This is a genomic window from Pseudomonas sp. stari2 (assembly GCF_040760005.1).
GTDB lineage: Bacteria > Pseudomonadota > Gammaproteobacteria > Pseudomonadales > Pseudomonadaceae > Aquipseudomonas.
Genome location: NZ_CP099760.1, coordinates 4,346,027 through 4,403,697 on the forward strand (window position 1 = coordinate 4,346,027; position 57,671 = coordinate 4,403,697).

Annotated in this window: 46 protein-coding genes (2 of these 46 running past the window's edge); 25 read left to right on the top strand and 21 right to left on the bottom strand. The window is 62.4% G+C overall.

Annotated elements, in window-relative coordinates:
- The 3 genes from NH234_RS19840 to NH234_RS19850 all read left to right on the top strand — a co-directional run.
- Positions 1-1,066, top strand: partial view of an aldose epimerase family protein gene (locus tag NH234_RS19840; RefSeq protein WP_085732240.1) — the 3' portion only. It extends 83 nt beyond the left edge of the window; the window shows 1,066 of its 1,149 coding nt (coding positions 84-1,149); its start codon lies beyond the left edge, outside the window; it ends in the stop codon at positions 1,064-1,066.
- A gap of 90 nt (positions 1,067-1,156) precedes the next feature.
- Positions 1,157-1,978: an aldo/keto reductase gene (locus NH234_RS19845; protein ID WP_085732241.1), complete on the top strand. Its 822-nt coding sequence runs from the start codon at positions 1,157-1,159 to the stop codon at positions 1,976-1,978.
- A gap of 29 nt (positions 1,979-2,007) precedes the next feature.
- On the top strand, positions 2,008-2,478 hold the full coding sequence (locus NH234_RS19850; protein WP_085732242.1) for a DUF1810 domain-containing protein: 471 nt from the start codon (positions 2,008-2,010) through the stop codon (positions 2,476-2,478).
- On the opposite strand, the gene NH234_RS19855 is transcribed toward NH234_RS19850, so the two are convergent.
- Positions 2,443-4,803 (bottom strand): DNA polymerase II, encoded by a 2,361-nt coding sequence (locus NH234_RS19855; protein WP_367253999.1) that lies wholly within the window; start codon positions 4,801-4,803, stop codon positions 2,443-2,445. The genes NH234_RS19850 and NH234_RS19855 overlap by 36 nt on opposite strands.
- Before the next feature lie 189 nt (positions 4,804-4,992).
- Here NH234_RS19855 and NH234_RS19860 point away from each other — a divergent pair, with 189 nt between their 5' ends.
- Positions 4,993-5,433, top strand: coding sequence for a CBS domain-containing protein (locus tag NH234_RS19860; protein ID WP_085712511.1), 441 nt, complete (start codon positions 4,993-4,995; stop codon positions 5,431-5,433).
- Here the strand turns inward: NH234_RS19860 and NH234_RS19865 are convergent, their stop codons facing one another.
- Positions 5,434-6,057, bottom strand: a complete 624-nt coding sequence (locus NH234_RS19865; protein WP_085732244.1) for a glutathione S-transferase — start codon at positions 6,055-6,057, stop codon at positions 5,434-5,436.
- Between the two features lie 1,079 nt (positions 6,058-7,136).
- Between NH234_RS19865 and NH234_RS19870 the strand changes: the two genes are divergently transcribed.
- The 9 genes from NH234_RS19870 to NH234_RS19910 all read left to right on the top strand — a co-directional run bounded on the left by NH234_RS19870 (position 7,137) and on the right by NH234_RS19910 (position 18,309).
- The gene (locus tag NH234_RS19870) at positions 7,137-7,955 is read left to right on the top strand and encodes a TonB family protein (RefSeq protein ID WP_367254001.1); all 819 of its coding nucleotides are present in this window, start codon (positions 7,137-7,139) and stop codon (positions 7,953-7,955) included.
- A gap of 49 nt (positions 7,956-8,004) precedes the next feature.
- Positions 8,005-8,709, top strand: coding sequence for a MotA/TolQ/ExbB proton channel family protein (locus NH234_RS19875; RefSeq protein ID WP_007959058.1), 705 nt, complete (start codon positions 8,005-8,007; stop codon positions 8,707-8,709).
- Entirely contained in the window at positions 8,709-9,110 is a 402-nt protein-coding gene (locus NH234_RS19880) for a biopolymer transporter ExbD (protein WP_007959059.1), read from the top strand. Before NH234_RS19875 ends, NH234_RS19880 begins: the two co-directional genes overlap by 1 nt.
- A 208-nt stretch (positions 9,111-9,318) precedes the next feature.
- The gene (locus tag NH234_RS19885; RefSeq protein ID WP_085733583.1) at positions 9,319-12,024 is read left to right on the top strand and encodes a TonB-dependent receptor; all 2,706 of its coding nucleotides are present in this window, start codon (positions 9,319-9,321) and stop codon (positions 12,022-12,024) included.
- A gap of 110 nt (positions 12,025-12,134) precedes the next feature.
- Complete coding sequence (locus NH234_RS19890; RefSeq protein ID WP_085733582.1) at positions 12,135-14,006, top strand: extracellular solute-binding protein; 1,872 nt, start codon at positions 12,135-12,137, stop codon at positions 14,004-14,006.
- Position 14,007: 1 nt separating this feature from the next.
- A complete protein-coding gene (locus NH234_RS19895; protein ID WP_085733581.1) occupies positions 14,008-15,072 on the top strand; it encodes a microcin C ABC transporter permease YejB in 1,065 nt (354 codons plus the stop codon).
- Entirely contained in the window at positions 15,072-16,094 is a 1,023-nt protein-coding gene (locus NH234_RS19900; protein ID WP_085733580.1) for an ABC transporter permease, read from the top strand. Before NH234_RS19895 ends, NH234_RS19900 begins: the two co-directional genes overlap by 1 nt.
- Before the next feature lie 14 nt (positions 16,095-16,108).
- Complete coding sequence (locus tag NH234_RS19905; protein WP_367254004.1) at positions 16,109-17,719, top strand: ABC transporter ATP-binding protein; 1,611 nt, start codon at positions 16,109-16,111, stop codon at positions 17,717-17,719.
- Positions 17,720-17,829: 110 nt separating this feature from the next.
- Positions 17,830-18,309, top strand: a complete 480-nt coding sequence (locus NH234_RS19910) for a phage infection protein (RefSeq protein WP_367254006.1) — start codon at positions 17,830-17,832, stop codon at positions 18,307-18,309.
- A 75-nt stretch (positions 18,310-18,384) separates the two neighbouring features.
- On the opposite strand, the gene NH234_RS19915 is transcribed toward NH234_RS19910, so the two are convergent.
- Positions 18,385-19,473 (bottom strand): DUF1615 domain-containing protein, encoded by a 1,089-nt coding sequence (locus NH234_RS19915; protein ID WP_367254008.1) that lies wholly within the window; start codon positions 19,471-19,473, stop codon positions 18,385-18,387.
- A gap of 184 nt (positions 19,474-19,657) precedes the next feature.
- Here NH234_RS19915 and NH234_RS19920 point away from each other — a divergent pair, with 184 nt between their 5' ends.
- Entirely contained in the window at positions 19,658-21,193 is a 1,536-nt protein-coding gene (locus tag NH234_RS19920; RefSeq protein WP_367254010.1) for an FAD-dependent oxidoreductase, read from the top strand.
- Positions 21,194-21,197: 4 nt separating this feature from the next.
- On the opposite strand, the gene hemB is transcribed toward NH234_RS19920, so the two are convergent.
- The 3 genes from hemB to NH234_RS19935 all read right to left on the bottom strand — a co-directional run bounded on the left by hemB (position 21,198) and on the right by NH234_RS19935 (position 23,874).
- Positions 21,198-22,172 (bottom strand): porphobilinogen synthase, encoded by a 975-nt coding sequence (gene hemB / locus NH234_RS19925; protein WP_367254011.1) that lies wholly within the window; start codon positions 22,170-22,172, stop codon positions 21,198-21,200.
- A gap of 151 nt (positions 22,173-22,323) precedes the next feature.
- Positions 22,324-23,166, bottom strand: a complete 843-nt coding sequence (locus NH234_RS19930) for a PhzF family phenazine biosynthesis protein (protein ID WP_367254013.1) — start codon at positions 23,164-23,166, stop codon at positions 22,324-22,326.
- A 9-nt stretch (positions 23,167-23,175) separates the two neighbouring features.
- Complete coding sequence (locus tag NH234_RS19935) at positions 23,176-23,874, bottom strand: glutathione binding-like protein (RefSeq protein ID WP_085733573.1); 699 nt, start codon at positions 23,872-23,874, stop codon at positions 23,176-23,178.
- Between the two features lie 296 nt (positions 23,875-24,170).
- Between NH234_RS19935 and NH234_RS19940 the strand changes: the two genes are divergently transcribed.
- A complete protein-coding gene (locus NH234_RS19940) occupies positions 24,171-24,845 on the top strand; it encodes a histidine phosphatase family protein (RefSeq protein ID WP_367254015.1) in 675 nt (224 codons plus the stop codon).
- Positions 24,846-24,876: 31 nt separating this feature from the next.
- On the opposite strand, the gene mnmH is transcribed toward NH234_RS19940, so the two are convergent.
- The 3 genes from mnmH to NH234_RS19955 all read right to left on the bottom strand — a co-directional run bounded on the left by mnmH (position 24,877) and on the right by NH234_RS19955 (position 37,633).
- Entirely contained in the window at positions 24,877-25,980 is a 1,104-nt protein-coding gene (gene mnmH / locus NH234_RS19945; RefSeq protein WP_367254016.1) for a tRNA 2-selenouridine(34) synthase MnmH, read from the bottom strand.
- On the bottom strand, positions 25,980-27,014 hold the full coding sequence (gene selD, locus NH234_RS19950) for a selenide, water dikinase SelD (protein ID WP_367254018.1): 1,035 nt from the start codon (positions 27,012-27,014) through the stop codon (positions 25,980-25,982). The genes mnmH and selD overlap by 1 nt, the downstream gene beginning before the upstream one ends.
- A gap of 98 nt (positions 27,015-27,112) precedes the next feature.
- On the bottom strand, positions 27,113-37,633 hold the full coding sequence (locus NH234_RS19955; protein ID WP_367254020.1) for an autotransporter-associated beta strand repeat-containing protein: 10,521 nt from the start codon (positions 37,631-37,633) through the stop codon (positions 27,113-27,115).
- A gap of 419 nt (positions 37,634-38,052) precedes the next feature.
- On the opposite strand from NH234_RS19955, the gene NH234_RS19960 reads away from it, so the two are divergent.
- Together NH234_RS19960 and NH234_RS19965 are read left to right on the top strand one after the other, a co-directional pair.
- Positions 38,053-39,012, top strand: a complete 960-nt coding sequence (locus NH234_RS19960) for a nucleoside-specific channel-forming protein Tsx (RefSeq protein WP_367254022.1) — start codon at positions 38,053-38,055, stop codon at positions 39,010-39,012.
- 14 nt (positions 39,013-39,026) lie between these two features.
- Positions 39,027-40,049: a purine nucleoside permease gene (locus NH234_RS19965; RefSeq protein ID WP_367254024.1), complete on the top strand. Its 1,023-nt coding sequence runs from the start codon at positions 39,027-39,029 to the stop codon at positions 40,047-40,049.
- 70 nt (positions 40,050-40,119) lie between these two features.
- Here NH234_RS19965 and NH234_RS19970 read toward each other — a convergent pair whose 3' ends face one another.
- From NH234_RS19970 to NH234_RS19980, 3 genes are all read right to left on the bottom strand, one after another.
- On the bottom strand, positions 40,120-41,076 hold the full coding sequence (locus NH234_RS19970; RefSeq protein WP_367254026.1) for a zinc-binding alcohol dehydrogenase family protein: 957 nt from the start codon (positions 41,074-41,076) through the stop codon (positions 40,120-40,122).
- Between the two features lie 29 nt (positions 41,077-41,105).
- Positions 41,106-41,279: a DUF1427 family protein gene (locus tag NH234_RS19975; RefSeq protein ID WP_085733565.1), complete on the bottom strand. Its 174-nt coding sequence runs from the start codon at positions 41,277-41,279 to the stop codon at positions 41,106-41,108.
- A gap of 89 nt (positions 41,280-41,368) precedes the next feature.
- Positions 41,369-42,148: a helix-turn-helix transcriptional regulator gene (locus tag NH234_RS19980; RefSeq protein WP_367254028.1), complete on the bottom strand. Its 780-nt coding sequence runs from the start codon at positions 42,146-42,148 to the stop codon at positions 41,369-41,371.
- Positions 42,149-42,294: 146 nt separating this feature from the next.
- On the opposite strand from NH234_RS19980, the gene NH234_RS19985 reads away from it, so the two are divergent.
- Together NH234_RS19985 and NH234_RS19990 are read left to right on the top strand one after the other, a co-directional pair.
- Positions 42,295-42,522 carry a DUF6555 family protein gene (locus NH234_RS19985; protein WP_011335095.1) on the top strand — a complete coding sequence of 76 codons (228 nt, stop codon included), beginning with the start codon at positions 42,295-42,297 and terminating at the stop codon, positions 42,520-42,522.
- 38 nt (positions 42,523-42,560) lie between these two features.
- Entirely contained in the window at positions 42,561-42,833 is a 273-nt protein-coding gene (locus tag NH234_RS19990) for a hypothetical protein (protein WP_085733563.1), read from the top strand.
- A gap of 23 nt (positions 42,834-42,856) precedes the next feature.
- Here NH234_RS19990 and NH234_RS19995 read toward each other — a convergent pair whose 3' ends face one another.
- The 3 genes from NH234_RS19995 to NH234_RS20005 form a co-directional block, all read right to left on the bottom strand.
- A complete protein-coding gene (locus NH234_RS19995) occupies positions 42,857-43,024 on the bottom strand; it encodes a metallothionein (RefSeq protein WP_085686659.1) in 168 nt (55 codons plus the stop codon).
- 472 nt (positions 43,025-43,496) lie between these two features.
- The gene (locus tag NH234_RS20000; RefSeq protein ID WP_367254030.1) at positions 43,497-43,952 is read right to left on the bottom strand and encodes a DMT family transporter; all 456 of its coding nucleotides are present in this window, start codon (positions 43,950-43,952) and stop codon (positions 43,497-43,499) included.
- Between the two features lie 4 nt (positions 43,953-43,956).
- Positions 43,957-44,445 (bottom strand): DMT family transporter, encoded by a 489-nt coding sequence (locus tag NH234_RS20005; protein ID WP_085733561.1) that lies wholly within the window; start codon positions 44,443-44,445, stop codon positions 43,957-43,959.
- A 111-nt stretch (positions 44,446-44,556) separates the two neighbouring features.
- Here NH234_RS20005 and NH234_RS20010 point away from each other — a divergent pair, with 111 nt between their 5' ends.
- Complete coding sequence (locus NH234_RS20010; protein ID WP_367254032.1) at positions 44,557-45,492, top strand: LysR family transcriptional regulator; 936 nt, start codon at positions 44,557-44,559, stop codon at positions 45,490-45,492.
- A 21-nt stretch (positions 45,493-45,513) separates the two neighbouring features.
- Here NH234_RS20010 and NH234_RS20015 read toward each other — a convergent pair whose 3' ends face one another.
- Together NH234_RS20015 and NH234_RS20020 are read right to left on the bottom strand one after the other, a co-directional pair.
- A complete protein-coding gene (locus NH234_RS20015; RefSeq protein WP_085733559.1) occupies positions 45,514-47,196 on the bottom strand; it encodes a methyl-accepting chemotaxis protein in 1,683 nt (560 codons plus the stop codon).
- Positions 47,197-47,323: 127 nt separating this feature from the next.
- A complete protein-coding gene (locus NH234_RS20020) occupies positions 47,324-48,643 on the bottom strand; it encodes a Na+/H+ antiporter NhaC family protein (protein ID WP_085733558.1) in 1,320 nt (439 codons plus the stop codon).
- A 314-nt stretch (positions 48,644-48,957) separates the two neighbouring features.
- Between NH234_RS20020 and NH234_RS20025 the strand changes: the two genes are divergently transcribed.
- Positions 48,958-51,105, top strand: a complete 2,148-nt coding sequence (locus NH234_RS20025; RefSeq protein ID WP_085733557.1) for a methyl-accepting chemotaxis protein — start codon at positions 48,958-48,960, stop codon at positions 51,103-51,105.
- A gap of 66 nt (positions 51,106-51,171) precedes the next feature.
- Here the strand turns inward: NH234_RS20025 and NH234_RS20030 are convergent, their stop codons facing one another.
- The 4 genes from NH234_RS20030 to NH234_RS20045 are packed head-to-tail and all read right to left on the bottom strand — an operon-like array spanning position 51,172 to position 53,773.
- Complete coding sequence (locus NH234_RS20030) at positions 51,172-52,485, bottom strand: sensor histidine kinase (protein ID WP_085733556.1); 1,314 nt, start codon at positions 52,483-52,485, stop codon at positions 51,172-51,174.
- Positions 52,482-53,150, bottom strand: coding sequence for a response regulator transcription factor (locus NH234_RS20035; RefSeq protein WP_367254035.1), 669 nt, complete (start codon positions 53,148-53,150; stop codon positions 52,482-52,484). Before NH234_RS20035 ends, NH234_RS20030 begins: the two co-directional genes overlap by 4 nt.
- A gap of 3 nt (positions 53,151-53,153) precedes the next feature.
- Positions 53,154-53,465 carry a PepSY domain-containing protein gene (locus NH234_RS20040; RefSeq protein WP_039770259.1) on the bottom strand — a complete coding sequence of 104 codons (312 nt, stop codon included), beginning with the start codon at positions 53,463-53,465 and terminating at the stop codon, positions 53,154-53,156.
- On the bottom strand, positions 53,465-53,773 hold the full coding sequence (locus NH234_RS20045; protein WP_085733554.1) for a PepSY domain-containing protein: 309 nt from the start codon (positions 53,771-53,773) through the stop codon (positions 53,465-53,467). The genes NH234_RS20040 and NH234_RS20045 overlap by 1 nt, the downstream gene beginning before the upstream one ends.
- A gap of 146 nt (positions 53,774-53,919) precedes the next feature.
- Between NH234_RS20045 and NH234_RS20050 the strand changes: the two genes are divergently transcribed.
- The 4 genes from NH234_RS20050 to codB form a co-directional block, all read left to right on the top strand.
- The gene (locus NH234_RS20050; protein WP_085733553.1) at positions 53,920-54,999 is read left to right on the top strand and encodes a hypothetical protein; all 1,080 of its coding nucleotides are present in this window, start codon (positions 53,920-53,922) and stop codon (positions 54,997-54,999) included.
- Between the two features lie 86 nt (positions 55,000-55,085).
- Complete coding sequence (queD, locus tag NH234_RS20055) at positions 55,086-55,442, top strand: 6-carboxytetrahydropterin synthase QueD (protein ID WP_007955941.1); 357 nt, start codon at positions 55,086-55,088, stop codon at positions 55,440-55,442.
- A gap of 85 nt (positions 55,443-55,527) precedes the next feature.
- Positions 55,528-56,340, top strand: coding sequence for an alpha/beta fold hydrolase (locus NH234_RS20060; protein WP_367254037.1), 813 nt, complete (start codon positions 55,528-55,530; stop codon positions 56,338-56,340).
- Positions 56,341-56,520: 180 nt separating this feature from the next.
- Positions 56,521-57,671, top strand: partial view of a cytosine permease gene (codB, locus tag NH234_RS20065; protein WP_367254038.1) — the 5' portion only. It continues 121 nt past the right edge of the window; only the first 1,151 of its 1,272 coding nucleotides appear in the window; it begins with the start codon at positions 56,521-56,523; its stop codon lies off the right edge, out of view.

A 57,671-nucleotide genomic window follows, 5' to 3' on the forward strand; every position in this document is an offset into this window, starting at 1 on the left:
CAGCGAACACAAAGCCTTCGGCAAAACCAATGACGGCACGCCCGTCGAGCAATACATCCTGCGCAACAGCCACGGCATGCAGGCCACGGTCATCACCTACGGCGCGACCTTGCAGGCGCTGCAGGTGCCGGACAAACACGGCAAGCTCGACGACATCGTCCTCGGTTTCGACGATGTGCAGGGTTACCAGAAAGGCACCGCGTACTTCGGCGCGACCATCGGCCGCTTCGGCAATCGCCTGGCCGATGGCGCCTTCGAACTCGACGGCAAACGCTATCAAGTGCCGCAGAACGACAAGACCAATGCCTTGCACGGCGGCACGCAGGGCTTCGACAAGAAGGTCTGGAAGGCGACGGAAACCAAGGACAAGGATTCGGTCGGTGTGACCCTGACCTACCTGTCGGCGGATGGCGAAATGGGTTTCCCTGGCAACCTCACCACCGAAGTGACCTACCGCCTCACCGACAGCAACGAACTGCGCATCGACTACAAGGCCAGCACCGACAAACCGACGGTGCTCAACCTGACCAACCACAGCTACTTCAACCTTGCCGGTGCCGGCAATGGCGACATCCTCAAGCAAGTCGCCACCCTGCACGCCAGCCATTACACCCCGGTCACCGCCAAACTGATCCCGACCGGTGAACTGGCGCCCGTGGCCGGCACGCCGATGGACTTCACCCAACCGACCGCCATCGGCCAGCACATCAAGGCCGATCACCCGCAACTGAAATTCGCCGAACCGCAACACGGTGGCTTCGACTTCAACTGGGCGCTGGACACCAAGGGTGACGTCAGCAAACTCGCCGCCGAAGTCAGCGACCCGCAATCCGGTCGCCACTTGCAACTGTTCACCAACGAACCGGGCGTGCAGTTCTACACCAGCAACTTCCTCGACGGCACGGTCAAGGGCAAGGGTGGCAAGGTCTATCCGCATTGGGGCGCGTTCACCCTGGAGACCCAGCACTATCCAGACTCGCCGAACCAGCCGAACTTCCCGAGCACCCGGCTGGATCCGGGACAGACCTACACGCAGAGCGTGGTGTTGAAGTTTTCCGCGAAGTAGCACCCTCGCCTCCTTTCTGGAGCCGGACGGAACCCATGGACTATCCTGCTGCCCACTCAAGGTATCGACCGTTTCAGAAAGGAGGTTTGAATGCGTACTCTCGAACTGGCTGGCGTGCAGGTTCCGGTGATTGGCCAGGGCACCTGGCGCATGGGCGAAGACCGCTCGGCGCACAAGCGTGAAGTGGCGGCCCTGCGCAGCGGCATAGAGTTGGGCATGACCCTGATCGACACCGCCGAAATGTACGCCGAGGGCGGTGCCGAAAGCGTGGTCGGCGAAGCCATCGCCGGCCTGCGCGATCAAGTATTTCTGGTCAGCAAGGTCTACCCGCACAACGCCAGCCGCAAGGGCATCCCCCAGGCTTGCGAGCGCAGTCTGCGCCGGCTCGACACCGATTACATCGATCTCTATCTGCTGCATTGGCGCGGCCAGTATCCGCTGGAAGAAACCGTCGAGGCCTTCGAGCGCCTGCGCGAGGACGGCAAGATCGGTCGCTGGGGCGTGTCGAATTTCGATGTCGACGATCTCGAAGAACTGTCTTCATCGGCCTGTGCGACCAATCAGGTGCTGTACAACCTGGAAGAGCGCGGCATCGAATTCGACCTGCTGCCGTGGTGCCAGCAACAGCGCATGCCGCTGATGGCGTACTGCCCGATAGGCCAGGGCGGCGCGATGCTGGCCGAGCCGGTGCTGAAACAGATTGCCGCTCGTCACGGCGTGACCCCGGCACAGGTTTCGCTGGCGTGGATTCTGCGTCAGGATGGGGTAATTGCGATTCCCAAGGCCGTGCGCCCGGAACACGTGCAGCTCAATGCACAAGCGGCGCAGCTGCAACTCGATGCCGGGGATCTGGCGGCGCTGGACCAGGCGTTTCACGCGCCACAACGCAAGCAGCGGCTGGCCATGGTCTGAGCCAGCGCCGACTGACAGAGGGCTTCGCCATGAGAAGCACTGATCAGGACGATCCATTCAACCTGCAACGCTTCGTGCTCGCCCAGGACCCGGTGTTCGAACGGGTCCAGTGCGAACTTAGCGAGGGCCGCAAGCGCAGCCACTGGATGTGGTTTGTGTTTCCGCAGTTCGCCGGACTCGGGGGCAGCGAGATGTCCCGGCGCTTTGCTATCGGCTCCGCCGGAGAAGCCCGGGCCTATCTGGCCCATGAGCTGCTCGGCGCCCGGCTGCGCACTTGCGCACAGCTTGTACTGAATGTGCAGCAGCGTTCGATTGCCGAGATTTTCGGCCACCCGGATGACCTGAAATTCCACTCATCAATGACCCTGTTCGCCCAGTTCGCCGACGACGACAGTCTCTGGCATCAGGCGCTGGAGCGTTACTTCCACGGCATCCAGGACGAATGGACCCTGCAACTGCTGGACTCAAAACAGGCCCAGTTGCCCCCCGATCAGGGTTGAGAAATCGTCGTCGACAAACGGCAGGATCGCATCCGCCACCGGTTGCAGCTGGCGGGTGATGTAGTGGTCGTAGTCGATGGCCGCGCGGCGCACTTCCAGCGGCTCAGGGCCGGCCAGGGTGATGACGTAGCTGATCCAGCCGCCATTCTGGTATTGCCGCGGGCGACCGTGCTGCGCGTTGTAGTCGTCCGCCAGCCGTGCGGCGCGCACATGCGGCGGCACGTTGCGTTCGTAGTCGTCGAGGGTGCGACGCAGGCGCTTGCGGTAGACCAGTCGCTCGTCGAACTCGCCGGCCAACGTCTTGTGCACGTAATCGCGCACGTAATCCTGATACGGCTTTCGCTGGAAGATCCGCTCGTACAGTTCCTGCTGAAACTGCCGGGCCAGCAGCGACCAGTCGGTGCGCACGGTTTCCAGGCCTTTGTAGACCATTTCTTCGCTACCGTCGGCACGGGTCACCAGACCGGCATAACGTTTCTTGCTGCCCTCCTCGGCGCCGCGAATGGTCGGCATCAAAAAGCGTTTGTAGTGGGTTTCGAACTGCAATTCGAGGGCGCTTTCCAGCCCGTACTGCTCACGCACATGCTCGCGCCACCAGTCGTTGACGTGCTGCACCAGCGCCCGGCCGATGGTCGCTGCTTCTTCCTGACCGTGCGGACGACGCAGCCAGACAAAGGTCGAGTCGGTGTCGCCATAAATCACCGCATGCCCCTGAGCCTCAATCAATTGCCGGGTACGCAGCATGATTTCGTGGCCGCGCAGAGTGATCGATGACGCCAGCCGCGTATCGAAAAACCGGCAACCGCTGGAGCCGAGCACGCCGTAAAAGGCGTTCATGATGATCTTCAGCGCCTGGGACAGCGGCGCATTGTGTTCGCGCTTGGCGGTCTCGCGGCCCTCGGCGACACGGGCGACGATGGACGGCAGGCAATGCCGGGTGCGCGAGAAACGCGCGCCGCGAAAACCCGGCACCGAATCGGCGTCATCCGGATGCTGCAAACCTTCGATCAACCCCACCGGGTCGATCAGGAAGGTGCGGATGATCGACGGATAAAGGCTCTTGTAGTCGAGCACCAGTACCGATTCGTACAGACCCGGCTGTGAGTCCATGACAAACCCGCCGGGACTGGCCTGCGGCGGATTGGTGCCAAGGTTCGGCGCCACAAAGCCCTGGCGATGCATCAACGGCATGTACAAATGAGTGAACGCCGCCACCGAACCGCCGCTGCGATCCGCCGGCAGACCGGTGACGCTCGCGCGCTCGAGCAAAAACTTCAGCAGCTCGGTCTTGGCAAAGATCCGCGTGACCAGTTCGCAGTCCTTGAGGTTGTACTTGGCCAGCGCCGGTTTGTCCTCGGCGAACATGCGGTTGATCTCGTCCATGCGCTGGTACGGGTTGTCGATGGACTTGCCCTCGCCGAGCAGGGTCCGGGCGACGTTTTCCAGGCTGAACGAAGGGAAACTCCAGGTCGCCGAACGCAGGGATTCGATGCCATCGATGATCCACCGCCCCGCCGCTGCCGCGAAGTAATGATTGCGGCTGCCGTGTTCGCGCCACTGCATTTCCTCACCATCGCGCCCGAGCTTGAGCGGCACACCGAGGCGTCGGGCGTGTTCGTGAAGGATGCGCAGGTCGAACTGCACGAGGTTCCAGCCGATGATCGCGTCGGGGTCGTGGCGGGCGAACCAGTCGTTGAGTTTCTTCAGAATCTGGGTGCGCGATTCGCAGTACTCGAGGTCGAAGTCGACGATGCTGTCATCGCCGTTCGGCGCGCCGAGCATGTACACCTGGCGCTCGCCGCAGCCTTCCAGCGCGATGGAATACAACTCGCCCTGCTCGGTGGTTTCGATGTCCAGCGAAACCAGTCGCAGTAGCGGACGATAGTCGTGTGAAGGCTTGAGGTGGGCGTCGAGCAGCAAACCGCCGGCATCGGGCGTGCCGCTGAACCACACCGGCGCCGTGATGAAACGCTCCATCAGGTAGCGCTCGGGCGGTCGCACATCGGCTTCGAAGACATCGACACTGTGACGGTTGAGCGCCGTTTCCAGACGCATCAACTGACCGTGTTGCTGGCAATACAGCCCGAGCACCGGTCGATGTTCGAAATCCTGCAGGGCCAGGGGGCGCAGTTCGACGTTCTTTTCGTCCGCCAGCACCCGCTCGGCCTGCTCGCGCTGCGCCGCCGGGATGAACGCCACCGACGGCTGATGCGGCAGGCGCACGCGGCGCGGACCGGCGTCGGTTGCCAGCCAGAACTCGACTTCGGTGCCGGCCGGGGTGTCGCGCCAATGCCGGGTCAGGACGAAGCCCTGCTGTAAATCCACCACTGCGACCTCAAGAATTGATTCAGACAGGCATTCTACGCGGCATTGCCGCATCCGGTGACAAAGGCCATGTCATGAAAAAACCCGGCAAATGACGTTTTTTGCGTGTTATCTGCCGTTTTGCGGCCTTGCTCTGCGCGCCTCGGTCTACGATGCTTGGAGAACAACGACAACACCTGAGTAACCGCCATGAAAACCGTCGCCCAGCTGCTCAAGCTCAAAGATCAGAAAAATCAGGAAGTGCACCAGATCAAGCCCGATCACATGGTGCTCGAAGCGCTGATGAAGATGGCCGAAAAAAACGTCGGCGCCTTGCTCGTGGTGGAGGACGAAAAAGTGGTGGGCATCATCAGCGAGCGCGATTACGCACGCAAACTGGTGCTGCACGGGCGCTCGTCAGTCGGCACCCCGGTACGCGACATCATGGTGGCGAACGTGATCACGGTGGACACCCACCAGACGGTCGACACCTGCCTGAGCATCATGTCCGACAAACGCCTGCGTCACTTGCCGGTGGTGGAGAACGGCAAACTGCTGGGCCTGCTGTCGATCGGCGACCTGGTCAAGGAAGCGATTGCCGAACAGGCCGAGCTGATCAAACAGCTGGAGCAGTACATTCGCGGGGAATGATCAACCGGGCCAGTGCCTTGCAAAGACCGGCGCCAGCACCGGGTGCCGGTCGATGCGTTGCAGCCACGCATAAAACCCCGGCCGGGCGTGGCGCAGGTGTTCGCGGGTGCCGGCCCAGCGCGTCACCACTGCCGCCAACACATCCAGCGCGCCCGGTGTTTCGTCGTCCAGATACAACTCGGCGGAAAACTGGTCGGCAAACACTTCCCACATCCAGTGCAATCGCTCCCGGGCGCCTGTCATCAGGTTCTGCCGTGACGCTTCGTCCGGCATCACCAGCCAGCGCTCGGGGTAGTCGATGACGCCGATGGCCCCGTAGCAATTGCTGACGATGTACACCAGACCGCGAATCGCCTGATCACGATCGGCGGCGTTGGCCGGCAGCAAACCGGACTTTGGAAAACTCAACCCGAGATGGATCAGGATCGCCGCGCTTTCGGTGAGCGCGCTGCCATCGGGCAATTGCAGGGTCGGGATCTGCTTGAGCGGATTGAGCCTGGCCAGCTCCTGTGCGGCTTCCGCGCTGGCTTCGACATCAATGAACCGGTAAGCGACCTGGCACAGTTCGAGCGCTGCCTCGATGGCCGCCGCTCCTGAATTGCGATGTCCGTAGAGCTGATACATACCCCCTCCTCCATCTCGAAAGACATCCTCTCCAAGCCTATTTATAGCCGTTGTATCGAATTTGGCACGGATTGCGCATTCAACCGCAACTTGCGAATCCCTGATCTCGCAAAACAGCGCTGGCGGTGCCCATCCCGCACCAAGAGCAATCAGTGAACGCTACCCGCGTTCTTGTAAGGTGCGATACCGAACCAAAAGTTCGCGTATCCGAGCTGGCAACAAGGAGTTCACCGCGTGAATCTTCATCTGCTGCGCCACACTTTTCCCTCCGTACCCCTGTACCTGCGCCGTGTTCGTCCTGCGAACAGTCCGTGCATTCCTTTTATTACCTGAACACCTGCACTATTTATTTTTTAAATAGCACGCAAGAAGTCATTGCGTGCGCGCTGCATTAATGAATGCAACAACACATTGTTCGACAATAAATTCCGGACAGCACACCGATACAACTTTCGCCGCTCGGCATTAATATTCAAAGCGCACCAAAACTGCACTTTCAATCATTACCCCGAGCCCGACTTTATTTAGACAAGAACAAGGAACATCACCTGTGACCCGCTAAAACACTGACCCGCACCAAATCAGTCCGCCACGCACCATCAAGCGTCCTGGCCGACACGAGAACAGCCGCTCTATCTCGCTGAACAGCGCGATACCGCTCCAAGCCTGTCTCGCCCCGAAAAAAGCTCTGCAAACAGGGCCGTCGGGAGGTTATGCGCCCATGAAAACCGGCGTGCTCAATGAAACTTATATAAATGCGACATAGGTATCATCCGTGAAATAGCCGCTACACAATTGGTCACTCTTTGGCACAGCGGTTGCTATTGCATCAATCATGAGGGCAAGAATGATGTTCGCCACTCAATTGCATACTCACTTATAAAAGAACAGCCACGGACCGGATCAATGAACCATCGAAGTCGGTATTACTGAAGCAACAAGCTGCACAAGCCCTGTTCAATAGATAGTTCAACTATCGGCTTCTGCACACCTGTATGAAAGTTGCGACCACTCACTCGAACAACGCTGTGTTGTTCGAACGGCACCTTATTGCCCTTCATCAACCCGAGGGAGCTTTAATGAACGATGCGGTAAAGCACAGAACACCGCCGGGGCCATTACCGAACGCAGCGCTTGCGTCGGTGGCGGATCGGCCCGTCTATAAGGCCAACACTTCGCAGCCCGGCGGCCTGAACAAACAGCAGATGCTGTTGCTGGTGGCGGTGTCGGCGTTGATACACGGCGGCGCCTGGTGGTTTTTCCAGCAGGCCAGGGCCGAGCCGCTGCCCACGCCACCGGAAATTCCGGAAATGACCGTCGAGCTGACCAGCCCGACACCTCCGGCCCCGCCGACACCGGAGCCACCGCCCCCACCACCGCCCCCGCCCGAGCCGGAACAACCGGTGGAAGACGAGGACGCGGTCAAGCCGCCGCCCAAACCGGTGGAGAAACCCAAGCCGATCGAAAAACCGAAACCGGTCGAGAAACCCAAACCGGTGAAAAAGGTCGAGCCGCCGAAAGCGCCGCCCGCCCCTGCGCAACCGACTGCACCTGCCACCCCGGCCACTCAGAGCGCGCCACCGGCACCTGCGGCGGCACCGGGTCCGGTGAAAGAGACGGCGGCGATTTCCGGCCTCGCCAGCCTCGGCAACCCGCCGCCGGAATACCCGTCGCTGGCCCTGCGGCGCAACTGGGAAGGCAGCGTGGTGCTGCGGATTCAGGTGCTGGCCAACGGTCGCGCGGGCTCGGTGACGGTGACCAAGTCCAGCGGCAAGCCGCAACTGGATGACGCAGCGGTCACGGCGGTGAAGGCCTGGAAGTTCATTCCGGCCAAACGCGGCGACACACCGATCGACGGCTTCGCCACCCAGACCATCGATTTCAAATTGCCGCAATGACGGCGCGACAACCGAACTCACAACCGATTAACGCAAGCGAGGTGTAGCCATGAACGATTCTTTGTCTTCGATGATTGTCCCCGGCGTGCTCTGGGGGCTGGTGCTGTTTTCCGTGGTCAGCTGGGCGATCCTGCTGGTCAAGTCGGCGCAATACCTGCGCCAGAAAACCCAGAACCGGCAGTTCAGCAAAGCCTTCTGGGGCGCGCCGGATTTGCTCACCGCCGCCGAACACGCCAGCCAATATCCGGGCTCGCTCGCGCGAATCGCCAGCAGCGGTTTCGAAGCCCTGCTGGTGGAAGAATCCCCGCGCACCACCCAGCAACTGGCGCACACCATCAACCGTTCCGACCGACTGGAACGCAATCTGCGCCAACAGATCCAGAAGGAACGCCGCTCGCTGGAAAACGGCCAGGCGATTCTCGCAAGTATCGGCAGCACCGCGCCGTTCATTGGCCTGTTCGGTACCGTGTGGGGAATCATGGAAGCCCTGCAAAGCATCGGCGCCAGCGGTTCGGCCAGCCTGGAAACCGTGGCCGGGCCCATCGGCCACGCGCTGATCGCCACCGGTGTGGGGATTGCCGTCGCGGTGCCGGCGGTGCTGATTTACAACTTCTTCCTGCGGCGCCTGAAGCTGGCCTCGGCTGACATGGATGACTTCGCCCACGACTTCGATGCCCTCGCCTCGCGCAGCGCATTTTCCATCAGCCGCCAGGCTATCGCCAAATCCACGGCCGCCGTGCGGGAGGCCAGCTGATGTCCTTTTCCACTCAAGACAGCGATGAAGTGCTCAGCGAAATGAACGTCACGCCGCTGGTGGACGTGATGCTCGTGCTGCTGGTGGTGTTCATCGTCACCGCGCCGCTGATGACCAACGCGATCAAGGTCAACCTGCCGAAAACCGACGCCGTCGCTCCCGCCGAAAAGAAAGATCCGGTGGTGGTCAGCGTGGATCAGGACGGCAAGTTCTTCCTGGCCAAGACCGAGCTGGCGCCGGAGTCACTGGAGGCCAGCCTCAAGGAGGTCAAGGCCAAAGATGCCGAAGTGCGCGTGCAACTGCAGGCCGACTCCGCCGTGAATTACGGCCAGGTCGCCAAAGCCATGGCGTCCATCGAGCGCTCGGGCATCACCAAAATATCGGTGATGACCACCCGCTGACGGCGGTGCCGGGCGCGCAGTGAGGGACGCGCCCGGCACCGTTCGTTGAATCCCGTCGCAATCGGCCGACCGAAAAAACGCAGCGCGTCTTCGGAGGGGATCGGCTTGCTTGAAGAAAGTGGTTTTCGCGGCGCGGCACCACCGTGCTCCGCGCAAAGAGGGCTCACAAGGCCATTTCGATAAACGTCTAACAAAGTCGGAAACAACCATGCTGATGAACACTCCACGCTTCACGCTCAAACCCTTGGTGGCGACGATTTCCCGCCACCGTTTCGTTCCGTTGTACCTGGTGGCCATGGGGATGGGCGCCGGGGTTCAGGCGGCCGAGGACGACAACAACGTCCCGGCCGCCGCTGCGGTGGTCGCACCGACCACGCAACTGCAACGGGTCGAGGTGACCGGTTCGGCGATCCGTCGGGTCGACGCGGAAACGGCGGTGCCGATCACCGTGCTCAAGGCCGATGAGCTGCGTAAACAGGGCGTGACCACCACCGCCGAACTGGTGCAGCGCATCACCGGCAGCCAGTCAATCAACAACAGCGCAGGCTCGGTCGGCGCGGCCACCGGCGGCGCCTCGTTCGCCGACATGCGCGGCATCGGCGCGAACAAGACGCTGGTGCTGCTCAACGGTCGCCGGCTGGCCAACAACGCGCTGTCGGGCACCAACTCGGCCGGCGGCGCGGTGGATCTGAACATGATCCCGTTTGCCGCGATCGAGCGCGTGGAAGTACTGCGCGACGGCGCCTCGGCCCTGTACGGCACCGATGCCATCGGCGGCGTGATCAATTTCATCACCAAAAAATCCATGACCGACGGCCAGCTCACCCTCGGCGGTGAAACCCCGACCCACAGCGGCGGCGGTGCGACCAAGGACATGAGCGCCAGTTGGGGCTACGGCGACCTGGAGCAGGACCGCTTCAACGTGCTCGGCGTGTTCAACTACAACAAGCAGCAGAACCTCGACGCCAACGACCGCTCCTTCGCCCGCGACTACGTGCCCGGCCGTGGCCTGGACCAGACCTCAGGCACCGCGTTCCCCGGCAACTACAGCCAGAATGGCAACGCCACCAATCCACTGGCCAACAGCAATTGTAACGGCCCCAACCTGGTGGCCCGTGACGGCCTCTGCCGCTTCAGCACCCGCGAATACATCGACCTGGTGCCGCAGACAGAGAAGACTTCGTTCTTCGGCAAGACCACCGCCAAACTGGCCGACGATCACAACGTCAACCTCGAATACTTCTGGTCGCGCAATAACAACGCCACCGCCGTGGGACCTGCGCCATTGACCGGCCTGAGCCTGGATTCGTCCTCGCCCTACTACCCCGGCAACGGCATCACCCCGGCGCCCACCGGTTTCGCCCTCGACCCGACGCAACCGGTGGACGTGAACTGGCGCGAAACCGCCGCCGGCCCCCGCGAATCGAAAGACCAGAACACCAGCCAGCGCTTTTTGCTGAGCTTCGACGGTCTGGTCGGCGGCTGGGACTACAACGTCGGCGCCTCGTACAACCAGAACAAGATCGTCTCCAGCGTCACCAGCGGCTACGTCAGCGATCAGGCGATGATCAGTGGTCTGGCCAGCGGCCTGCTCAACCCGTTCGGCCCGCAGACCAGTGCCGGTCAGCAGTACATCGACCAAGCCATGTACCACGGTGCCTATTCCACGGCAGTCGGTCGGGTCGCCGGTTTCGACGGGCGGATCAGCCGCGAGATCGGCGACTGGTTCGGCGCCGGCCCGGCCGGTCTGGCACTGGGCGGCGAATACCGCAAAGAGAAATTCCATCAGGACTTCGAGTCGTTCGCCGGTGATATCCAGAGCCTGGGCATCGACCCGGCCGGCAGCGTCGAGGGCGACCGCAGCGTGAAAGCCGCCTACGCGGAAATCAACGTGCCGGTGCTCGACAGCCTGGAACTGTCCGCCGCCGTGCGTCACGACAAATACAGCGATTTCGGCAGCACCACCAACCCGAAATATTCGTTCCGCTATCAGCCACTCAAGGAACTGGTGGTGCGCGGTGCCTACAGCGAAGGCTTCCGCGCACCGTCGCTGTATGAGCTGTATTCACCGCGCAGCATCACCTACACCCAGGGCTACTACAACGACCCGGTGCTGTGTACCGGCGGCGTGGTGCAACCGGGCGGCAACGGCGGGCGCGATTGCGGTCAGCAGTTCCTCAACCAGATCGGCGGCAACGAAGACCTGGCACCGGAGAAAGCACGCAACGTGACCTTGGGCTTCGTTTATCAGCCGGTCAACAATCTGTCCGTGGGACTGGACTTCTGGTGGATTCACATCTCCAACCAGATCCAGCCGTTCCCGGAGTCCACCGTGTTCGATCAGGCCGGCAGCTACCCCGACCGCTTCGTGCGCAACGCCGACGGCACGCTCAATTACATCGTCACCGGCAACGCCAACCTCGGCATCGTCGAAACCAACGGCGTTGACGTGTCGCTGGACTATCGCTTCCCGAACACGCCGTACGGTCAGTTCGGTCTGGGCCTGCAAGGCACTTATGTCGACGAGTACGACTTTCAGAGCACCATCAAGGGCCCGTTCACCGACAAGGTCGGCGACTTCAAGGGCGACGGTGTGATTGCCCGCTGGAAACACAACCTGACCGGTTCCTGGACCTTCGGCGCGGCCCGCGCGGCACTGACCAACCGCTTCACCACCGGCTACAACGACTACGACCGCGAGACCAACGCACGGGTCGCGTCGTACTCGGTGTGGGACCTGTCGGCCGGCTACACCTTCGACAAGGTGCTGGACGTGGATGCGGGAGTGAAGAACCTGTTCGACCGCGACCCGCCGTTCACCAACCAGGCCTACAACTTCCAGAGCGGCTATGACCCGCGCTACACCGATCCGCTGGGCCGCACGCTGTTTGCGCGCATGACGTACCACTTCTGAGTCCCGGTCGGGGCCGCGCAAGACTCCGGCCGGCCCCTTCCCCTTGCGAATTCGCATCCCGCAGCGGCCACCCGCCGCTTCGGGTTTTTCCGGCTCAGAGGAACGACTTCATGACAATCATGCGCAACATGGCCGGCCTGCTGCTCGGCAGTGCGCTGCTGTGCAACGCGGCATCCGCGCTGGCCGGCGGCAGCTACGCGATGACAGTGTATGGCGAGGCGCCAAAATACCCCGCGGGTTTCCAGCACTTCGATTTCGTCAATCCCGACGCCCCGAAGGGAGGCTCGCTCAGCCGCGCCTCAATGGAAATCGGTCAGTACAACTACATCACCCCGTATGCCGATCAGGGCATTTCCGTGGTGCAGGTCAACGACTGGGTGTATTCGCCGCTGGCGTTCCGCTCGCTGGACGAGCCCTACACCGTCTATGGTCTGGTGGCGCAAACCATGGAGCGCGATACCGACGGTCTTTGGGTGCGTTTCAACCTCAATCCCGAGGCACGTTTCGCCGACGGCACACCGATCACCGCCGAGGACGTGCGCTACACCTTCGAGCTGTTGATGACCAAGGGCAGCCTGAGTTATCGCCAGCAATACGCCGATGTGCAGGACGTGCTGATCGAAGGCCCGCGACAGATTCGCTTCACCTTCAAGAACAACCTCAACCGCACTCTGGCGCTGGATCTGGCATCGCTGCGGCCAGTGCCCGAGCACTGGTGGAAAACCCGCGATTTCGCCAACGGCGGCGGCTTCGAACCACCACTGGGCAGCGGCCCGTACCGGGTGAGCAAGGTCGATGCGGGGCGCAGCATCGGTTTCCAGCGCGATCCGGATTGGTGGGGCAAGGACTTGCCGGTCAGTCGCGGGATGTACAACTTCGACAGCCTGACCGTGAACTTCTATGGCGACACCGACGTCGCCCGACAACTGCTGCAGGCCGGGGCGTTCGACTACAACCGCGAGTTTTCTTCATCCGGCTACGTGGTCGGTTACGACAGCCCGGCCCTGCGCGACGGTCGCCTGCAACAGGCGATTCTCGCCCCGGACAAACCGACCAGCGCCCAGGGGTTTGTGTTCAACCTGCAGAACCCGCTGTTCAAGGATCGCCGCGTGCGTCAGGCGCTGAGCCTGCTGTGGGATTTCGAGTGGACCAACAAGCAGATGATGCGCGGCTTCTACGTGCGCCAGAACAGCTACTGGCCGAAGAGTGAAATGGCCGCCACCGCCCTGCCCGACGCCGGAGAACTGGCGATCCTCGAGCCGCTGCGCGGACAGATCCCGGACGAAGTTTTCAACCGGGTCTATCAGGCGCCGAAAACCGATGGCAGCGGCTACATCCGCGACAAGCAGTTGCAGGCGCTGAAACTGCTGGCGGAGGCCGGATGGACGCCGAAAAACAACCGCCTGGTAAACGCCGCCGGAGAGCCATTCGAATTCACCTTCCTCGACGGCCAGGGCGGCTTCGACCGCATGCTGCTGCCCTACAAACGCACCCTGGCGCAGATCGGCATCACCCTGAATCTGCGGCGCATCGATTCGGCGCAATACATCAACCGGCTCAACGCCCGGGACTACGACATGATCGTCACCAGTTTCCCCCGCAGCGGCGATCCGATCGTCTCGCCGGGCCGCGAGTTGTACAGCCTGTATGCCTCGCAGAGCGCCACACAAGTCGGCAGCTCCAATTCGATGGTACTGGCGGACCCGGCGGTAGACCGGCTGATCGACGGCCTCGTCCAGGCCAATACCCGCGACGCCATGGTGCGTTACGCCCGCGCCCTCGACCGGGTGCTGCAATGGGGTGATTACATGATTCCCAACTACTACTCCAAAGGCACGCCGACGGTGTATCAGAACCGCTTCGGCAGGCCGTCGGTGCAACCGATTTACAGCGAAGGCCTCGACACCTGGTGGGAGGTCTCGGCCAAGCCGCTGACCAACCAGCAGATGAGTGCCCTGCACCAACTCGCGGGGGGCCAGTGACATGTGGCGTTATCTGAGTCGACGTCTGTTGCTGATCATCCCGACGCTGCTGTGCATTCTGGTGGTCAACTTCGTCATCGTGCAGGCGGCGCCCGGCGGTCCGGTGGAGCAGGCCATCGCTCGCCTGCAAGGCTTCGGCGGGCACAGCATGGGCGGCGCCAGCGAAGTGACCGCGATCGGCGGTGCCGGGCGCAGCAGCCGTGGCCTGGACCCGGCGCTGATCGAAGAGATCAAGCACCACTACGGTTTCGACCGACCGATGCACGAACGCCTGTGGCTGATGCTCAAGAACTACGCGCAACTGGACTTGGGCAGCAGTTTCTTTCGCGGTGCGAAAGTGACCGATCTGATCGTGCAGAAGCTGCCGGTGTCGCTGTCCCTCGGCCTGTGGGCGACCTTGATCACCTACCTGATTTCGATCCCGTTGGGGATCCGCAAGGCGATCAAAAACGGCAGCGCGTTCGATGTCTGGAGCAGCACGGCAATCATCGTCGGTTACGCGATGCCGGCGTTTCTGTTCGCGATTCTGTTGATCGTGGTGTTCGCCGGTGGCAGTTACGTCAACTGGTTTCCGGTACAGGGGCTGGTCTCGGACCACTTCGACAGCCTGAGCCTGTGGGGCAAGGTCGGCGACTACCTGTGGCATCTGGTGTTACCGGTGACGGCGCTGGTGATCGGCGGTTTTGCGACGTTGACGATCCTGACCAAAAACAGCTTCCTCAACGAGATCAGCCGTCAGTACGTGATCACCGCACGCGCCAAGGGCCTGACCGAAAGACGTGTGCTCTACGGCCATGTGTTTCGCAACGCGATGCTGCTGGTGGTGGCTGGTGTGCCGTCGGCATTGATCGAGGTGTTTTTCGCCGGTTCCCTGCTGATCGAAACCATCTTCAACCTCGATGGCCTCGGGCGCATGAGCTACGAAGCGGCGGTGTCACGGGACTACCCGGTGGTGTTCGGCACGCTGTTCCTGTTCACCCTGTTCGGCCTGTTGATCAAGCTGATCGGCGACCTCTGCTACACCCTGCTTGACCCGCGCATCGACTTCTCGGCGAGGACTGCCTGATGTTCACACTTTCCCCTATGGGCCGGCGGCGCATCGCGCAATTCAAGGCCAACCGTCGCGGGCGCTGGTCGCTGTGGCTGTTCGTCGGACTGTGCCTGATCTGCCTCGGCGGCGAACTGATCGCCAACGACAAACCGCTGGTGATCCGCTACCACGACGCTTTTTACTTCCCGATCCTCAGCGATTATCAGGAAACCGATTTCGGCGGCGAATTGCCGTTCCAGCCGGATTACGCCAGCAATTACGTGCACCAACTGATCGAGGATCAGGGCGGCTGGATGCTGTTCCCGCCGATCCCGTTCAGCTACGACACGGTCAATTACGACCTTACGGAACCGGCGCCGAGCCCGCCATCCTCCAGCAACTGGCTGGGCACCGACGATCAGGCGCGGGACGTGTTGGCGCGGGTGATTTTCGGCACGCGGATTTCGATTCTGTTTGCGCTGATCCTCACCGCCGTCAGTGCGCTGGTCGGCATCGTGGCCGGGGCGTTGCAGGGTTATTACGGCGGCTGGGTCGACTTGCTCGGGCAGCGGGTGCTGGAGATCTGGTCGGGGCTGCCGGTGCTGTACCTGCTGATTATTTTGTCGGGGTTCGTCTCGCCGAGTTTCTGGTGGCTGCTGGGGATCATGGCGCTGTTTTCCTGGCTGGCACTGGTGGACGTGGTGCGCGCCGAGTTCCTGCGCGGGCGCAGCCTGGAATACGTCAAGGCCGCACGGGCCCTGGGCCTGACGGACAGCGAGCTGATGCGCCGGCACATTCTGCCCAACGCCATGACCTCCACCCTCACCTACCTGCCGTTCATTCTGACCGGCGCCATCGCCACCCTCACCGCGCTGGACTTTCTCGGCTTCGGCATGCCCGCCGGCACCGCGTCGCTGGGTGAACTGATCGGCCAGGCCAAGCGCAATCTGCAAGCGCCGTGGCTGGGGCTGACGGCGTTTTTTGCCCTGGCGCTGATTCTGTCCTTGCTGGTGTTTATCGGCGAAGCCTGCCGTGACGCATTCGATCCGCGATCCTGATCCCCGGAGCTGAAATGACCGACAACCTGATTGAAATTCGCGACCTGCGCGTCGCCTTCGCCGGGCATGAAGTGGTGCACGGCGTGAACCTCGACATCCGCCGTGGCGAGTGCCTGGCACTGGTCGGCGAATCCGGCTCGGGCAAGTCGGTGACGGCGCACTCGATCCTGCGTTTGCTGCCAACCAAGACCGTCAGCAGCACGGGCAGCATCCGCTACAACGGCGTGGACTTGCTGCGCGCCAGCGAACAACAGCTGCGCGGCTTGCGCGGCAACCGCATCGCGATGATTTTCCAGGAGCCGATGACTTCGCTGAACCCGCTGCACACGGTGGAAAAACAGATCAGCGAAGTGCTGGAGATCCACAAGGGGCTCAAGGGTCGCGCCGCGCGCCAGCGCACGCTGGAGCTGCTGGAACTGGTGGGCATTCGCCAACCGTTGCAACGGTTGAAGGCCTATCCGCACCAGCTCTCCGGCGGCCAGCGGCAACGAGTGATGATCGCCATGGCGCTGGCCAACGAACCCGAATTGCTGATCGCCGATGAGCCGACCACGGCGCTGGACGTGACCGTGCAGCAGAAGATTCTCGAGCTGCTGATCGAGTTGCAGCAACGCCTCGGCATGTCGCTGCTGCTGATCAGTCACGACCTCAACCTGGTGCGGCGCATCGCCCAACGGGTGTGTGTGATGCGCCACGGGGAAATCGTCGAACAGGCCGACTGCGCAACGCTGTTCCGCACCCCGCAGCATCCCTACAGCCGCCTGCTGATCGAGGCGGAACCGTCGGGCGCACCAGTGCCGAGTCGCTACGATCACAACCTGCTGGAAGTGGACGATCTGAAAGTCTGGTTCCCGCTGCCCAAGGCGTTGTTCAGCCGCACCCAGGAATACATCAAGGCCGTGGACGGCGTGAGTTTCCGTCTGCAACGGGGCAAGACCCTGGGCATTGTCGGCGAGTCCGGCTCGGGCAAGTCGACGCTGGGCCAGGCGATTCTGCGGCTGGTGGAATCCGAAGGCGACATTCGGTTCGGCAACAAGCAATTGAACCTGTTCAATCAGCGCTTGATGCGCCCGTTGCGCCGGCAGATCCAGGTGGTGTTCCAGGACCCGTTCGGCAGCCTCAGCCCACGGATGTCGGTGCAGCAGATCATCGCCGAAGGCCTGCTGACCCACGGTATCGGCACGGCCGAGGAACGTGAGGCGGCGGTGATCCGCGTGCTGGAGGAAGTCGGCCTCGACCCACGGAGCCGCCATCGCTATCCCCACGAATTCTCCGGCGGCCAGCGCCAGCGCATTTCCATCGCCCGGGCACTGGTGCTGGAACCGGCGCTGATACTGCTCGATGAACCGACCTCGGCGCTGGATCGCACGGTGCAGAAACAGGTGGTGGAATTGTTGCGGCAATTGCAGATCCGTCACGGCTTGACGTACCTGTTCATCAGCCATGACCTGGCGGTGGTGCATGCGCTGGCGCACGACTTGATGGTGATCAAGGATGGAAAAGTGGTGGAACAGGGATCATCGCGAGAGATTTTTGCAGCGCCGCAGCATGCTTATACGCAAGCGTTGCTCAAGGCTTCGGGTTTGGTACAGGTACAGAGTGCCGAGCGAATGGCTGTGCTTTGAGAAACATCATCGGCGTCGATGTTCACCATCACGTCAATGAAGTTCTCATAAAAAATCCCGGGCGTAACATCGGCTCCATACCAACCAATAACACCCCGGAGCACAAAATCATGAAACGCCAAGTCATCCTCAGCATTGCCCTTTCGGTTCTGGCCTTCAACGCTTTTGCCGCCAAACCTGCCCACACCATGATCGCTGAAGGCGGTTCGGATCGGTTGATCGAACAGCGCGTCGCTGAAGGTGGTTCGGATCGCCTGCTGGAACGCCGTGTTGCCGAAGGTGGCTCGGATCGCCTGCAAGAACGTCGCGTCGCTGAAGGTGGTTCGGATCGTCTGCAAGAACGTCGCGTTGCCGAAGGTGGTTCGGATCGCCTGCTGGAACGCCGTGTTGCCGAAGGTGGTTCGGATCGTCTGCAAGAACGTCGCGTTGCCGAAGGTGGTTCGGATCGCCTGCTGGAACGCCGTGTTGCCGAAGGTGGTTCGGATCGTCTGCAAGAACGCCGTGTTGCCGAAGGTGGTTCGGATCGTCTGCAAGAACGTCGCGTCGCTGAAGGTGGCTCGGATCGTCTGATCGAACGCCGCGTTGCCTGAATGAATGGCTCCACCGCAGTAACCCAGAGAAAACCCGGCTCCCGTCAGCCGGGTTTTTTTCGCCTTTTTTCCTCGTCAGTCCTTGGCCATGCAACGTCGATAGCGCTCGTCGACCCGCTTGGCGAACCACGCGGTGGTCAGTTTGCGGGTGATCTTAGGGCTCTGCAGAACGATCCCAGGCAACACCGCCCGTGGCAATGATTTGCCTTCTGCCTTATCCGCCAGTTCGAAGACCCGTTGATACAGTTTGGTCTCCTCGAATCCCAAGGTGTTGCCCTTTTCCAGTTGCTCGCGGATCACCGGATTGCGCATGCCCAATGATTTGCCGAGTCGGCGCACCGCCAGTTCGGTGGTGCCCGGCATGATCGAGTCGTAGCGGATCAGGTCACCATCCAGCGCCAGCGGAACGCCCGAGACGCGACTGACTGCATTCTGAAACGCCGCATTGCGACTGGCGTACCACCCTGCATTGAAGTCGGCAAAACGGTACAGCGGTTCGCGATAACTCACCGGATAACCCAACAAATGGGCGATGCCGAAATACATGCCGCCTCGGCGGGTGAACACTTCGTGGCGAATGGTGCCGTTCACCGGATACGGATACCCCTTGGCGTGCTGCTCGGCGAACTCGATGCTGACCTGCATCGGCCCGGCGGTGTGCACCGGGTTGAAACCGCCAAACAGCGTGCGCCCCATCGGCACCATGCCGATGAAGTCATCGAAAATGGCGCTCAGGTCTTTCTCGGTACGTGCTGCGCTCAGGCGTTCGCTATAGCTCTTGCCGTTGGGCGAGCGCACCTGCAAGGCGCCGCTGACCAACAGGCTCGGGATGTGCACTTTGGCGGCTCGGCGGTCGATCTCGTCGCGGGCAATCTTGCCCAGGCCCGGCACCGGCGGGTCGACCTGAAAGTTGGATTCCTGCTCGGCGACGGCCAGCACCGAACACAGGTTTTGCGTGGTCGGGCTGATGCCCTGGGCGGCGAACGCGGTGTAGATGTCCGTGGCCCAGCCCTGGCGGTCGGCGGTTTTCGCCGGCAGCAGGCGCACGATCTGCGCCTTGACCTCGGCCGGCGCGCGCGGGGCCGGCTCCTGGCTGCGCTGCCCGGCGCAACCGGCCAGCATCAGCAGCGCGGCGAGGCTGAGAAATAATCGAGGGCTTTGCATAACGCTCCATGAAGTCCGTTGAGCCGGGTTTACCCTACGCCCAATCCCGGGTTGCAGGATAGGACTACGGGCCGGCGACGCTGTTCCATCGCCCCGTCTGGCAGGCCGACTGGCCGTGCCCGCCCGCTGATCCATACTTGCTGCTGCACACTCAGTGGCAAAGGGCACGCGAGGAGGACAGACCATGAACCGCAGTGACGTTCTGATCATCGGCGCAGGCCCCACCGGATTGGTACTGGCCCTGTGGCTGAGCAAACTGGGCGTGCGCGTGCGCATCATCGACAAGAGCTCCGCGCCGGGCACCACTTCTCGGGCGCTGGCGGTGCAGGCGCGCACCCTTGAGCTGTACCGACAACTGGATCTGGCCGACGCGATCGTGCGCAACGGACACCGGGTGGCGGCGGCGAATTTCTGGGTCAAGGGCAAACCCGTGGCGCGGCTGCCGCTCAATCGCATCGGCGAAGGCCTGACGCCTTACGCCTTCCTGGAAATCTACCCGCAGGACGAACACGAGCGACTGTTGATCGACCGCCTCGAAGACTACGACGTGACCGTCGAGCGCAACACAACGCTTGAGAGTTTCACGGAAAACGGCGACGGCCTCACCGCGCATTTGCGCCTGCCGGATGGCGAGCAGGAAATCTGTCAGGCCTGCTATCTCGCCGGGTGTGACGGCGCCCGTTCAGTCGTGCGCAAAACCCTCGACACCGGTTTTCCCGGTGGCACTTATCAGCAGATTTTCTACGTCGCCGATGTGCGGGCCAGCGGTCCGGCGCTCAACGGCGAGTTGCATCTGGATCTGGACGAAGCGGACTTTCTGGCGGTGTTCCCGCTGGCCGGCGAAGGCCGTGCGCGGCTGATTGGCACCGTGCGCGACGAACGTGCGGAGCGCGCCGAAACCCTGGAGTTTTCCGATGTCAGCAGCCGCGCCATCGAGCATTTGAACGTGCACATCGAGGACGTCAACTGGTTCTCCACTTACCGCGTGCATCATCGGGTGGCGGATCACTTTCGCAAAGGCCGGGCGTTTCTGCTTGGCGACGCGGCCCACGTGCACAGCCCCGCCGGCGGCCAAGGCATGAACACCGGCATCGGCGATGCGATCAATCTGGCGTGGAAACTCGCGGCGGTGCTCGGCGGCGGCGCCACGGCAAAGCTGCTCGACAGCTACGAAACCGAGCGCATCGCCTTCGCCCGGCGGCTGGTGTCGACCACCGACAAGGTCTTCAGCTTCGTCACCGCCGAAGGGCGAATGGCCGACCTGTTGCGCACGCGGCTGGCACCCTTCGTGATCCCGAAAATGGCCTCATTCGAGACCAGCCGCGAATTCCTGTTTCGCACGGTATCGCAAATCACCGTCAACTATCGAGGCATGGCGTTGAGCGAAGGAGTGGCCGGGCACGTCCACGGCGGCGACCGCTTGCCGTGGGCCCATGATGGCGAGGGGGATAATTACGAACCGCTGCGCAATCCATGCTGGCAGGTGCATGTCTACGGCGACACCAGCGACGAGATGATCGCCTGGTGCAATGAACATCACCTGCCGCTGCACGTGTTCGACTGGCGCCCGGCGTTTGAAACGGCGGGACTGGGGCGCAACGGCTTTTACCTGTTGCGCCCGGATACTTACGTGGCGATTGCCGACAACAGCGCGGATCCGAAGGTGATCGAGCGGTATTTGCGAGATCACGGGATCCGTCCGTTTTTCAATTGCCCCTGAAGGATCAGATCCCGGCCAGGGCCAGATCCATCGCAAAGTAGGTGAAGATCAGATCCGCACCCGCGCGTTTGATCGCACCGAGGCTTTCGCGCACTACGCGATCTTCGTCGATGGCCCCGGCCTGGGCGCCGAACTTGATCATCGCGTACTCGCCGCTGACCTGATACGCAGCCAGCGGCAGGGTCGAGGCTTCGCGGATGTCGCGGATGATGTCGAGGTACGCGCCGGCCGGTTTGACCATCAGCGCATCGGCGCCTTCCTGCTCGTCGAGCAACGATTCGCGCAGGGCTTCGCGGCGGTTCATCGGGTTCATCTGATAGCTTTTGCGGTCGCCCTTCAACGCGCTGCCACCGGCCTCGCGGAACGGGCCGTAAAGCGCCGAGGCGAATTTGGTCGAGTAGGCCATGATCGGAATCTGCGTGAAGCCGGCATCGTCCAGTGCCCGGCGAATCGCCCGCACCTGGCCGTCCATCGCGGCCGACGGCGCGATCACATCGGCACCGGCACGGGCGGCGGCCACGGCTTGCTTGCCGAGGTTGATCAGGGTCTGGTCGTTGTCGACTTCATGGTTGTGCATCACGCCGCAATGGCCGTGGTCGGTGTACTCGCAGAAGCAGGTGTCGGACATCACGATCATTTCCGGCACCGCGTCCTTGGCGATCCTCGACATGCGCGACACCAGCCCGTTTTCGCGCCAGGTGTCGCTGCCGTTGGCGTCCAGGTGATGGGACACGCCGAAGGTCATCACCGACTTGATCCCGGCCCGGGCATAGCGCTCGATCTCGCTGGCCAGTTTGCGCTCCGGAATGCGCATCACGCCGGGCATGCTTTTGATCGGCACGAAGTCGTCGATTTCTTCCTCGACGAAAATCGGCAGTACCAGATCGTTGAGCGAAAACTCGGTTTCCTGGAACAGGCTGCGCAGGCTCGCATTGCGGCGCAGACGGCGTGGACGTGCTTCGGGGAACTGACTGGACATGGGGCCTTTCCTGAAAAGCGGGCAGATGAGACGAAAGTCGTAGGGGGCGAAGCTTATGCCTTGCGGGGGATAAGGTACAAACCTGGATCAATCAAGAGTGCATTACCGGGGGCGCAACAATCGCCGGCCTTTGCGCCGGCGAATCTGGCTTTCAAAGCCGCAATTGCCCCTCAATGCACGTGACCACGGAGCCGCCGATCCAGATCTCGTCCCCGAGCCGGTTTATCCGCAGCTGTCCCGCCCGGCCCATGCTCAAGCCCTGGCTGACGGTATAGGAATCGGGCGCCAGCCCCTCCGCCAATAACCATTGGGCAATCCCGGCATTCAGGCTGCCGGTGGCCGGATCCTCGGGCATGCCATCACCGGAAATAAACGCACGCACCTCAAATTGGGCTGCGTCACCGTCGCGCTCGGAATCCCACGCCGCGATGACGCCCACCGCCAGGCCCTGCATCTGCGAATGATCCGGTTGCAAGTTCAGCACCTGCTGCCGATCCTTGATCATCACCGCGAGCCATCCCGCGCCGTTGTCCACCCATTGCGCGCGGACAATCTCGTCACGGGTGATTCCCAGACCGCGCTGCACCCGCTCCATGACGTCGGTCTCAACCGGCCCGGACCTCAGGAGCGGCGGCGCGAGGAAAGCGAGTTCCGATCCGTCGCGCCTTATTCTTACCAGCCCCACGCCGCACTCCTGAACGATCTCCGCTCCCTTGGGCACGCCGCCCGCTTCCAGCCAGGCGTGGCAGGTGCCCAAGGTCGGATGCCCGGCAAATGGCAGTTCGCTCAGTGTCGTGAAGATCCTCACGCGATAGTCGGCGCGAGGGTCCTGTGGTTCAAGAATGAAGGTGGTTTCACTCAGGTTGGTCCAGTTGGCAAAGGCCGCCATGCGCTCATCGCTCAGGTTACCGGCATCAAAGACTACCGCCAGCGGATTGCCCTTCAGAGCAGTGTGGCTGAAAACATCGACTTGCTTGAAATGGAACGAATCCATGCACCGTCCTTATTGAGGAATCGTCAGACCACGCACCACCGCCGGCCGCGCCAGAAAGCGCTCCAGCACCCGGGTGACGTTCGGGAAGTCCTTGATGCCGACCAGATCGCCCGCCTCGTAGAACCCGATCAGGTTGCGCACCCACGGGAACGTGGCGATGTCGGCGATGGTGTAGCGCTCGCCCATGATCCAGTCGCGCCCTTCGAGGCGGGTATTGAGGACGCTTAGCAGACGTTTGCTTTCGTCGACGTAGCGGTCGCGGGGACGCTTGTCTTCGTAGTCCTTGCCGGCGAATTTGTTGAAGAAACCTAGCTGGCCGAACATCGGGCCGATGCCGCCCATCTGGAACATCAGCCACTGAATGGTTTCGTAACGCAGCGCGCCTTCCTGGGCCAGCAACTGGCCGCTTTTGTCGGCGAGGTAAATCAGGATCGCGCCGGACTCGAACAACGGCAGCGGTTTGTCATCCGGGCCATGGGGATCGAGGATCGCCGGGATCTTGTTGTTCGGGTTCAGCGACAGGAATTGCGGGGACATCTGATCGTTGGTGTCGAAGCCCACGCGGTGCGGCTCGTAGGGCAGACCGATCTCTTCAAGCATGATCGAGACCTTGACGCCGTTGGGGGTCGGCAACGAATAGAGCTGAATCCAGTCAGGGTACTGCGCCGGCCATTTCTGGGTAATCGGGAACGCGGACAGATCGGTCATGTGTAGCATCCAGTCACAAAATGAAAGGCCTGAGCATAATCCACGTTTTCCGCGCTGGCTCGGGTTCTTTTTTCCGTGGACACCACGCTTACTTAATTCCGCAACATCCTGTCGCTAACCTTCCCTCAAGCCTTTGGGCGATGCCATTAGAGTGCACCCCGGCAAGCGGATCGAACCAAAAGGCCTGCGGGGGCTCCAAGAAAGCCAATCAAGACAGGGAAAAACACCCGGCCCCGGCAGCCCGCGGTGTAGAGGTTTGTCAGCCTTAACCGAACACGCTGAAGAATCCTGATCTCATGACGAACTTGATGAAAGTCGCCAGACGCTTCAAACATCGCGCCTATGTGGCCCTGCCCTCGCTGCTGGCGGTGAGCGCGCTGTTCCTGTCCCTCGAATCCAGCGAAAGCCGCGCGCAACCGGTGGACGGCACCCAGACCCTGATCTTCCTGCGTCACGGGGAAAAACCCGCGGGCGGGCTCGGCCAGCTCAACTGCCAGGGCCTGAACCGCGCCATCGAGCTGTCGACCCTGCTGCCGGAGAAGTTCGGCAAGGCCGACTACGTGTTCGCCGCCAACCCGACTCGCAATGTCGAGGAAGGCGAGCTGGACAACTCCTACAGCTACATTCGCCCGCTGATGACCATCAGCCCCGCCGCCATCAAGCTCGGCCTGCCGGTGAACATCGAGTTCTCGGCCAATGACACCAGCGACCTGGCCCGGGAACTGATTGCCGACAAGTACCACAACTCGACCATCTACACCGCGTGGTCGCACGGCTACCTCCCTGAATTGATCAACAAGGTTGCCGGCAAGGCCGATGGCGAGAAACAGACCATCACCGAGGATTGGGCGTCTGGCGACTATGACTCGCTGTACGTGCTGACCCTGACCTGGCACAACGGCAAGGCCAGCCTGCAGAGCCACAGCTACAAACAGGGGCTGGACAACGGCAAGGTCACATGCCCGACCTGAGTGCCTTGGAGCCCCTGCCGGGGCTCTCGCTTCAGCGTTTCTGACTCAACCGCTGGCGCAGATACTCGATCACTGCCCCACGCTCTCCGGCAAACTCGATCCGCGCGCCCTTCTTCTCGCGTTGAAACACATACATCGGGTCGTAATATTCACGCAGCAAGCCTTCGATCCAGCCCCGGTGCAAATCCACCGCGCCGCTGCGCCCCTGCTCGGCCAGTGCGTCTTCCATCAACAGCAGCATCCGTCGATGGCGTTCGCCGCCCAGACGTTTCTGCACATTGTTCAGGCTCTCGAGCAAGCGTTCAGAGAACAGCGCAAAACCCTGCTCGCCATGCACCGCCGAAAACTCGGCCGACAGATCCACCACGTAATCACGCAGGATGCGCTGCACCCGATCGTCAAAACTGTCTTCCAGCCAGACCATCGGGTAGTGCTGCATGCCCTGATACAACGGCAGCGGCAGCGCGCAACTACCCACCACCCGGCTCTCGTCTTCGAGGACGAACTGGTCGATACCGGCGTCGCGTTTCTTGAGGAGGTCGATGGCCAGGCGGTTTTCGAAGTCGATGTTCGATGGCTGGCCGGTGGCGCGCTTGCCGAAGCTGGAGCCGCGATGGTTGGCGTGGCCTTCCAGATCCAGACCGTTGCGCAATTGCACCAGCAGTTCGGTCTTGCCGGTGCCGGTCATGCCGCCCAGCAGCACGAAATCACATTGGGTCACCGCTTGTTCGAGGGTGTCGATCAGGAAGTTGCGCAGTGCCTTGTAACCGCCACCGATGCGCGGATAGTCGATCCCGGCCTCGCTCTTGAGCCACTGCTGGGTGATCTGCGAGCGCAGGCCACCACGAAAACAATAGAGATAACCGTCAGGATGAGCCCGGGCGAACTCGGCCCAGGCCTCGATGCGTTCGGCCTTCACCGCACCGGACACCAGATGGTGGCCCAGTTCGATGGCCGCCTGCTGACCATGCTGTTTGTAGCAGGTACCGACCTTTTGTCGTTCGAGGTCATTCATCAGCGGCAGATTGACCGCCCCGGGGAACGCGCCCTTGTGAAACTCGACCGGCGCGCGGGCATCCATCAGCGGCCGGTCGTTGAGGAAAATGTCGCGGTAATCGGTGCAGTCGCGGAGCATCAAATCACCTCGACTGCGTGGGTCTGTCGCTCGACCAGTTCGCCGATCGGCGCCAGATTCAGGCCCAGCTCTGCGGCCACGGCGAGGAATTCGGCGTTGCCTTCCGGGGTCACGGCCAGCAGCAGGCCGCCGCTGGTCTGCGGATCGCACAGCACCCGCTTGTGCAGTTCCTGCACGCGCCCGAGCTTGCTTGAGTAGCTGTCGAAATTGCGCAAGGTGCCGCCCGGTACGCAGCCCTGATCGAGGTAGTACTCGACGCTGTCCAGACGCGGCACCCGGTCATAGGCGATGCGCGCGGTGAGGTGGCTGCCGTCGGCCATTTCCACCAGATGCCCGAGCAGGCCGAAACCGGTGACGTCGGTCATCGCGGTCACGCCGGCCAGTTTGCCGAAACGGCTGCCGGGCTTGTTCAGCGTGCACATCCAGTCCCGAGCCACGCCGATGTCGGCGTTACGCAGCTTGCCCTTCTTCTCCGCGGTGGTGAGGATGCCGATGCCCAGCGGTTTGGTCAGGTACAGCAGGCACTCGGCGGTGGCGGTGTCGTTGCGCTTCATGAAGCGTTTCTCCACCAGACCGGTGACGGCCAGGCCGAAGATCGGCTCCGGCGCATCGATCGAATGGCCACCGGCCAACGGAATACCCGCCGCGTCGCACACCGCGCGACCACCGCGAATCACTTCCCGCGCCACTTCCGGCGCCAGCACGTTGACCGGCCAGCCGAGGATGGCAATGGCCATCAACGGGTCACCGCCCATGGCGTAGATATCGCTGATGGCGTTGGTCGCGGCGATCCGGCCGAAATCGAACGGATCATCGACGATCGGCATGAAGAAGTCGGTGGTCGACACCACACCGCGTTCGGCATCGATTTCATACACCGCCGCGTCATCGCGCGAAGCGTTGCCGACCCACAGTTTCGGGTCGAGGTTCTGTGCGCCGCTGCCGGCAAGGATCACTTCCAGCACCTGCGGCGAAATCTTGCAGCCGCAACCGGCACCGTGGCTGTATTGGGTCAGACGGATGGGTTCGCTCATGGGGCAACCTCTGGCTGGGAATGGGGCGGATTCTAGCAGAGGGGATTGCCGAGCAAAAAAAACCGCCCTTTCGGGCGGTCAAAGTGCTTCGACCATGATCAGAAGCTTTGGCTGAAGCTGATGGTCATTGCGCTGTCGTTGTTGTCGCTGGACACCTGGCCCGAATAGCCGATGCCGAGCTTGCCGGTCGGGCTGATCTGGAAGTCCACGCCGGCTTCGAGCAGTGCGCTGTCCTTGGCGATCGGCACGCCCTGGGTGCTGAACGAGGCACCGCCGTCGATGAAGGTCAAATCGGCATCCGGCTTGGTGTCGCCGTAGGCATGCCGCCAGCCGATGGCTGCGCGCGGGGTCAGTTGACTGCCGTTGGCCAGGGTCACCAGCTTGCCGATGCGCACACCGAGGGTCGAGTAAGTGATGTCCTGATCGGCATCGCCTTTCAGACGCCCCACCCCGCCTTTTTCCTTGGCGGTGTCGCTGTCGTAGTTGACGTAGGCCAGGCCGGCGAACGGTTCGATGGCCACGCCTGCCGCATTGATGGCGTAACCCACCTCACCGAACACCTGGGCACTGCGGGCATCGTAGTCAGCCTTCAGACGGTCGTTGTAGCTGCCGACGCTGACGTCGCGTTTGGTCTCGATGCTGTGCCAGCTGTAGGCCGCGCCGAGGCGCACGGCCAGTGCATCGAACTGCGAACTCAGGTACGCCGCCAGGTGGTAGCTGTCGACCTTGGCATCGGAGTTGCGATCGTGGGCGTTGAGATTGCCACGGGTGTAGCCCGCGGCCATCCCGGCACGCCACTGATCGTCCAGTTGCTTGTCGGTGCCGAGCATGAAACCGCCGAGGCTGCGATCGACTTTCGCCGTGTTGCTGTCGCCGCCCATGTCGCCCCAGGCGCCGATGGCGCGGGCCCAGCCGACCATTTCACCGTGGCAACCGTTGCTGCTCAACTGGGTATCGCTCGGTGCCAGAGTCCGGCGTGGATCGTCCGACGCGCTGCAAGTCGGTTGACGCATCCGGTCGTTGACCGCTTCACGCACGAAACGTGAATCTTCAAGAACCGCACTCGCAGTGCTGGCATGGATCTCCCCGGACAGACTGTCGAAGGCATGACGCGCACCGGCCACGCTGAGGTTGACGATTTCGTTCTGCAACGCAGCGCCCGCCGGACCGTTGCGCATCAACGCCGAAGCAGTGTTGCGCTGGTTGCCGGTGGCGGCGACGTCGGCGAACGAGTTGCCGTTGCGGCTGACCACCAGGTTCACCGCGTCAGGGCTGTATACCAGCGCCGCGTCGAGGAACGCATATTGCGGTAGATCGGCTGCGCTGAAGGTGCCGGTCACCCCTCCGCCAGCAGTGATCAGCGAATACACGGTGTTGCCGGTGAACGGCGCCAGGCTGTTCACTTGCAGGCCACCGCCCAGGGTTGCCGTGCCGCCGACGGCCAGAGGCGTAGCGGTTGGCGAACTGACGGTCAGGGCCAGCACACCGTCGGCTGCATTGGTCAGATTGCCCGCCACACTCAAGGTGCCGTCACCGCCACCGGAGGCCACCACGCCGTGGTTGACCACCGAACCGACGCTGCCGTTACCGCTCAGTCCCGCGCCGTTGGCCACGGTCACTTGCCCGCCCAGAGAAGCCCGCGCCGCACGACTGCCGACCTGCAGCACGCCTTGATCCACCGAAACGGCGCCACTGAACGGCTGATCGCCGGTCAACAGCAAGGTTCCGGTACCGCGTTTGGCCAGCGCACCGGTACCGCTTAGGCGACCGTTGAACTTGCCATCGGCGTTCTGCTGGAACACCAGCGCCGCGTTGTCGATGATGTTGCCTTGCAGGCTGGTGCTGTTACCGATCAGCGTACCGCCGCTGACGGTGGTGCCACCGCTGTAGGTGTTGGCTGCGGTGAGGATCAGCGTGCCGGCGTCGAGCTTCTCGATACCACCAGTGCCGATCAACGGCACATCGATTTGCGCGCTGGCACCGGCGTTAACGCGGATCGGTGCCGGTGTACCGCCCGCGCCATTGACCGGCGTGAGCGTATCGCCGGCGTCCGGCACCAGGCTGTATCCGTTGACAAGGAATTGCAGCCCCGTGAATTGCTGATTGCCCTGCACGGTGACCGTACCACCCTGCCCGCCGAACACCGCGAATTGACCACTGGAGCCCTGTGCCTGGGTGCCGGTCGGGTCGGTCCAGTTGGTGCCGGGTCCCCACACGCCGTTGCCACCACCGATGGTGCCATCCGGATTGGTTTTGCCACCGTTCCAGAACTGCACCTCACCCGGCGCATTCTGCACCAACAGGTTGATCTGATTGGCCAGTGCGGTTTGCAGGGTCAGGTTGGCTGCCGAAACCGGCAGGCTGCCGAAGACCAGACCGTTGTTGGTCAGGTTGCCGCCGTAGGTAAACAGTTGGTAGACCCCGGTGCCGAAGCCGCCGGCATTGCTGATGTTCAGCGTACCGTCGAGGGTCAGGTTGCCGGCGACGTTGACCACGGTGGTGGAGCTGGCGGCCGAGCCGAGGCTGAAATCCAGGTTGGTTCCCGACGACAACGCCAGCGAACCGACGGACAACGGCGTCGTGCCGCTGCCACCGAGCAGCGTGGCACCGTCGGCCAACTGCACAGCCCCGCCGAAATGACCGCTGCCACCGATTTTCGCTCCACTGGCGACATTGACACTGGCGCTGTTGAGCACACCGTTGACGTTGAGCGTACCGGCCTGCACCGCCGTGTTGCCGGTAAAGGTGTTGTTGCCGGTCAGCAGCAACGCGCCGGTACCGGTTTTGGTCAGACTGCCGGCGCCGGTGAGATTGCCGGTGTAGCTGCCATCGCTGTTCTGCTCGAAGGTCAGCGCCGCGTTGTTGACGATAGCGCCTTGCAGGCTGCTAGTGTCGCCACGGGTGTTGCCGCCGTTCAGCGTGGTGCCACCGCTGTAGGTGTTGGCACCGCTGAGCAACAGGTCGCCGCTGCCGTTTTTCACCAGACTGCCGCTGCCGGTGATCGCACCGATCAGCGTGGTGTTCAGGTTGCCGGCCAGGGTCAGTTGCGCACCGAGGTTGATGGCGTTGGACAGTTGCAGCGCCGAGGTGCTGTCGAGAGTGCCGTTGCCCGACACACTCAATGCACCGCTGCTGATCGCGCTGTTGTTGCCCAGAATCAGCGTGCCACCGGCGAGCTGAGTACCGCCGCTGTAGGTGTTGCTGCCATTGAGGGTCAGGCTCGATGGACCGGTCTTGATCAGGCTGCCGCTGCCGCTGACCACACCGCCGAGAGTCAAGGCGTTGGAACCGGCGACGGTGAGCCCGCCATTGAGCACCACATCGTTGGCCAGGCTGACGGCCGTGTTGCTGTCCAGCGCCGTGCCGTTGGCGGCGGTCAATACGCCAGTGCCAAGGGCCGCGTTGTTGCCGACCACAATCTTGCCGCCGTTGAGCGCGGTGCCGCCGGTGTAACCGTTGGCGGCGTTGAGCACCAGAGTGCCGGTGTCGTATTTGCCCAGTGTGCCGGCGCCGTTGAGCGCGACGCCAATGGTCGCCGTAGCGTTCGGATCGACCCGCACGGTGGCATTGCCCAGCGAACCGTTGACCAGATTCAGCGAACCCGCCGTACCGTTCTGCAGGCTGTAGCCGTCGGTGACGAACTGCATGCCGGTGATGGTCTGGGCGCCGTTGACGGTCACGGTGCCTGCCGCGCCCTGGAACACCGCGAAGTTGTTGGTCCAGGCCTGGTTGGTGGTGCCGTTCACATCGGTCCAGTTGGTGGTCCCAGTGCCCCAGATGCCGCTGCCGCCATCGACCGAACCGTTGGCAACAAGCTGGTTGCCGTCCCAGAACTGCACGGTGACGCCCGGTGCAGTAACCAGCAGGTTGATCTGGTTGGCCAGTGCGGTTTGCAGGGTCAGGTCGCCCGGCGTGACACTGCCCGGCACGGTGCCGATCAGCATGCCGTTGTCGGTCAGGCCGCCGGTGTAGTTGATCAGGCGATACACGCCGCTGCCGAATCCGCCGATATCGCTGACGTTGAGGGTGCCGTCGAGGGTCAGATTGCCGCCGACGTTGACCAGCGCGTTACCGCCGCCGGAAACCGGTGCGCCGAGGCCAACATCGAAGTTGGAGTTGGCGTTGAACACCAGCGAGTTCACCGACAGGGTGCTGCCGGTGGCGCCGGCCAGATGACCTCCATCCGCCACGGTCACCGCCCCGCCGAGCGAGCCGCCGCCGGTCAGGGTGCCGCCGCTGTTAACCAGTACGCTGGCGCTGTCCAGCGAACCGCTGACGTTCAAGGTGCCGGCGTTGACCGTGGTGTTGCCGGTCAGGCTGTTGAGGCCGGTCAGGGTCAGCGTTCCGGTGCCGAGTTTGCTCAGTTCGCCGGTGCCGGTGAGCACACCGTCGAAAATGCTGCTGGCGTTGTTGCCGCCGATGCTCAGGGTGTTGCCGCCGCCGATCAATGCGGTACCGCTGCCGGTCAGGCTGGCGAGGCTGCCGGAGCCGCCGAGGTTGAGGGTCGCCGCAGCGCCGAGATTGACCCCGGCGTTGCTGCCCAGTGCCGAGTTGCCCAGGGTGGTGAGGCTGCCAGCCTGCACGTCGAAGGTGCCGCCGAAGGTGTTGTTGCCGGTCAGCGTCAGGTCGGCCAGACCGTTCTTGGTCAGTGTGCCCGCGCCGGCGATCACGCCGCCGAGCGTCAGGTTGTTGTTGCCGGCCACGCTCAGGTTGGCATTGACGTTGAGGTTGTTGGCCAGCACCAGCGGCGCCGTGGTGTCGAGGGTCGACGCACCCGCCACGGTCACCGCGCCGGAACCCAGGCCCGCCGAGGTACCGAGGGTCACGGTGCCGGCATTCATCGTGGTGCCGCCGCTGTAGGTGTTGATGCCGTTGAGGGTCAGGTTGGACGCGCCATTTTTGATCAGGCCACCGGTTCCGCTGACTACACCACTGAGGGCCACGTCGCTGTTGCCGATGTTGGTCAGGTTGGCGTTGAGCACCACGTTGTTGCCCAGCGACACCGAGGTGTTGCTGTCCAGCGCCGACGCACCGGCCACCGTCAGGTTGCCCAGACCGAGGGCGCCGTTGCTACCGGCGGTCAAGGTGCCGGCATTGAGGGTGACGCCGCCAAGGAAGTTGTTGGACCCACTCAGGATCAGGTTGGCCGCGCCGTTCTTGGTCAGGCTGCCGGCGCCGTTGATCGCACCGCTCAACGTCAGATCGTTGCTGCCGACGATGCCAAGGTTGCCCGCCAGGTTGATCGCGTTACCCGCGCTGAAGGCGCCGCTGGCATCCAGAGTGGTGCCGTTCGCCGCGTTCAGGGTGGCCGAGCCCAGCGCGCTGTTCGACGCCAGAATCAGACCGCCCGCGTTCAGTGCCACCGGCCCGAGGAAAGCGTTGTTGCCGCCGAGGGTCAGGCTGGCCGCGCCGTTCTTGATCAGGCCGCCGGTACCGGAAATGACACCGTTGAGGGTCAGCGCATTGCTGCCCAGCAGGGTGAGGTTGCCATTGAGCGTGGCAGCGTTGGCCAGGGTCACGGCGGTGTTGCTGTCCAGTTGTGTACCGGCATTGGCGATCAACGCGCCAGTGCCCAGGGCGGTGTTGCTGCCGACCACCAGGGTGCCGCCATCCAGTTGCGTGCCGCCGGTGTAGCTGTTGGCGCCGTTGAGCACCAGGGTGCCGGCGTCGAGTTTGTTGAGGATGCCGCTGCCGTCGATGTTCACACCGACCGTGGCGGTCACGCCCGGATCGACCCGCATCGCCGTGGTGCCGCCGGTACCGTTGACGGCGGTCAGCAAGCCCGACGAACCGTTGATCACGTTGTAGCCATCGGTGAGGAATTGCATCCCGGTGAACAGTTGCGTGCCGTTGACCGACACCGTGCCGGCCGTGCCCTGGAACACCGCGAAGTCGCCGGCCCAGGTCTGATTCAGCGTGCCGTTGGAATTGGTCCAGTTAGTGCCGCCGGCATCCCAGGTGCCAGTGCCGCCATCCACCGTGCCGTTCGGAATTGTCTGGCTGCCGTCCCAGAAACGCAGGTTGGTATTCGGCGCCGACACCACCAGGTTGACCTGGTTGCCAAGAGTCTGCACGAGGATGTCGCCGAGGCCGTAACCCACCGGCACGCCGGCCACGGTCAGGCCGTTGTCGGTCAGTGCACCGATGAAGTTGAACAGGCGATAGACGCCGACACCGAAACCGCCGGCATCGGTGACGTTGAGATTACCGTCGAGGGTCAGGTTGCCGCCGATGTTCATCAGCGAACTGGTCGATGGCGTGGCGAGACTCGCGTCGACGTTGCTATTGGCGGTGAGCACCAGCGACGCGGCCGACAAGGTGTTGCCTGAAGACAACGCCAGATGGCCGCCATTGTTGATGGTGATTGTGCCCAGCGCAGAACCGCTGCCTGTCAGGGTACCGCCATTGTTGACGTTGACCTGATTGCTGGCCAGCGAACCACTGAGATTCAGCGTACCGCCATTGACGTTGGTGTTGCCGGTGATGCCGTTGGTGCCGGTGAGGTTCAGTGTGCCGGTGCCGACTTTGGTCAGGCCGCCACCGCCGCCGAGATTACCGTCAAAGGTACTGGTGCTGCTGACACCACCCACGGTCAACGTGTTGCCGCCACCGATCTGCACGCTGCCGCTGCCGCTCAGTCCGTTCAGGCTGCCGTTGCTGCCCAGGTTGAGACTCGCGCCGGCACTGATGTTGGCGCCGGAAGTATTGCCGAGTGCGCCGCTGGTCAGGGTGCTGACGCTGCCGGAGAGGATATTCAGCGCACCGGTAAAGGTGTTGGTGCCGCTAAGTGTCAGATCATCCAGGCCACTTTTGATCAGGTTGCCGGCACCGTCGATCACACCGCTGAGGTTCAGACCGTTGTTGCCGGCCACGGTCAGGTCGGCATTGAGCGTGATGTTGTTGCCGAGGCTGAGCGGACTGCTGTTATCCAGCGTCGCCGCACCACCGACGGTCAGGCCGCCACTGCCCAACGCAGCGGCCGAACCCAGTGTCAGCGTACCGGCGATGAGGGTGCTGCCACCGCTGAAGGTGTTGGTGCCGTTGACGGTCAGGTTGGCCGCGCCGTTCTTGATCAACTGGCCGGCGCCGCTGATCACGCCGCCGAGGGTCAGATCCTGAGTGCCGCCGACGCTCAGTGCCGCATTGAGCACGACCGCGTTGGCCAGACTGACCAGCGGCGAACTGCTGTCGAGGGTTGCTGCGCCGCCGACGGTCAAGGCGCCGGTGCCGAGGGCCGAACTGTTGCCGGCAGTCACTGTACCGGCGTTCAGCGTGGTGCCGCCGACGTAAGTGTTGGTGCCGTTGAGGTTCAGGTTGGCCGCACCGTTTTTCACCAGGCTGCCGGCACCGGCGACGGTACCGGTGAGGCTCAGGTCTGCGCTGCCACCCACGTTCATCGCACCGGCCAGGTTGACCTGGTTGCCCAGCGTGACGGCGGTGTTGGTGTCCAGCGTGGTGCCCGCCGCTGCGTTCAATGCGCCGCTGCCGATCGCGGTATTGCTGCCGACAATCAGCTTGCCGACGTTGAGTGCAGTGTTGCCGAAGTAGGTGTTGGCGCCGTTGAGAATCAGGTCGGCGGGGCCGCTCTTGGTCAGGCCACCGACACCGGAGACCACACCCGCGAGGGTCAGCGCGTTACTGCCGCCGATGGTCACGTTGCCGCCGAGGTTGACGTTGTTAGCCAGGCTCGTTGCGGTGCTGGCGTCCAGTGTGGTGGTGTTGCCAGCGTTGAGCACGCCGGTGCCGAGCGCGGTGTTGGAGCCGACGACCAGTGTCCCGGCGTTCACCGACGTAGCACCGGTGTAGGTATTGTTGCCGGTCAGGGTCAGGGTCGAAGAACCGGTCTTGATCAGGTTGCTGCCGCCGCTGATCACGCCGCCGAGGGTCAGCGGGTTGGCGCCGCCGGCAGTCAGGTTGGCGTTCAGCGCAATCGCGTTGTTCAGCGTCACGTTGGCGCTGCTGTTGAGCGTTGAGCTCCCCCCCACGGTCAGCGTGCCGGTACCGAGTGCCGCGCCGTTGCCGACGGTCAGGCTGCCGGCGTTGAGCGCCGTGCCGCCGGTGAAGGTGTTGACGCCGTTGAGGGTCAGGTTGGCAGTGCCGTTCTTGATCAACTGGCTGGCACCGCTGAGCACACCGCCCAGGGTCAGACCATTGCTGCCGCCGATGCTCAGGTTGCCGTTGAGCGCAACGTTGTTGCCGAGGCTGACGGCGGTGTTGCTGTCCAGGGTCGCGGCGCTGGCGACAGTCAGGTTGCCGCTGCCCAGTGCGGCGGCGTTGCCGACGGTCAGGCTGCCGGCGTTCAGCGTGGTGCCGCCGTTGAAGGTGTTGGCACCGTTGAGAATCAGGTTGGCCGTGCCGTTCTTGGTCAGCCCGCCGCTGCCGCTGACCACACCGCCAAGGGTGAGGTTGGCGTTGCCGGCGATGTTGAGGTTGCCACCGAGGGCGACGGCGTTGCCAAGCGCTACGGTAGTGCTCGCGTCAAGCGTGGTGCCCGCCGCCGTGGTCAGCGCGCCGGTACCCAGCGCGGTGTTGGAGCCGACGATCAGCGTCCCGTTGTTCAGCGCCGTACCGCCGGAGAAAGTGTTGTTGCCGCTGAGAGTCAGGTTCGCGGTACCGCCCTTGATCAGGTTGCCGGCGCCGCTGATGACGCCGCTCAAACCAAGTGCCTGGGTGCCGCCGATGGTCAGCCCGCCCGCCAGCGCCACAGCGTTAGCCAGCGTCACCGCCGTGGTCGCATCCAGTGTGGTGCCGGCCGCAGCGTTCAATGCGCCTGTGCCGAGGGCGGTGTTGCTGCCGACGAACAAGGTGCCGCCGTTGAGCGCGGTGGTGCCGCTGTTGGTGTTGTTGCCGGTCAGGGTCAGGCTGGCGCTGCCGCTCTTGGTGATCGCGCCAGTGCCGGAGACGATGCCAGCCAGGGTCAGGGCATTGCTGCCGAGCACGTTCAACGCACCGGTGATACCGACGTTGTTGGCCAGGGTCACGTTACCGGTACTGTCCAGACTGGTGCCGGCGGCGGTGTTGAGCACCCCGCTGCCCAGAGCGTTGTTATTGCCCACGTGCAAGGTGCCGGCGTTCAAGGTTGTGGTACCGCTGTAACCGGTGTTGGCGCCGCTGAGCGTCAGACTGCCGCTGCCGGTCTTGGTCAGGCCGCTGGCGCCGCTGATCAGCCCGCCCAGTGTCAGGGCCCCGGTGCCGGTCGCCGTCAGTGTGCTGTTGAGGGTGATCGCGTTATTCAGCGAAATCGGGCTCGATGCCGAAATGCTGGAAGAGCCGCCAACGGTAATGCCGCCGGTACTGAAGGCCTGGTTGTTCCCCACCTGCACCACACCGCCATTGAGTACGGTATTGCCGGTGTAGGTGTTGATCCCGTTGAGGTTGAGCTGGCCGCTGCCGACTTTGGTCAGGCCGCCGCTGCCGGACAATACGCCGCTGAGCGTGGTGGCGTTCACGCCCTGTACCGTCAGACCACCAGCGCCAAGGGAAATCAGGTTGCTGATGTTCAATCCGGCATTGCTGGCCTGCAGGATCCCGCCATTGGACGTCAGCACACCGCTGCCGAACGCGCCGTTGTCATTAAACAGCGCCACACCCCCATTGAGAGTGGTGGCACCGCTGACCAATGGCCCCTGCAAAGTCCAGGTGCCGCTGTTGAGGGTCATGTTGTTGAAGTTGACGTAAGTCGCGCTGGATGCCGTACCGGTCCCGGTGGTTCCGCCGCCGACACCGATCGGGTTTTGCAGGATCAGGGTATTGGTGCCACCCGCACCGCCATCGATCGTGCCGGTCGGAGCGAAAGTCAGGTTGATACCGATCAGGCCACCGAGGCCGACGGTGACTTGCACACCGTCGCCGACGTTAACGCTGGAACCGGTGATTGCGTAGAACGTGTTGGTGCTGCCCGCCCCCATCGACACGCCGCCGGTGATGTTGCCGGCGTTGGTGAAGGTGTTGCCCGCCGCCGACGTTTCGAACGCGATCCGGCCATTGATCGTGCCGCTGGCGCTGTTGGTCATGTTGACTTGCGAACCGCCATACACCCCGACCACCGGGGTATCGGCCAGGGTAATCCCGCCGACTGACAGCCCGGTCGAGGTAATCGTGCCGTCGTTGGTGATGGTCGTAGTGCCCGCCGCCGCATTGTTCACCGCAAGCCCCAGACCGTCGATGCTGGTCAGGTTGAGGCCGAGCAACATGCCGGTGCCGCGGATGATCCCGGTAGTGTTGTTGGCGATGCTCACCGTGCTGGTCGCGCCGGTGCCGATGAACGCACCGCCGCTGAGTACCGAAACCAGCCCCAGCAATGCCGGGTCGAGGGTACCGGAGTTGTTCAGGCTGACGTTCACCCCGGTCAAGTCCATCACGTGGCCGCCGAGGGTCGCGTTCATCTGTGCACCGGAATTGACATTGACCGTCAGGCCATTGGCGGCACTGCTGAAATTGTTCAGGAACAACGGCAGGCTCGGCACCCCGCTACAAGTCACCGTCGAGCCGGCAGTGGAACAGGTGGCCAGCGCCGGCATGCTGACGCCTGCGAAGAGGAACCCGGCGACACTCAAGTGCACTGCAAGGGAAAGTGGGGAAAAACGCGAGACGAGATCGACACCAAACCTTGCTTCCACGGGCGACTCCTTTCGTGGCCAGTTTCATCCTTGAAAAGCGTGCAGCAACGGTGAGCACCAACAACGCACACACGCCAATCAGGTGTATGACAGTCATCAGATAACTGCCGCGTTCCAGACACACGCTAGTTGATGCCCTCCAATGGGGCACCGGTTAAATAGTGTTAATACTTTTGTGCGATAAGCCCCCGCAGTGATACTTCGGACTGTTCTGAGCATGGGGTTTCGGCCTTTTCACGGAAGGCCGGCGGCACTTGACCGAGTGGCCAGATAAATCTTCGATTTGGCCGTTTTTTCAGCGTATTGCGTAATCTGGTACGGCTTGTGCAAACGTTTGCTATTCGCTGTTGAACGCATTTTCGTTACAAAACCATACAGGCCCAGTCATTCCGGGCCCGGATTCGCAAAAAGGACTTTGAATGCACGCATCTTTCTGCCGCCGACGTCGTGGTGCGCCCCCGTTTGCTGTTTCTTTGCTACTGGCTGGCGTTACCGGATTTCTCAGTCACAGCGTACTTGCCCAACCTGCCCTGCCCGAAGAATCGGCCCAGGGCGAAGCCCTCAGCCCCGAAGCCAGCCCGCCGAAAAAAGGCGCGTACCTGTCGGACTGGTACAACCAGGACCTGATGCTGATCGGCAGCAAGGACATCAGCTTCGGCCCGCAACCGGCCGACGATATCTACCTGGAATATGAATACTTCGGGCGTAAAGGGCCGTTCGAGCTGTACGGCTACATCGACATTCCGAAGATCTTCAACATCGGCAACAGCCACGACAAAGGCGTATGGGACCACGGCTCACCGGTGTTCATGGAACACGAACCGCGCATCTCCATCGACTACCTCGCCGGCCGCAGCCTGGCCATCGGACCGTTCAAGGAATGGTACGTGGCGTTCGACTGGATCTACGACCACGGCAGCCGCAAGGAAAACCGCGCCAACACGCTGTACAGCGGTTTGGGTACCGACATCGACACCCACTCGCGGGTCAACCTGTCGGCCAACCTGTACGGGCGCTACCAGTGGGAAAACTACGGCGCCAGCAATGAATATTCGTGGGACGGCTACCGTGCGCAGCTCAAGTACATCGTGCCGATCGACAAATTCAGCAACGGTGCCTCGCTGACCTACATTGGTTTCACCAACTTCGACTTCGGCTCGGACCTGCACAAGGACAACCCGGCACGCACCGCCAATGCCACAGTGGCGACCAACGTATTGCTGTACTCGTTCACCCACCTGCGCTTCACCCTGGTCGGCCGTTATTTCCACAACGGCGGCAACTGGGAAGACGGCAGCGAGCTGAACTTCGGCGACGGCAATTTCCGCGCACGTTCCAATGGCTGGGGTTACTACGCCGGCATCGGTTATCAGTTCTGAATCCAGGAGCCATCATGAAAGCAATGACGCATGTATCACTGGCCGCTGCGGCCCTGCTCTCCTCCTCCGTCTGGGCGGCCGAGGCACCGATTCAACCGAAAGTGGTGCTGATCACCATGTTCGCCCCGGAAGCGCAAAACTGGATCGAGCGCCTCGAACTCAAGCAGGAAATCCGCGTACCGGGCCTGTCGGCCGAGTACCCGACCATCCGCTGCAACACGCAGCAGGTGTGCCTGATGACCACGGGCATGGGCCAGACCAACGCCGCCGCTTCGACCCTGGCACTGGCGCTGTCACCGAAGTTCGACCTGCGCAAAAGCTACTTCCTGATTGCCGGGATTGCCGGCATCAGCCCCAAGCACGGGACCATCGGCACCGCCGCCTGGGCGCATTATCTGGTCGAGTTCGGCACTCAGTGGGAACTGGATTCGCGCGATGCGCCCTCGAGCTGGCCGACCGGTTACCTCGGCATCAACACCAAAGGCCCGAACGAAAAACCACCGCTGGACTACAAGACCGAAGTCTTCGAACTCAACCCGAAACTGCAAGCCAAGGCCTTCGCCCTGAGCCACAAGGTCGAACTGAGCGAGAGCAAGGAGTCGGCCGCGTGGCGCCTGAAATACCCGGCAGCACCGGCCAATCAACCGCCGGTGGTCACCCGTTGCGACACGCTGGCGGGCAACACCTGGTTCTCCGGCACACGCCTGAGCGAACGCGCCGAGGTCTGGACCAAATTGCTGACCGACAACAAGGGCGAGTACTGCACCACCCAACAGGAAGACAACTCCACCTACGAGGCTTTGTTGCGCGCCAGCCGCGAGGGCCTGGTGGACGTGCAGCGTCTGGCCGTGGTGCGCGCCGGCTCTGACTTCGACCGTCCGGCGCCGGGCGGCAGCGAAGTGGACAACCTGCTCAAGTACGCCGATCAGGGCGGATTTGTGCCGGCCCTGGAAAACCTCTACCGCGCGGGCAATCCGTTGGTGCAGGACATCCTGAAGCACTGGTCGGCGTGGGAAAACGGCATCCCGCAGTCCTGAAACCCACAAAGCCCTGTGGGTGCGAACGCGCTCCCACAGGGCTTTGTGATGACATGGATAACAGCGAAGGTCAGGGGATAAGAATCACTTTGTCACCGCTGCCCTGATTCACATCCGCATAGCGCGCCAGCCCTTCGGCCAACGGTGCTTCGACCAGTCCTTGCGGCAGTGGCAGCAGGTCTTCGTCGAAGAACCGGCCGAACTGCTCGAGCATCGCCGCACAGGCTTCAACGCCGTACAGCAACGAGTTGATGCCGACCACGGAGCCACCCTTGCGATACAGGGCCAGCGCCGGCAGTTGTACATGGCCGTCCACTGGCGCAGCGATGATCGCGATCCGCCCGAAGGGCGCCAATGCCGCGACTGAGGCCGGCAGCCAGAAACCGGTGGTGTCGAAGATCACATCGGCGCCACCGCGGTACACCGCGTTGACCTGTGCACCCAGATCTTCGGGTTTATCCAGCTGAATCGTCTGATAACCCTGAGCCTGCAAGTCCTTGACCTGCTCCGGCCGCCGCGCCGCCGCCAGCAACTGCGCGCCACGCACTTTGGCCAGCGCCAGAGCCGCCGTCGCCACCGCCCCGCCGCCGATCACCAGCAAACGGGTTTCAGCGCTGACCAGACTGCGTTCCAGCGCATCCCACGCCGTGGTGTAAGGCACGCCTAGGCTGGCAGCCTGGGTGAAGCTCAAATGCGAAGGCTTGTGCGCCACGCCATTGGCCGGCAGTTTGACGAACTGCGCATGGGAGCCATCGGCGAAAAAGCCCAACTCACGCCCGGTGCCCCAGACTTCCTGACCGATCAACGCCTGCGGCCCTTCGACCACGACACCGGCAAAATCCCGACCGGGAATACGTGGCAGCGTGGTGTACGGGAAGCGCCCGAGCACGTTCTTCACGTCGCTGGGATTGAGGCCCGCCGCCTTGATCTGCACCAGCACCTCGTCGGCCCCCGGCACCGGCGTCGGCACCTCGACGAAGCGCAGGGACGACAGCTCGCCGGTTTTATCGAATTGCAGTGCTTTCATGAGTTCATCCACCGAATGAAAAAGGAAATTCAGGACAGCCAGCCACTGACCAATTGCCGGCCCATCGGCCACAACTGCTCGCCCGCCAGCATGCCCAACAGGCCGACCAGCGCGATGGCCGGCGGTGCCGGGGAACGGAAATCCAGCGCGCCATACAACAGGCCGACGCCCAGACCGATGCCCAGGGAAATCAGGTAGTTCATGGGATCACTCCACCACATAAAGGGAATGGGCAAAGTCTAGGAAAGGCTGTGCGAAAGCACCGGCCAAGGACTTCTGAATTTCGGCCAAATCAGCCTGAAAGCTGACCGGCACCGAACTGCGAAGGCGCGACACCCAGCTCCCGGCGGAACATGTCGCTGAAACTGCTCGGCGAATAACCCAGCTCACGGGCAATCACACTGACCGGCACGCCCTGAATCAACTCGGCCACTGCCGTCGCCAACTGCACCTGACGCCGCCACTCGGCAAAGCCCATGCCCAGCCCTTCCTTGAACAACCGTGCAAGCGTACGCACGCTGGCCCCGGCGTTTTCGGCGTGCTGCTCAAAAGGAATATCCAGCGACGGCGCGGCCATCACCGCCTGACACAGACTCATCAGCCGCCGGTCAGCATCATCCGGCAGAGGGATCTTCAACTGTGAACGCCTTGCGCGTTTCAGCTCCAGCAACGCCAGCCCGACCAGCGCTTCGTAATATTCGGCATCGCCGCTGTCGCCCTGCGCCACCAGCCCGACGATCAACTCACGCAGCAGACCACCGACCTCAATCACCTGCACCGTCTGATCCAGCGTCGCCGCCAGTGCCGGACGCAGGTAGATATTGCGCATCTGCAAATCCGACACCACCCGAATCCCGTGGGGCACGCCCGGCGGTAACCACACCGCCCGTTGCGGTGGCACCACCAGCGCCTCGTGCGGGGTCTCGACCCACATCACACCGCTCATCGCATACAGCAACTGCCCCCAGACATGCTCGTGCGGCTCGATGAACAAACCACGCGGATAGGTGCGCGCCAGCGGCTGCACCGGCACATCGGTATCACTCAGATCAGGGGGCGCAGCGAGGGCCATGGCGAACGTTCATCGGAGTTGGCGAAGGCGTCATGGTAACCAGTGCACCCGGTCTCTCGCCATTGATAGATACCGTCGGACAATCCGAGTGAATTTTCCCGGTGCGCCACGATCCTTCTATTACCACAGGGAGGAAGATGGGCTTTATGAACAACGCAAAACTTTACGTCATCGATTACACCCTTCACGGCGCGCCAAAGTCGTTCATTATCCGCTCGGACAAAATGGACAACACCGAGGCGTGGCACTGGGCAAGCTGCGACGCCGGGGTGGGCCGCATCCCGCGCTTCGGCCGGGAAAAAGTGCAAAAGACCAGCAAGCCGATGGCAGAAAAATTCGGCGTGGAAAACGTCACGTGGCGACCGGCAAGCTAAGCTTGCGCGCAGACGGGGACTATTTCGGGGGAACATACATGACAACCATCAGCAGCCCGGCGCACCTGGACTATGGCCTGGACACCCTCTTCGGCCGCCTCACCAAAAGCGTCGATTGCCCGGTTGGCCTGGAACCTGTCGAAAACGATCCCTACCGCTTCGCCCTGCGCGTCCCGGCCCCCTTGCCGGAAGACCTTGAAAAGGCCAAGACCATCGTCGTCAACGTTGAAGGCCGTCGGCTGCAAGGTACTGTCCGCCATATCGAACGCCTGGACGACGACAGCCTGAAACTGGAAGTGGAGCCTGACTAGGCTCCACTTTTTCATGCAGACCGTTATTTCGGGTGAGCGCAATGGCAACCCTTGCCGGAGCACTCCTCACCGCCCTTGTGGTGATGAGCGCAGGCCTCACAGCAATAGTGCTTGCCGTGCGCCACGTAGGAATGCTCGCCTTCCTTGATCTTGCAGCTACATCCCGGGCAATCGCATTTTCTATCGGCCATGGAACAGACTCCTTTGGTGGTGGTTGTCTGAGGCTGAAGGAACAAGCCGTGCTACCAGTGTAGAAGCTGAAAAGCACTCAACAACCCAACAACCAAACCACTCACTCCCCATCCCCCAACATTCACCACGATGAGCGTTAGCTCGAGTAAAGCTTTTGATCTCAAGGCCCGTCGGCAGGCTGAGTGGAGGGATTGATCCGGGGGTGGGAGCGCAGCGACCGTGCGGCGCAGCCGCATGCATCGAGAGGAGGTGCAGCGAAGCAAACCGTAGGCGATGCCCCCGGATCAATCCCGGAGCGAAGGAACCCGAGCCACAGCGAGGGCCGTACGTCAGGGCACAGACCTTTTGGTTACTTTTGGGGCGTTTGCCAAAAGTGACTCGCTGTAAGAGCGAAACCGCCAGCGGCAGCACCCGAAGAAACGGATATACACCCAAAACCCAAGAGCCTGGCCGGCCCACAGGCCGCCACGGTCAAACAGCCTGACGCACACTACTGCGATACATGAACACCAGCGCCAGCCCCAGGCAGACCATTGCCAAAACCCGCGCCCCCGACAGCTCGATGGCAGGGTTACCCAGCCAGCCAAAGTTATCGATCAGCATCCCCATTCCAAGCTGCCCGACAATCACCGCCACCGTGGCCACGGCCGTACCAACGCGCGGCACCGCACCGACCATGACCATCATATAAACCACACCGAACAAAGCACCGCTGAGCTGCCATTTCGGCACGTCCAGCAGGCTGACGGCATGAGCAGGCTCGAAAAACAGGATCAGGAGAGCCGTACTCACCGCGCCGACCACGAAAGTCAGAAGGCTGCTGCGCAACACCCCAACAGTCTCCCCCAACCGCCCATTGATCGCCGCCTGCACACTCAACACCGCACCGGCCAACACCACCACCGCCAACAAAATCACCAGACTCATCACCTCACCCCCGCGCAATCAAAACCAGTGCCGCCACAATCAACCCCAACGCCAGCCAACGCTCGGCATTGACCTTCTTGCGCGCAGCCCCAAACCAGCCGAAATGGTCGATCAGGACACTTTTGCCAACCTGCCCCGACAGAATCGCGATCATGGTCATCGCAATCCCGATATGCGGCGTCGCCAGCGTCAACACCACCACATACATCGGCCCCAGAAACCCGCCGATCAACTGCCAGCGCGGCAGATCGGTCAGCGCCGGGCCCTTCTGTGGCCCCGCAAACAGCAACAGCAAAAACAGAATCGCCGAGCCAACCCCGAAGATGCTCAAAGTCGCCCACAGGTGCCCGACCTGCTCACCCAGCGGCCCCAGCAACCCGGCCTCCACCGACAACCCCATGCCGGCCAGAATCACCAACGGCAACAGCAACAATCGCAAACCCGGCCGGGCGACAGGTGTCGGCGCAGTACTCACTTCATCAAACGACTGCATCTGAAAAACCTCTGAAGGAAACGATGGCGCGGATTATCGGCTGGCGCGGCTGTGCGATAAATGGGAGCATCCGGACAACACTTTTGCGCAACTCGCACAGCAGGATGATCCATGCACGGGCTCAACGAACTGGGATTCAAGGCGCTAAGGCTGTTTGTGGCGGTACTCGACCACGGCAGTTTTTCCGAAGTAGCCCGCCGCGAGGGAGTGGCGCCCTCCTCGATTTCCCGGCAGATCCAGTTGATGGAACACGCGCTGAACCAGCAACTGCTTTACCGCCACACCCGCGCGGTAACACCCACCGAAGCCGGACGCATGCTCGGCCACCACGCGCGGCTGGTGCTGGTGCAACTGGAGGAAGCCGAACAGGCGTTGCAGGAACAGCAAAGCGAGCCCACCGGCCTGGTGCGAATCAACGCCCCGGTGGTGTTCGGCCAACGTCATCTGACGCCATGGCTAGGCCGTCTGTGCGAGCGCTACCCAAAGCTGCAACTGGACATCCAGCAGACCGATCACTACATCGATCCGCTGCAGGAAGGCGCCGACCTGCTGTTCCGCATCGGCCCATTGCACGACTCGAGCATGCAGGCGCGAATCCTCGCGCCGCACCGCTTTCAGGTCGCGGCCAGCCCAGCGTATCTCAAGCGTTTCGGCACGCCACAGCATCCCGAAGACCTCGCGCGCCATCAATGTCTGGCCTACAAGGGCGCGACCGGTCAGCAGCGTTGGTTCTTCCGTCAGGATCAGGGCGAGTGGACGCCGTATTCAGTGAAAGGCCCGATTACCGGCAATCATGCGGACACCCTGACCCAGGCCGCCGAACAGGGTTTGGGGCTGGTGATGTTTCCGTCATGGCTGATCGGCGAGGCGGTGCGCGAGGGTACGCTGGTGCCGGTGTTGGGGGAGTATCAGGTGTCGAACAGCGTTGAGCCGCAGCAGATTGCGGTGCTGTGGCCGGGGAGTCGGCGGTTGTCGGTGAAGGTGCGGACAGTGATTGATTTCTTTGTTGAGTGTTTTGGGGAGGTGCCGTATTGGGACAGACCCTGACGGTCTGCCCCGACAGCGCCATCAGATCCGGAACTGACCGACCAGCTTGCCCAACCGCTGCCCCAAATCCGCGAGACTGCGCGACGTCTGCGCCCCCAACTGGGTTTCATCCGCCACGTTATCCACCGCCACCGCGATCTGATGCACGCTTCGGTTGATCTCCTCAGCCACGGCCGTCTGCTCTTCGGCAGCACTGGCAATCTGTGCGTTCATCGAGTTGATGGTGGCGATCAGATCCGCCATGGCATCCAGCGATGCTCCGGCCTGATTGGCCTGAGCCGACGTACCGTCACCCGCCTCGCTGGACCGGCGCATCGCCTCGACCGCCGACTGCGTACCTGCCTGCAAACGGTCGATCATCCCCTGAATTTCCTGAGTGCTGATCTGCGTGCGCGACGCCAGCGCCCGCACCTCATCCGCCACCACCGCAAACCCGCGCCCCGCCTCGCCGGCCCGGGCCGCTTCAATCGCTGCGTTGAGTGCCAGCAGGTTGGTCTGTTCGGCAATCGAGCGGATCACCCCGAGCACGCCAACGATCGACGACACGTCCTGTTGCAAGCTGTCGAGGGACAAACCGCTGCTACGGATATCGTCCACCAGCGCATGAATCTGCTTGATGCTGCCGGCCACCACGCGTTTGGCGGTCTGGCCTTCTTCGTCGGTCTGCTGCGCGGCGACGGCGGCGTTCTGTGCACTCTTGGCGACTTCTTGCGCGGCGGCGGACATTTCGTTGATCGCCGTCGCCACCTGATCGGTCTCGTGACGCTGACGTTCCATGGCCTGATCGGAGCGCTGGGCCTGATCCGACACTTGCGTCACTAGCCCAGTCAGTTGCGAAGTCATTTCAGTGATCTGCCGCACCAGACCGTGGATCTTGTCGACGAAACGGTTGAACGAGCCGGCCAGTTCGCCGAGTTCATCCTGACTGGTGATGGTCAGGCGACGGGTCAGGTCGCCCTCACCCGCCGCGATGTCGTCAAGGTTGGCTTTCATCAGAGTCAGCGGCCGCAGAATGGTATTTGCCAGCACCAGCCCCGCCACCGCGATCACCAGCAACACGATCACCGCCACGCCGACGATGCTCAACACCACGCCTTCCATACGCTCCTGAACCTGGGCCTGAACCAGCGCCACTTGCGCCTCGATGCCATCGAGGTTGACCGACGTACCGACCGCCATGTCCCACTTCGCCAGGTATTCGGTGTAGCCGAGTTTCGGCACCAGCACCTGCGCATTGCCCGGCAGCGGCGAGCTGTATTGCAGGTAGTGAGTACCGTCCTTCGCCACTTTCACCAGGTCGCGGTTGACGTAGACGCCGTTCGGGTCGCGGTTGTCCTTGAAACTCTTGCCCACGCCTTCAGGATCGGTGGACTTGAACAGGCGCACGGTCTCGGAGTCGTAGCCGAAGAAATAGCCATCCTTGCCGTACTTGATGCCTGACAGCAGCTTGATCACCTGCGCCCGCGCCTCGGCGTCACCGGGGGTGGCGGCGTCGTACAAAGGTTTGATGGTGGTCATGGCCACGGCGACGTAGCTGGCCAGGGTAGCCTTGGCGTCGCCGAGCAGGCGCTCGCGGGTCTGTTCGACTTCCTTGTGCGCCTGCTCCTGGAGAATGAACAGCGTGGTCAGGCTGATCACCAGCGCAAAGAGCAAGACCGGAAGGACGGCAAGGGACAGGACTTTAGCCTTGAGACTCAGGCGCATTGGGGGCTCACTCTTTTGGTTTTATTGGCGTGGTTAAAGGCGTTAACGGCACGCGAAAGCAAAAGTTGAGCTGAGGTCTAACCAGATCGTTACCACGTTCTGAGCAGTAACGATCCGGTTTGGGGTGTTACAAGACCATCGCGGCCATCCAGCCCGCCGCCAGCAACGGCAGGTTGTAATGCAGGAAGGTTGGCACCACGGTGTCCCAGATGTGGTGGTGCTGACCGTCGATGTTCAAGCCGGAGGTCGGGCCGAGGGTCGAGTCCGAGGCCGGCGAACCGGTGTCGCCCAAAGCCCCGGCAGTGCCGACGATGCAGACGATCGCCATCGGGCTGAAACCCAGCTGTACGCACAGCGGGACGAAAATCGCCGCGAGGATCGGCACCGTGGAGAAGGACGAACCGATACCGATGGTCACCATCAGCCCCACCAACAGCATCAGCAACGCGCCAATGGCCTTGCTGTGATCGATCTGCGCCGCCGCGCTTTCGACCAGCGTGCGCACCTCACCGGTGGCCTTCAATACTTCGGCAAAACCCGAGGCGGCGATCATGATGAAGCCGATCATCGCCATCATTTTCATGCCTTCGGTGAACAGGCCGTCAGTCTCGCGCCACTTTACGATGCCCGACGCCGAGAAAATCAGGAAACCGGCCAGCGCCCCGATAATCATCGAGTCCAGCAGCAGCTGGATAATGAAGGCTGCAGCAATAGCCAGACCGGCAATGCCAATGGTCATCGGGTTGTAGGCGACGCTGACCTGTTCAACCTGCTCAATCTTCTCCAGATCATAGACACGCTTTTTGCGGTAGCTGAAGAACACCGCCATCAACAGCCCAAACACCATACCTGCGGCCGGAATGGCCATCGCGTGCATGACGTTGACCTGGCTGATATCGACGCCGGCCTTGCTGACGTTGGCCAGCAGGATCTGGTTGAGGAAGATGTTGCCGAAACCGACCGGAAACACCATGTACGGCGTGATCAGGCCGAAGGTCATGACGCAGGCGATCAGCCGGCGATCCAGTTGCAGCTTGGTCAATACATATAGAAGCGGCGGCACCAGCAATGGAATGAACGCAATGTGGATCGGCAAGATGTTCTGCGAAGCGATCGCCACCACCCACAGCAAGCCGATCAGCAGCCATTTGACGCTGCCGCCACCGGATGCGTGCTGACGATCGACCATCGTCAGGGCCTTGTCAGCCAGCGCATGGGCCAGGCCCGACTTGGCAATCGCCACGGCGAAAGCGCCGAGTAACGCGTAGGACAACGCCACTGTCGCCCCCCCGCCCAGGCCACTGTTGAACGCCTTGAGCGTGGCGTCGATGCCCAGGCCGCCGGTCAGGCCACCGACCAGCGCACCGACGATCAACGCGATTACCACATGCACTCGGGACAGGCTGAGGATCAGCATGACGCCGACCGCAGCAATCACTGCATTCATTTCACTACCTCAAAAACACGACGGTAAAGCCATTCACCGCCAGACAGGATGAGTCCGGCCGGCAAGCCACGAGGGTCGCCAGCGGATTTGCATAGAGGGTCTTATTAGAAGGGCGCGCACTGTGCCGCAGAGCGGGCGCAGTGTCAAAGCGACGGGGCGTGCCACTGTGTAACTTTCCATGATCAAACTGCTGAAGATGGCATATCCGCCACAACGTGCGTCAATTCGCCATATTGCATTTGCACCATAAAGAAAGTCGAAACGCGGCCGTTACAGTGCAAAGTCTCAGATATTTATCGAATAAGGACGTCTGCATGTCGCTCAGACAACTTTCCATCCAATGGAAAATCACCCTGCTCGCCGGGCTCTGCCTGGCCGGTATCGTGACCCTGTTGGTGGGTCTTTCGCTGTATCGCATGGAGCACAGTTCTGAACTGGTCAAAGCCTCCAGCATGGAGATGCTCACCGAATCGGCTCAGGCGCGCATCGAATCCCAGGGCGAAGTTCAGGCGGCGGGCATTCGCCAGCAGTTCATGGACGCCTATCAATATGGCCATGGTTTTTCGCGTCAGGTGCTGTTCCTGCGCGAACAGGCCGAGAAGCGCTTTCTCGATGCCTTCGACCTGCGCGAAGACATGACCCGTCAGGTGAAATCGGCGCTACAGGCCAACCCGGAATTGCTCGGCCTGTCGCTGGTGTTCGAAGCCAACGCGCTGGACGGCAAGGATGAACTGTTTGCAGGCCAGGCCGAACTGGGCAGCAACGACAAGGGCCGTTTCGCCCTGTACTGGTCGCAGCCGACGCCAGGCAAAGTGACCTCGATGGCACTACCGGAAAGCGACATGGCCGACACCAGCACCGGCCCCAGTGGCCAGGCCGCCAACGCTTGGTTCACTTGCCCGCGCACCACGCTCAAGCCGTGCGTGATCGAACCGTACTTCTATGTGATCGACGGGCAAAAGGTGCTGATGACCAGCATCGTGTTCCCGCTGATGGTCAACGGCAAAGTGATCGCCTCGCTGTCGGTGGACATCAACCTCAACAGCCTGCAGGCGATCAGCCAGGGCGCCAGCAAGAAGCTCTATGACGGCCAGACCGCCGTGAGCATCATCAGTCCCGCCGGACTGCTCGCCGGCTACAGCCCGGACGCCAGCAAACTCAGCCAGCGCCTGGATGCCGTGGACACCACCAGCGGCACCGAACTGCTGCGCCTGCTCGCTTCGAGCAAAACCGTCAGCAGCCTGCACAGCAATGCACAGCTGAAAGTGCTGTCGCCGTTCCAGCCGATTCCCGGTGGTCCGTCGTGGGGCGTACTGCTCGACGTGCCGGAGAAAGTCCTGGTCAGCCGCGCCGAAGCGCTCAAGCAGCAACTGGATGCCAGCAACACCTCGGGCACCCTGATCGAACTGAGCCTGGGCGTGCTCGCCGCGCTGGTCGGCCTGCTGCTGGTGTGGCTGATGGCACGCAGTGTGACCAAACCGATCCTCGGCGTGGCCCACATGCTGGAAGACATCGCCAGCGGCGAAGGCGACTTGACCCGTCGTCTGGCCTACGACAAGAAAGACGAACTCGGTCAACTGGCCGGTTGGTTCAACCGCTTCCTCGACAAGCTGCAACCGATCATCGCCGAGGTGAAACGCTCGGTGCAGGACGCGCGCAACACTGCTGACCAGTCCTCGGCCATCGCCACCCAGACCAGCGCCGGCATGGAGCAGCAATACCGTCAGGTCGACCAGGTCGCTACCGCGTCCCACGAAATGAGCGCCACCGCCCAGGACGTGGCTCGCAGCGCCGCACAAGCGGCCGAAGCAGCGAAAGATGCCGACCGTGCTACCCGTCAGGGCCTGACCGTGATCGACCGCACCACCGCCAGCATCGACACCCTCGCCGCCGACATGAGCGCGGCGATGGTGCAAGTCGAAGGCCTGGCTGCCAACAGCGAGAAGATCGGCACCGTTCTGGAGACCATCCGTGCCATCGCCGAGCAGACCAACCTGCTGGCCCTGAACGCCGCCATCGAAGCTGCCCGTGCCGGTGAAGCCGGACGCGGTTTTGCCGTGGTCGCTGACGAAGTGCGCAACCTCGCCCGCCGCACTCAAGAATCGGTGGAAGAAACCCGCCAAGTCATCGAGCAACTGCAAAACGGCACTCAGGACGTGGTCGGCTCGATGGGCAACAGCCATCGCCAGGCTCAGGGCAGCGTTGAACAGGTTGGTCAAGCGGTTACCGCGCTGCGCCAGATCGGCGATGCGGTCACGGTGATCAGCGACATGAACCTGCAGATCGCCAGCGCCGCTGAAGAACAGAGCGCGGTGGCTGAAGAGATCAACAACAACGTGGCGACGATCCGTGATGTGACGGAATCGCTGTCGGGGCAGGCGAATGAGTCGGCGCGGGTGAGTCAGTCGCTCAATAGTCTGGCGAATCAGCAGCAGAGTCTGATGGATCAGTTCCGGGTCTAAGGTCCACGCAAAGTCCCTGAGAGAGCTGGCTTGCTAGCTCCCTCAGGGACTTTGGAGTGACAGGAGTCAGCGTTTAGGCAATTCGATCACCACCTTCAAACCGCCCCACTCACTCTCGCCCAACACCAGCAACCCACCCCACGTCTCGACGATATCCCGCACAATCCCCAGCCCCAAGCCATGCCCATCGGTCTGCTCGTCCAGTCGCGTACCACGACTGAAGACCTGAGCACGCTGCAATTCGGGAATCCCCGGCCCGTCATCTTCAACGCTCAGGGCGAAGCCATCCGTGCGCTCGATCACGCTCAGCCGTACCTCGGCATCGGCCCATTTACAAGCGTTGTCCAGCAGGTTACCGAGCAGTTCCAGCAGGTCTTCACGATCCCACGGCAGTTGCAGGCCCGGCGGAGACACGTAGCTCAGTTCAAGGTGTTCACCATGGATCATGTTCAACGTCGACAACAGCCCCGGCAGCTCTGCATCACAATCGAACAGCGCCCCCGGCAGCGCATCGCCGGACAGGCGTGCACGATTGAGTTCGCGGTTCAGCCGTTGTTGAACCTGCTCCAGTTGTTCCTTGAGGATCTTGCGCAACTCGGGATGGGCATCGAGCTTCTCGCTCGAGGCCAGGCTCAGCAGCACCGCCAGCGGGGTTTTCAGCGCGTGCCCGAGATTGCCCAGGGCATTGCGCGAACGTTTCAGGCTATCTTCGGTGTGGGCCAACAGGTGGTTGATCTGCGCCACCAGCGGCTCCAACTCTTCAGGCACCTGTTCGTCGAGCTGCGAACGCTGGCCTTGCTGCAATTGGGCGATCTGTTCACGGGCTCTCTCCAGTGGGCGCAAAGCACGACGCACGGTGATGCGCTGCAAGATCAGAATCAGCAGCAACCCGGCCAGCCCGAGACCGAGGCCGATCTGGCGCATGCGCTGGAAGCTCTCGCGCACCGGCGTGTAATCCTGGGCCACGCTGATGGAAATCGACTGGCCGAGCCGTCGATAGTCCGAACGCAGCACCAACAACTGCTGGCCGTCCGGCCCCAACTGCAGGTTGCTGTGCAAACCGGGTCGTTCGAGCAGCGGCAAGTCCTGATCCCACAAGGATCGGGAACGCCAGTGGCTTTCAGCGAAGTCGATGCGAAAGTAATGCCCGGAAAACGGTCGCTGATAAGCCGGCGACAAGTGTCGCTCATCCAGCTGCAAGCCTTGCGGACCACGGACCAGTGCCACCAGCAGGCTCTCGCTGTCGTTACGCAACCCGGCTTCGAGATAGCGCTGCAAACCCGCTTCGAACAGCCACAGGCTGGTTTGTGCCAACAGCACGCCGACGACCACCAGCACGCTGATCAACCCCAGGCTCAAGCGGCGCTGGATCGATCTCACGAAGCCTGTCCGCCAAACAGATACCCCTGACCTCGCCGGGTTTCGATCACGCTCTTGCCGAGCTTGCGCCGCAGGTGATTGACGTGGACTTCAAGCACGTTGGAATCGCGTTCGGTTTCGCCGTCGTAGAGGTGTTCGGCGAGGTGGCTCTTGGAGAGGATCTGCTCCGGGTGCAGCATGAAGTAGCGCAGCAGACGGAATTCGGCAGCGGTCAGCTGAATGTCGGCACCGTCGCGCACGACACACTGACGGCCCTCGTCCAGATGCAGGCCGGCGGCCTTGAGCGTCGGCTGGTTGGCCTGACCTTTGGAGCGGCGCAGCAGCGACTGGATGCGCAAATGCAGCTCTTGCGGGTGGAAGGGTTTAGTCAGGTAATCGTCGGCACCGGCCTTCAGGCCTTCGATGCGCTCGGCCCATGAATCGCGAGCGGTGAGGATCAGCACCGGAATCGTCAGACCGCCGGCACGCCATTGCGCCAGCACCTCAAGCCCCGGCACGCCGGGCAGACCGAGGTCGAGGATAATCAAGTCATAGGGCTCGCTGCTGCCCTGATAAACCGCATCGCGCCCGTCCGCCAGCCAGTCCACCGCGTAGCCCTGACGTTGCAGGCCAGCGAGCAATTCGTCGGCCAGCGGTACGTGGTCTTCCACCAGGAGCAAGCGCATCGGTCAATCTTCCTTGTCTTTCACGAGTTCACCGGTGTCCGCCTTCAGGTGCAGCTCACGGGCCACGCCTTCGACGGTCAGCAACTCGACTTCATAAATGTAGACGTCGTGTTTTTCTTCCAGCTCGACTTCCAGCAGTTTCGCGCCGGGATAACGGTCCATCGCCTGCTGCAGCACTTGCTCCAGCGGCAGGATCACACCCTGCTTGCGCAGATTGAGGGCTTCGTCGGGACCCAGGTCACGAGCCATGGCCGTCGAGCAAAACATCACCAGCGCCAATGCCGTACGGCGGGTGGCGCGAACATTAACCTTCATTACGTATCCTGATGATCCTTGAGCACTTGCCCGCTGACCGCGTCCAGTTCCAGATCCCATTCCAGCCCCTGCGGATCACGCAGTTCGATCTGGTAGATGTACTTGCCGTACTGCTCTTCCAGCTCGGTGTCGGTGATCGTCGAACCCGGGTGTTTGGCCAACGCGGTGGCGTTGAGCTTCTCGAAGGAGACGATAGTACCAGCGTCGCGCAGGCGCAGGGCTTCATCCGGGCCGAGATCGCGGGCGTGAACGGTGCTCGCGGTAAGGCCGATGATCGAGGCAAGGGTCAGGGCAGTCAGGGTTTTCATGGTGTCTCCGTATTTTTATGTGTCGCTACGGGCGGCACCTTAACGGTGCGAACTTAACTGAAACTGAATTGCCATCATGGGGTCTGCTCCCGCTGCCATAGCAACATGTGCTTATAATCTTTCGCTTGCTAACGATCGAGACCGGTATGACAGCCATCCACATCAAGTTCCCTGCCCTCACCCTCAAGGCCGGCCCTCGGGCCATGGCGCGCATTCGTGCCCAAGGCCTGAACGCCGCCGACGTCGGCACCTTGCCCGGCGCTGCCGGCGGGCCCAAGGCGCTGGGGATTCAGGGGCTGGATCTGGCGCTGTTCGGTGAGTGGTTGCCGGCCGCGCCGCGTGAGCGTTCGCTGATCGGTGCGTCGGTCGGTTCCTGGCGGTTCGCCAGTGCCTGTCTGCCGGACGCCGCCGAAGGCATCCGTCGCCTCGGTCAGTTGTACACCGAGCAGAACTTCAACAAAGGCGTGACCATCAGCGACGTCAGCCGCAGTTCGCAGCGCATGCTCGATGACCTGCTCGACGGGCGCGACGCCAGCCTTCTGACCAACGCCCATTACCGCTTGAATATCATGGTGGTCAAAAGCCACGGCGGGCTGGCGGACGACCATCGTGGCCGGCTGGGGCTGGCGCTGGGTTCGGTAATCGCCGACAACTTGCGCGGCCGTGCGCGGCTGTCGCGGCATTTCGAACGGCTGATCATCCACGACCCGCGTCTGGCGCCGCCGGTGCATGCGCTGAATGACTTTCCGTCGCGTTTCGTCGCCCTCGATGCCACAAACCTGCGTCAGGCGCTGCTGGCCTCGGGTTCGATCCCGATGGTCATGGAGGGCGTGCGCGACCTGCCGGGCGCCGGTGCCGGCACCTTCCGCGACGGCGGCTTGCTGGACTATCACCTTGACCTGCCCTACAGCGGCGACGGCATCGTGCTCTATCCGCACTTCACCGACCGGGTGATCCCGGGCTGGTTCGACAAGACCCTGCCCTGGCGCAAAGCCTCGGTGGAACGCCTGCAGGACGTGCTGTTGCTGGCGCCGTCGAAGGAATACCTGACGCGTCTGCCGTACGGCAAACTGCCCGACCGTAACGACTTCAAGCGCTTCATGGGGGATGCACCGAGCCGGCAGAAATACTGGCGCGCAGCGATGGACGAGAGCCGCCGGCTGGGCGACGAGTTCCTTGAACTGACTGCCAATGGTCGCCTCGCCGAGCGCTTGCTGACCCTTTAGTCAGCACAGCCCTGGACAAGCTGGTAAACTCGCCGCCTGCCCGAATTCGCTGCGGCGAACGCCATCTGAACAGAGCTGAAATCACTGTGGAAATTTTCAAAGAGTTCACCTTCGAATCCGCCCACCGCCTGCCCCACGTACCGGACGGCCACAAGTGCGGACGTCTGCACGGTCACTCGTTCAAAGTGGCGATTCACCTGAGCGGCGACCTTGATCCGCACACTGGCTGGATCCGTGATTTCTCCGAGATCAAGGCGATTTTCAAGCCGCTGTACGAGCGTCTGGATCACAACTACCTGAACGACATTCCGGGCCTCGAAAACCCAACCAGCGAAGTGCTGGCCAAATTCATCTGGAATGAATTGAAGCCCCTGCTACCGGAACTCAGTGCGATCCGCATCCACGAGACCTGCACCAGCGGTTGCATCTATCGCGGCGAGTGAATCCCGCGACACAAAAAAACCACCGAGACCGGTGGTTTTTTTACGCCTATGCTTTTTGGCTCGAACCCGCCAAGAGGACAGGCCCATGACGGACTGGCTGCTGGATCAGGTCTTTGATTTCAACGGGCGACAGATTCGCCACGGGGTGCGCGGCGACGGCCCGCCGTTGGTGTTCGTGCATGGCACGCCCTTCTCTTCCTACGTGTGGCACCGGATCGCGCCGCACTTTTTCGCCACGCATCGGGGGCATTATTTCGACTTGCTGGGCTACGGACGATCCGAGCAACCGGACGCCGACGTCTCCCTCGGCGTGCAGAACGAATTACTCGCGCAGCTGCTGGATCACTGGGGCCTGCAACGCCCGGACGTGGTTGCCCACGACTTCGGTGGCGCCACCGCCCTGCGCGCGCATCTGCTCAACGGTCAGGATTACCGCACCCTGACGCTGATCGACCCGGTGGCACTGACGCCCTGGGGCTCGCCTTTCGTGCAGCACGTGCGCCAGCATGAAGCGGCGTTCAGCGGCCTGCCCGACTACATCCAGCGCGCCATCGTCCCGACCTACATTCGCGGGGCCATTCACCGGGATATTCCCGACGATGAACTGGCGCCTTACGTGCAGCCGTGGATCGGTGATCCGGGGCAAGCGGCGTTCTACCGGCAAATCGCGCAAATGGATCCGCGTTACACGCAGGAAGCGCAGCCGCTGTACCCGACGATCCGTTGTCCGGTGCAGATTCTCTGGGGCGAGGAAGATCAGTGGATTCCCATTGAGCGCGGACGCGAGTTGCACAAGTTGATTCCGGGATCGCAGTTTCACCCGATTCCGAACGCCGGGCATCTGGTGCAGGAGGATGCACCGGAGGCCATCGTTGCCGCCCTGATGCGCTTTCTCTGAGCCGAAAAGCAACCTGTGGGGACCGGCCTGATGGCTCCCACATTGTGCTTCAGCGCAGGCAGGCGCACTGCTTTCGCGCCAAATCCACTTCCTCGTCTATACATAACCTCGCCAATCGGTAACTGGCACGACCGCTGCAACCTCCTCGCGTCCTCCCCTTTCCAGCAAGGAACGCCCGCCATGACCCAGAACGATCCCGGCAACGATTACCCCCTGAGCGAAGTCCCCATGCACGCCCGCAAAGGCCTGGCCTCCACGGCCATGGTGCTGCTGGGCTTCACCTTCTTCACCGCGACCATGTTTGCCGGCGGCAAGCTGGGCGTGGCGTTCGACTTTGGCGAGATGATGGCGGTGATCATCATCGGCAATCTGCTGCTGGGCCTGTACGCCGCCGCCCTGGGTTACATCGCCTTCAAGAGCGGCCTGAACTCGGTGCTGATGGGGCGCTTCTGTTTTGGCGAAGTGGGCAGCAAGCTCAGCGACCTGATTTTGGGCTTCACCCAGATCGGCTGGTACGCCTGGGGTACGGCGACGGCAGCAGTGGTGCTCGGTAAATATTTCGCCCTGGACGACGGCACGGTGCTCGGGCTGATGGTGCTGTTCGGCCTGGTGTTCTGCGCCACGGCGTATGTCGGGTATCGCGGGCTGGAAATTCTGTCGTACATCGCGGTGCCGGCCATAATGTTGCTGCTGATGCTGTCGATGTGGGTGGCCACGGTGAAGGTCGGCGGCCTTGATGGTTTGCTGGCCGTGGTGCCGACCGGTTCACTGGACTGGTCGACCGCCATCACGCTGGTGTTCGGCACCTTCGTCAGCGGCGCGACCCAGGCTACCAACTGGACGCGTTTCTCGCGTTCGGCGCGGGTCGCGGTGCTGGCCAGCCTGATCGGCTTTTTCGTCGGCAACGGTCTGATGGTGCTGATCGGTGCCTATGGCGCGATCGTCTATCAGCAGCCCGACGTGGTCGAAGTTTTGCTGCTGCAAGGTTTCGCCATGGCGGCGATGGCCATGCTGTTACTGAACATCTGGAGCACCCAGGACAACACCATCTACAACTTCGCCGTCGCTGGCTGCAACCTGTTGCGCACCGGGCGCCGCAAGACCGTGACCCTGGCCGGTGCGGTGATCGGCACGCTGCTCGCACTGTTGGGCATGTATGACATGCTGGTGCCTTATCTGATCCTGCTCGGCACCGTGATTCCGCCGATTGGCGGGGTCATCATGGCCGACTTTTTCTTCCGCTGGCGCGGCCACTATCCGCGCCTGGCCGACGCACGGCTGCCGGCCTTCAACTGGCCGGGGCTCGGGGCCTACGCGGTTGGCACCCTCGC

Coding starts and splice junctions, on each gene's coding strand:
- NH234_RS19930 (WP_367254013.1), bottom strand. CDS start 23,166: ATGGATTCGTTCCATTTCAAGCAAGTCGATGTTTTCAGCCACACTGCT.
- NH234_RS19995 (WP_085686659.1), bottom strand. CDS start 43,024: ATGGCCGATAGAAAATGCGATTGCCCGGGATGTAGCTGCAAGATCAAG.
- NH234_RS20025 (WP_085733557.1), top strand. CDS start 48,958: ATGTCGCTCAGACAACTTTCCATCCAATGGAAAATCACCCTGCTCGCC.
- mnmH (WP_367254016.1), bottom strand. CDS start 25,980: ATGCTCCGCGACTGCACCGATTACCGCGACATTTTCCTCAACGACCGG.
- NH234_RS20010 (WP_367254032.1), top strand. CDS start 44,557: ATGCACGGGCTCAACGAACTGGGATTCAAGGCGCTAAGGCTGTTTGTG.
- NH234_RS20060 (WP_367254037.1), top strand. CDS start 55,528: ATGACGGACTGGCTGCTGGATCAGGTCTTTGATTTCAACGGGCGACAG.
- NH234_RS19990 (WP_085733563.1), top strand. CDS start 42,561: ATGACAACCATCAGCAGCCCGGCGCACCTGGACTATGGCCTGGACACC.
- NH234_RS19935 (WP_085733573.1), bottom strand. CDS start 23,874: ATGACCGATCTGTCCGCGTTCCCGATTACCCAGAAATGGCCGGCGCAG.
- NH234_RS19905 (WP_367254004.1), top strand. CDS start 16,109: ATGACCGACAACCTGATTGAAATTCGCGACCTGCGCGTCGCCTTCGCC.
- NH234_RS19915 (WP_367254008.1), bottom strand. CDS start 19,473: ATGCAAAGCCCTCGATTATTTCTCAGCCTCGCCGCGCTGCTGATGCTG.
- NH234_RS19850 (WP_085732242.1), top strand. CDS start 2,008: ATGAGAAGCACTGATCAGGACGATCCATTCAACCTGCAACGCTTCGTG.
- NH234_RS20045 (WP_085733554.1), bottom strand. CDS start 53,773: ATGAAAACCCTGACTGCCCTGACCCTTGCCTCGATCATCGGCCTTACC.
- NH234_RS19975 (WP_085733565.1), bottom strand. CDS start 41,279: ATGAACTACCTGATTTCCCTGGGCATCGGTCTGGGCGTCGGCCTGTTG.
- NH234_RS19880 (WP_007959059.1), top strand. CDS start 8,709: ATGTCCTTTTCCACTCAAGACAGCGATGAAGTGCTCAGCGAAATGAAC.
- NH234_RS20000 (WP_367254030.1), bottom strand. CDS start 43,952: ATGAGTCTGGTGATTTTGTTGGCGGTGGTGGTGTTGGCCGGTGCGGTG.
- NH234_RS20040 (WP_039770259.1), bottom strand. CDS start 53,465: ATGAAGGTTAATGTTCGCGCCACCCGCCGTACGGCATTGGCGCTGGTG.
- NH234_RS19960 (WP_367254022.1), top strand. CDS start 38,053: ATGCACGCATCTTTCTGCCGCCGACGTCGTGGTGCGCCCCCGTTTGCT.
- NH234_RS19845 (WP_085732241.1), top strand. CDS start 1,157: ATGCGTACTCTCGAACTGGCTGGCGTGCAGGTTCCGGTGATTGGCCAG.
- NH234_RS19895 (WP_085733581.1), top strand. CDS start 14,008: ATGTGGCGTTATCTGAGTCGACGTCTGTTGCTGATCATCCCGACGCTG.
- NH234_RS20020 (WP_085733558.1), bottom strand. CDS start 48,643: ATGAATGCAGTGATTGCTGCGGTCGGCGTCATGCTGATCCTCAGCCTG.
- NH234_RS19940 (WP_367254015.1), top strand. CDS start 24,171: ATGACGAACTTGATGAAAGTCGCCAGACGCTTCAAACATCGCGCCTAT.
- NH234_RS19885 (WP_085733583.1), top strand. CDS start 9,319: ATGCTGATGAACACTCCACGCTTCACGCTCAAACCCTTGGTGGCGACG.
- NH234_RS20015 (WP_085733559.1), bottom strand. CDS start 47,196: ATGCGCCTGAGTCTCAAGGCTAAAGTCCTGTCCCTTGCCGTCCTTCCG.
- NH234_RS20005 (WP_085733561.1), bottom strand. CDS start 44,445: ATGCAGTCGTTTGATGAAGTGAGTACTGCGCCGACACCTGTCGCCCGG.
- NH234_RS19970 (WP_367254026.1), bottom strand. CDS start 41,076: ATGAAAGCACTGCAATTCGATAAAACCGGCGAGCTGTCGTCCCTGCGC.
- NH234_RS19985 (WP_011335095.1), top strand. CDS start 42,295: ATGAACAACGCAAAACTTTACGTCATCGATTACACCCTTCACGGCGCG.
- NH234_RS19860 (WP_085712511.1), top strand. CDS start 4,993: ATGAAAACCGTCGCCCAGCTGCTCAAGCTCAAAGATCAGAAAAATCAG.
- selD (WP_367254018.1), bottom strand. CDS start 27,014: ATGAGCGAACCCATCCGTCTGACCCAATACAGCCACGGTGCCGGTTGC.
- NH234_RS19900 (WP_085733580.1), top strand. CDS start 15,072: ATGTTCACACTTTCCCCTATGGGCCGGCGGCGCATCGCGCAATTCAAG.
- NH234_RS19965 (WP_367254024.1), top strand. CDS start 39,027: ATGAAAGCAATGACGCATGTATCACTGGCCGCTGCGGCCCTGCTCTCC.
- hemB (WP_367254011.1), bottom strand. CDS start 22,172: ATGTCCAGTCAGTTCCCCGAAGCACGTCCACGCCGTCTGCGCCGCAAT.
- NH234_RS19980 (WP_367254028.1), bottom strand. CDS start 42,148: ATGGCCCTCGCTGCGCCCCCTGATCTGAGTGATACCGATGTGCCGGTG.
- NH234_RS20035 (WP_367254035.1), bottom strand. CDS start 53,150: ATGCGCTTGCTCCTGGTGGAAGACCACGTACCGCTGGCCGACGAATTG.
- NH234_RS19865 (WP_085732244.1), bottom strand. CDS start 6,057: ATGTATCAGCTCTACGGACATCGCAATTCAGGAGCGGCGGCCATCGAG.
- NH234_RS19920 (WP_367254010.1), top strand. CDS start 19,658: ATGAACCGCAGTGACGTTCTGATCATCGGCGCAGGCCCCACCGGATTG.
- NH234_RS19910 (WP_367254006.1), top strand. CDS start 17,830: ATGAAACGCCAAGTCATCCTCAGCATTGCCCTTTCGGTTCTGGCCTTC.
- NH234_RS19870 (WP_367254001.1), top strand. CDS start 7,137: ATGAACGATGCGGTAAAGCACAGAACACCGCCGGGGCCATTACCGAAC.
- NH234_RS19890 (WP_085733582.1), top strand. CDS start 12,135: ATGACAATCATGCGCAACATGGCCGGCCTGCTGCTCGGCAGTGCGCTG.
- NH234_RS19875 (WP_007959058.1), top strand. CDS start 8,005: ATGAACGATTCTTTGTCTTCGATGATTGTCCCCGGCGTGCTCTGGGGG.
- NH234_RS20050 (WP_085733553.1), top strand. CDS start 53,920: ATGACAGCCATCCACATCAAGTTCCCTGCCCTCACCCTCAAGGCCGGC.